Raw genomic sequence first — 51,672 nt, 5'->3', positions numbered from 1 at the left:
AGTCGAGGCTGCCGCGCCGCAAGAAGACGATCCGCGCAAGGCCGCCGTGGCCGCCGCCATCGCCCGCGTCAAAGCCAAAAAGGCCGCGCAGCAGGCGCAAACCGAGAAAGAGAATTGAGATAACGCCTTGCAGGATGCAAGGCGCTTAGTCGATAGAGATCAGGTAGGTGTAGTTGACGTTAATCTGGCGCATTTTGGCATCCTGCTGCCACTGCGCAAGATCGATGATTTCCATTTCAATGCTGCCCTTCACTTTATGGCGCAGGCCTGGCATCACATGGGTAATCAGGTAGGAAAAAAACTGCACGCACTCTTTTGCCGTCCCTTGATGGGTAATCGAAATATATTCACGCTCGGGCAGATGAATGTTATCGATCTGATGACCGGAAAGAATATCCTTACGATGCGGCTGCTCTACCGCCATGGTATGCACCGCAGAAAATTCACCGTAATCACAACTGCGAGCCGAATGGATGCTGTAGACCTTATGGCAGTCAACGCTTAATCCCTTAAAGAAGTCGTTGAAAATTTCATCTTTCATCGCCATACAGGAAGCATGCTCCATGCCTTCCCTTACGTCAAAATCCAGTCGCCGCGTAAACCCCGCCAGCTGCATCTCCGGCAGCGTCAGTCGCTTCACTTCCGGGTAATAGCCCTTTTCGTACTGTGCCTCGAAGTTAAAACGCGGCATCAGGTTTTTTACGTCCCATTTGTCCATCGAACGGTAGCGGTTTGGCGTAGTGCCAAACCGCTGCTTGAACATGCGCGTAAAGGTTTGTTGCGAGTCGAAGCCCAACTCATCAGAAATATCAATAATTGAACGACGAGTGATACGCAACGCCACGGCCGCGCGCGTCAAAATACGTGAGCGGATATAGGTTGCCAATTGGATACCGGTGATCCGTTTGAACTTGCGTTGCAGATGCCACTTGGAATAGCCGGATATCCGCGCTACTTCGTCAAGATTTGGCCGTGTTTCCAGATGTATTTCGACCCACTCAATCAGCTCTTCAATAAAAAAAACGTCTTCATTTGTCATTATTATTCATTCACTAACTTAATAATACTCGGGATAATAACCTAGATGGATTATGCAGAAGTTGTTATTTTGTGCGAATAAATGTACCAAAATAAACATCTTGTCATTAGGGATATTGCACATTTGACGTGGTTTTAACGCCAGGCAGCTCACTTTAACATCAAGCTAACGCAAAACGCTGGCGAAAAAAACCACACAATTCTCTTGCCAACGCCACAACGCGTGCTAAAAATCCGATAACCCCAATATCATTGCGTATTACCCTACCGGCGAATGAGGTAGAATGCTGCGCTATCATTTTCCCTGCGCCCGTTAAGCGGCGTGTTGAATCTGCCGTTGACGCGGCAAAGACAGGTGTAGTTACTCTATGAAGTTCAGGCCGATAAAACAGACCGCTGCCAAAGGCTTACATATCGCCAGTTCCCCTTTCACCCATAATCAGCAGAGCACCAGCCGCATCATGCTATGGGTGATGCTGGCCTGCATTCCGGGTTTGGCCGCGCAGCTATGGTTCTTCGGTTACGGCAGCCTGATTCAGGTTGCTCTGGCCATGATCGTCGCTCTGCTGGCTGAAAGTGCCATTCTGGCGCTGCGCAAACAGCCGGTGCGCGCGCGTCTGGCCGACAACTCGGCCATACTGACCGCGCTGCTACTCGGTATCAGCCTGCCGCCGCTGGCACCGTGGTGGATGATCATCATCGGCACCCTGTTCGCCATCGTTATTGCCAAGCAGCTCTATGGCGGTTTGGGGCAAAACCCGTTCAACCCGGCCATGGTCGGCTATGTGGTGCTGCTGATTTCCTTCCCGGTGCAGATGACCAGTTGGTTGCCGCCGGAGACGCTGCGCGCCACCGCGTTATCATTCCCTGACGTGTTGCTGGCCATTTTCAGCGGCCACACCGGCCAGGGCGCCACGCTGCACGAACTGCAAATGGGCATTGACGGCATCAGTCAGGCGACGCCATTGGACGGTTTCAAAACCGGTCTGCGCAGCGGGCATTCGGTTGAGCAAGTACTGCAAACGCCGATTTTCGGTGCTGCGCTGGCAGGCATCGGCTGGCAATGGGTCAATCTCGGCTTTCTGGCCGGCGGGCTGTTTATGTTGGGGCGCAGGCTGATCCACTGGCAGATACCGTTCAGCATGCTGGCAATGTTGGCACTGTGTTCCGGCATCGCCTATCTGCTGGATCCCGCCCATCAGGCATCGCCGCTGATCCATCTGTTGTCTGGTGCAACGATGCTGGGTGCCTTCTTTATAGCCACCGATCCGGTCAGCGCCTCCACCACCCCACGCGGCCGCTTGATTTACGGCGCGCTGATCGGCCTGCTGGTATGGTTGATTCGCGTCTACGGCGGTTATCCGGACGGCGTCGCGTTTGCCGTGCTGCTAGCCAATATTACCGTGCCGCTGATCGACCACTACACGCAACCGCGCGTTTACGGTCATCGTTAAGGAGCCATGATGCTGCAATCAATGAGAAAGCATGGCACGACGCTGGCACTGTTTGCCGCCGTGACCACCGGCCTGACCGCGGTAGTCAACACGCTGACGCAAAAAACCATCGCTCATCAGGCCGCCCTGCAACAGAAAACCCTGCTTGATCAGGTGGTGCCGCCCGAGCACTATGATAACGATATGCAGTCCGAGTGTTACCTGGTGAGCGATCCGGCTCTCGGCAACGCCCTTGCGCACCGCTTGTATCTGGCGCGCAAACAGGGGCAGCCGGTTGGCGCCGCGCTGGAAACCACCGCACCGGACGGCTATTCAGGAGCCATCAAACTGCTGGTCGGCGCCGACTTTAGCGGCAACGTGTTTGGCAGCCGGGTGATTGAGCATCACGAGACACCGGGGCTGGGCGACAAGATAGAACTGCGCATCAGCAACTGGATCACCGTGTTCAGCGGCAAGAAAATCGACGGCCCGGACGATAAACGTTGGGCGGTGAAGAAGGACGGCGGCATGTTCGATCAGTTTACCGGCGCCACCATCACCCCGCGCGCAGTGGTCAATTCCGTGCGCCGCACGGCGTTGTATATGGAAACGTTGCCGCCTAAACTAGCCACATTACCTGCCTGTGGAGCCGGCGAATGAGCGAAGCAAAAGAGTTAATGATTCAAGGGTTGTGGAAAAACAACTCGGCGCTGGTGCAGCTGCTCGGGCTGTGCCCGCTGCTGGCGGTCACCTCAACCGCCACCAACGCCCTGGGACTGGGACTGGCGACCACGCTGGTACTGGTGATCACCAATGGCTCCATCTCCGCCCTGCGTCGCTGGGTGCCAAGCGAAGTGCGTATTCCGATCTACGTGATGATCATCGCCGCTGCGGTCAGCATCGTGCAAATGCTGATCAACGCCTATGCCTTTGGTCTGTATCAATCGCTGGGGATCTTTATCCCGCTTATCGTTACCAACTGCATCGTGGTCGGCCGTGCGGAGGCGGTCGCGGCACGCAAGCCGGTCGGGCTGGCGCTGATTGACGGCCTGTTCATCGGCCTGGGCGCTACCGGCGCCATGTTCGTGCTAGGTTCGATGCGCGAACTGATTGGCAACGGCACGCTGTTTGACGGCGCCGATATGCTGTTAGGCAGTTGGGCCAAAGTGCTGCGTATCGAAGTGGTGCATTTTGACAGCCCGTTCCTGCTGGCCATGCTGCCGCCGGGGGCGTTTATCGGTCTGGGGCTGATGCTGGCGGTCAAATATGTGATTGATGAAAAAATGAAGGCGCGCAAAGCCCAAGCCGTGGCTCACCAGCCGACGCTGGAAAAAGGACAGCCAGAGAAAGCCTGATGAATAAACAAAAACGCCTGGAAATTCTGACCCGTTTACGCGACAACAACCCGCACCCGACTACCGAACTGGTATTTACCACGCCGTTTGAACTGCTGATCGCCGTGCTGTTGTCGGCACAGGCGACCGACGTCAGCGTCAACAAGGCCACCGCCAAGCTGTATCCGGTGGCCAATACGCCAGCGGCGATGCTGGCGCTGGGGGTCGACGGCGTCAAGGAATACATCAAGACCATCGGCCTGTTCAATAGCAAGGCCGAGAATGTGATCAAAACCTGCCGTATCCTGCTGGAACAGCATGGCGGCGAGGTGCCAGAGGATCGCGCGGCACTCGAGGCGTTGCCCGGCGTTGGTCGAAAAACAGCAAACGTGGTGTTGAATACCGCCTTTGGCTGGCCCACCATTGCGGTAGATACCCACATCTTCCGCGTCAGCAATCGGACGCGCTTCGCACCGGGCAATACCGTCGAACAGGTTGAAGACAAGCTGCTGAAAGTAGTGCCGGCGGAATTCAAGGTCGACTGCCATCACTGGTTGATCCTGCATGGTCGTTATACCTGTATCGCCCGCAAGCCGCGCTGCGGTTCCTGCATCATCGAAGATCTTTGCGAATACAAGGAAAAGGTCTATCCCGACGCCTGATGCTGCCGGCGCAATGTGCGCCGGGATCGCTGTGGCCGTTAGCGGCTCTTTTTTATTGAAAATGTGATGTTGCTCAGTAGTAACCACGGTGTTTTTACGGATTTCCGTCTAAAATCACGATTTCACTTAATTTCAAGCGAAAATTTAGTCAAAAATTGCGCATGACATCACAGTTTTCAATTCACAATATATTAACAACCGCATAACCCCTTCCTCACTGTTTCACTAATATTGCAGATTGACATTTAGGCATGAGATAGCAACGCCTATTGAACGACATGCAATCGCATGAACCACAAAATGGTAAAATAGCAGAACATATCACTACACCGACGGTGCATATCTTTTAGACAAAACAAAAACTCGACAAATGAAATAAATGCGAACGTTAATTCTGCATAACATTTGCAACATCGTTGCATAATGCCACAAACGTTATATGTAACCGAATATGTCAAACTGCTTGCCACGCCGTTTAAGATAGTGAACATTAACCGCCGTCATCCCATCCTATAACAACGCATAAGGGTGCAGTCCTGCATCAACTTGTGCATTTCCCGTCCTTTCTGACGGGCTGTGAAAAAAGAGGTACCAGTGTCAACAGCAAACAACCAACATCAGGAAGGCGTCAGCTTAAACGCCTTTAAACAACCCAAGGCGTTCTATTTGATCTTCTCGATCGAACTGTGGGAGCGTTTCGGTTATTACGGCCTGCAGGGCATCATGGCGGTTTATCTGGTCAAGATGCTTGGCCTGAGCGAAGCCGATTCAATTACGCTGTTTTCGTCTTTCAGCGCGCTGGTGTATGGCTTTGTCGCCATCGGCGGCTGGCTGGGGGATAAAGTGCTCGGCACCAAGCGTGTCATCGTCCTCGGCGCGCTGGTATTGGCGGTAGGCTACGCCATGGTAGCCTACTCCGGCCACGATATTTTCTGGGTTTACCTCGGCATGGCGACCATCGCCGTCGGCAGCGGTCTGTTCAAGGCCAACCCGTCCTCTTTGCTGTCTACCTGTTACGAAAAAGACGATCCGCGTCTCGATGGCGCCTTCACCATGTACTATATGTCGGTGAATATCGGCTCTTTCATGTCGATGCTGGCAACGCCCTGGCTGGCAGCCAAATACGGCTGGAGCGTCGCGTTCTCGCTGAGCGTGGTCGGGATGCTGATCACGCTGGTCAACTTTATGCTGTGCCATCGCTGGGTTAAACAGCACGGCTCCAAACCAGACTTCAAACCATTGCATCTGCAAAAGCTGCTGATGGTGCTGGTCGGCATCGTCGCACTGGTCGCTCTGTCCAGCTGGCTGCTGCACAATCAGGTAATTGCCCGCTGGGCACTGGCGATTATCTCCGCCGGCATCGTGATCGTGTTCGCCAAGGAAACCTTTGCCATGCACGGCGCAGCGCGTCGCAAAATGATCGTAGCGTTCCTGCTGATGCTGGAAGCGGTGGTGTTCTTCGTGCTGTATAGCCAAATGCCGACCTCATTGAACTTCTTTGCCATTCATAACGTTGAACACAACATTCTGGGCCTGGCGTTCGAACCCGAGCAGTATCAGGCGCTGAACCCGTTCTGGATCATGCTGGCCAGTCCGATTCTGGCGGCACTGTACAATAAAATGGGCGATCGCCTGCCGATGCCGCACAAGTTCGCGTTCGGTATGTTCCTGTGCTCCGGTGCGTTTCTGGTGCTGCCATGGGGCGCCAGCTTCGCCAACGAACAGGGCATCGTTTCCGTCAACTGGCTGATCCTGAGCTACGCGCTGCAAAGCGTCGGTGAGCTGATGATCTCGGGCCTGGGTCTGGCGATGGTGGCCCAACTGGTACCACAACGCCTGATGGGCTTCATTATGGGTTCCTGGTTCCTGACCACCGCGGCTGCAGCGCTGATTGCCGGTAAAGTGGCAGGTCTAACCGCAGTACCAAGCGACGTGAACGATGCGCATGCTTCATTGGCGATTTATAGCCATGTCTTTATGCAGATTGGTATCGCTACCGGCGTTATCGCCATTCTGATGATGCTCACCGCGCCGAAGCTGTACCGCATGACGCTGGATACCGCGGAAGACACCGAACAGAAGGCGCAACAGGCGACTACCGCCGCGCGTTAATCGGTATGACGCAACCAACGTCAACGGGGCCATTATTGGCCCCGTTTTTTTTGCCGTCGCCGGCGTTTAGCCCACCGACCTGGCCTGCAGGGTCTGCCAGATAAACTCGCTCACCAGCGCAGCATGAAACGCCGACTGCTTTTTGTCGGCCGCGGCACTGTGCCCACCGGCGGTATTCTCGTAAAAATAGGCTTGTTGGTATCCCATCTGTTGCATCCGTGCCGCCATCTTGCGGGCATGCGACGGATTGACCCGATCGTCACTGGTGGCGGTGAGAAATAACGTCGGCGGGTATGCCACGCCCGCCTTGATGTTGTGGTACGGCGAAAAGGCCTGCAGATACGCCCACTGTTGCGCGTCGCGCGGATCGCCATATTCTGCAATCCACGACGCCCCGGCGGAAAGCTGGGTATAACGCTGCATGTCCAGTAACGGCACTTCACACACGATACAGCCAAACAGCTCCGGGTACTGCGTCAGCATATTGCCCACCAGCAACCCGCCGTTGCTGCCGCCGCGCGCAGCCAATTTTTGTGACGATGTCACTTTGCGCGCAATCAGATCCTGCGCCACTGCGGCAAAATCCTCATAGGCACGGTGGCGGTTCTGTTTCAGCGCCGCCTGATGCCAGGCCGGGCCGTACTCGCCACCACCGCGAATATTGGCCACCACGAATACCCCGCCACGCTCCAGCCAGGTAGGCGCGTTGCTGCCGAGATAGCTGGGTTGCAGCGAAACCTCGAAGCCGCCATAGCCATACAGCAACGTCGGGTTGTTACCGTCCAGTTTGAGACCGCTGGCGGCAATCTGAAAATACGGTATCCGCGTTCCGTCTTTGGAGCGCGCAAAGTGCTGACTGACCTGATAACCGCTGGCATCAAAGTCCTGCGGCCCCTGCTTGAGCAATGCCGGCTCACCATCATCCAGGTTGCCGAGATACAGCGACGTGGGCTGCAGAAAGCCGCTGACGGTCAGAAAATAGTCGTTGGTTTTGTCGTCAATGCCGCCTGCAGACAGCGTGCTGAGCTTGCCAGGCGTGCCCAGCGGACGCGTCTGCCAACCGCTGCCTTGCGGTGTCAGCACCTCCAGCCGGTTAACCACGTCATCCATGATACTGACGATCAGATGGTCGCGCGTGGTAGCGTAGCCGCTGAGCGCCATGCGTTCGCTCGGCGTAAACAGCACGCTCAACTGGCGTTTCCCCGCCAGATAATCGGCAAAATTCGCCGCCAGCAACGCACCACTTGGGTAGGTTTTATCCCCCAGCGACCAGTCACTGCCAAGTCTGATCAGCAACCATTCACGGTGACAGCCCAGTTCGGCATCCGTCGGCACCTCAATCTTGATCCGTTGGCCTTTGGCGTCCAGCAGGAAGGTTTCCTGATGATAAAAATCCATCATGCGCACGATAAAGTCACGCTCAAAGCCCGGCGTATCGTCGTGATAGGCGTAAGCGCGCATATCTTCTGGCTGCGCCTGATAGAGCGTTTCCGCGCTGTCGAGTGGCGTGCCGCGCTGCCAGCGCTTAACCACCCGTGGGTAACCGGACTGGGTCAGCGAATCGGGGCCGAAATCGGTGGCGACAAACAGATGCTGGTAATCTGCCCATGACACCACGCTTTTGGCCACCGGCAGCGTAAAACCGTCGCTGACGAAGCGTTTCTGTTGCAGATCAAATTCCCGCACCGTCACCGCATCGCCGCCGTCCGGTGAGAGTTTCAACAAGGCGTAACGGTAATCGGGTGCCAACGGCGTTGCGCCATGGAACACCCACTCCTGTCCTTCTGCCTTGCCAAGCGCATCGATATCCAGCACCGTTTCCCAGGTTGGTTGTGCCTTACGGTATTCCTGCAGTGTGGTACGCCGCCACAGCCCGCGCGGGTTATCTCGATCCTGCCAAAAGTTGTAGTAATCATCGCCGTATTTGGCGACCCAGGGGATTTGGCTGTCTTTATTCAGAATATCCAGCACCTGTTGTTCCAGCCGCGGGAAATCCGTGCCCTGTGCGAAACGCGCCAACGTGCGCTGGTTCTGCTGGGTTACCCACTCCAGCGCCGGTTGACTGTGCAGTTGCTCCAGCCACAGGAATTGATCGGCGTTGGGCTGGTCTGCCGCCATGGCCAGGCGGATACTGTTCGGCAATGTCGTCATGGCAATTACGGCTCCTGCGGTTTGTGCGCTGAGTTTAATAAATTGGCGTCGATTGGTGACTGGCAATTCAAGCTCCTTTTGCTGCCTGGTCGGCGTTGATTAGCCGCTGCATGTCCAGCGACATAAATGAGAGTGGTTATCAACAAATTAAGCGTTTCCCCACAGGCTGTCAAAACTCTCGCTGCGCAATGGCCGCTGGGGATGCGTTCACCGGGTAATGGATCAGATCATGAAAACGCACCGCTCTTTGGCTGGTGTTGCGATAAACGTGCGGGCAATCTGCCTGAAAACGAATCGCCTCGCCGGCCGCCAACCGCGTCCACTGCCCGTCGATTGCCAGATCCAGCAGGCCGTCAATCACCACCACATGTTCTATCACCCCCGACTCATGGGGCGAAGAGGCGCTGGTGGCACCGGCGGCCAGTACAATGTCGAACATGTCAAAACCCAGTTGCCGATCGTAAGGAAACAGCGGCATCACCCGCATACTGGCGTTGGCCTGATCGAAAACCGGTAAATTTCCGTGACGGTGTAACATGGTTTGAGACGCTGGCTGCGCCCCTTCTAGAAACACCGAGAAGGCGACGTTGAAACCGGTGGCGATTTTCCATAGCGTGGCCACCGTCGGACTGGACTCGCCACGCTCAATCTGCCCAAGCATGGCTTTGCTGACGCCGGTGTGCTCCGCCGCCTGCGCCAAACTCCAAGCGCGCTCCGCGCGCAGATGCTTCAGCGTGTGCGCCAGGTGATTGGTCAATTCCTGCATGATTAGCTCCTGTTTTTCGGCGATTATAGCCCCTTGTGCGCTATAACGCACGGTGCTATGCTCGGCCATTCGTGCGTTATAACGCACAATCATGGGGGCGACGATGCGGCAAGGAAGGTTGTTAGGGGATATCAGCGTGCCGGCGTTAATCGCCGGATTTGTGGCGGTGCTGGTCGGTTATACCAGTTCGGCGGCAATTATTTTTCAAGCCGCAGCGGCGGCAGGCGCCACGCCGCTGCAGATTGGCGGCTGGTTGAGCATGCTCGGATTGGGCATGGGCGTCAGTTCGATCGGGCTGTCGCTGTATTACCGCGCGCCGATCCTCACCGCCTGGTCGACGCCGGGCGCGGCGCTGCTGGTGACCAGCCTGCCCGGCACCAGTATCAATGAAGCCATTGGGGTATTTGTTTTCGCCTCCGGCCTGATTCTGCTATGCGGCGTTACCGGGCTATTTGCCCGTATGATGAATTACATTCCCCAGGCGATTTCCGCCGCAATGCTGGCCGGCATCCTGCTGCGTTTCGGCCTGGACGCGTTTGGTGCATTGCAAAGCAACTTTACGCTCAGCGGCGGCATGTGCCTGGTCTATCTGCTTTCTCGGCGCTACCTGCCACGGTATGCCATTGTGCTGACGCTGTTGGCCGGACTGGCGGTGGCCGCCGGTCAGGGGAATATGTCATTCTCCCATCAGAGCTGGAACTTTACCCTGCCAAGCTTTATCGCACCGCATTTTACGCTGGCTACGCTGTTGGGCATTGGCGTGCCGTTTTTTGTTGTGACCATGGCATCGCAAAACGCTCCCGGCATCGCCACGCTGAAAGCGGCAGGCTACCTAATACCGACCTCACCGCTCATCAGTTGGACTGCACTCACCGCGCTGCTGTTGGCGCCGTTCGGCGGCTTTTCGGTGTGCATTGCCGCTATTACCGCAGCGATCTGCATGGGTCAGGATGTGCATCCCGATCCCAAAAAGCGTTATATGGCAGCGGTCGCCGCCGGTGGGTTCTATCTGCTGGCCGGGGTGTTCGGTGCAGCCATTGGCCTGTTGTTCAGCGCCCTGCCAATGGCGCTGATTCATACCATCGCCGGGCTGGCGTTACTCGGCACCATTGCCGGCAGCCTGCAACGCGCCCTGCAGGATGAAAAACAGCGCGATGCCGCGCTGATAACCTTCCTGATTACCGCCTCCGGCATCAGTCTGCTGGGCGTTGGCGCGGCATTTTGGGGGCTGATCGGCGGCGTTATTGCGCACCTGATTTTCTCTCTGCCGCAACGCGCAGCGGATTAATCCTCACCGCCAAGGAACGGTAAAGCGTGCTGTAGCAGCAGTTGCGGCTGCTGCTCAGCGATATAGTGGCCGCACGGCAAGGCGCTACCGCGCACGTTGCTCGCCACCTTGCGCCATTCTTGCAGCGGTTCGAAACATTGCCCCACCGTTCCCTGTTCCCCCCACAGCACCAACAGTGGGCACGCCAGTCGGCGTCCGGCCTCCTGATCGGCGCTATCATGCTGCAAATCTATGCCTGCCGACGCACGATAGTCTTCGCAAATGCCACGGGCGGTGCCCGGCAGTTGCAGACAACGCAGATAATCCGCCATGGCCGGTTCGCTGAATGGCTGTAGACCGGCGCTGCGGCTACCCATCACGCTGCGCAGATACAGTTCTGGGTTGCTTTCGATCAGTGCTTCCGGCAGCGGTGCCGGACGGATCAGGAAAAACCAGTGCCAATAGGCGCGGGCAAAGCGTTCGTCGGTTTGCCGATACATCGCCAGCGTCGGTGCAATATCCAGCAGTACCATGCGCTCCACCGCCTGCGGATAGTCAAGCGCCAGGCGATGTGCCACCCGCGCGCCGCGATCGTGCGCCATGACGCTAAAGCGCCTAAAGCCCAGCGCCGCCATTAATTCCAGCTGATCGCGCGCCATTTCACGCTTGGCGTAATGACGGCTGTCTGCACTGGCCGGCGGTTTGCCGCTGTCGCCGTAACCGCGCAAGTCGGCCAATACCACGGTAAAACTCTCCAGCAGCGACGGTGCCACCTTATGCCAGATAAACTGCGTTTGCGGATGGCCATGCAGCAACAGTAGCGGCGCGCCCTGGCCGGCAATACGATAGGCAATGTCGGTGCCGTTGACCGCCATCCGCCCTTGAGTAAATGAATTCAGCATCGGATCCTCCTTTAGCCCATCTTAACCGTTTACTAACACACCACAATGCGCTTGCCGTGCAGCCGGCGTTTACATTCCGTGTTTAACCGGTCGTCAATGCAGCGATGAGTTCGTTCTGGGTATTTTCTGCTTAACTTGAGATGAGGCCATCCGATGGCAACCATCACCAACAAGTGACAGGGTAACTAATAGCATGAACCAGAAAGCCAATGCGTTGCAGCAAAAACTGATTCGCAATTTCGATCGGGCAGAGAAACGGCACGACCTGCGTCCACCGCTGTATGATAGCCAGTCGGCGCGGCTGGCGGTCGGCACCGCCGCCAGCCAGTTAGGTGCTTCGCTGGACGTGGTGGCGCCGGGCAAGCGCTCTTGCCCTTATCATTTTCATCATGGCCAGGAGGAAATGTTTATTATTGTCGAAGGCCAAGGCACGCTACGCGTCGCCGGGGAAATGCTGCCGATCGGCCGTGGCGACATACTGTTTATCCCTGCCGGGCCGGAGTATCCACATCAAATCATCAATACCTCCGACGCGCCGCTGAAGTATCTTTCCATCAGCACGCGTCAAATGCCGGATTTGGTTGAATACCCGGATTCGGGCAAGTTTCAGGCGATGGCACTGCACGACGGCCAGCGCACCAGTTATATCCAGCGGCCTTCAGCCACGCTCGATTATTGGCAGGATGAACCCTGAATCATCGGCTGGCGGCGTCAGGCCCAACGCCTGTGCTGCCAACGCCGCCACGCGCCGATCGATATCGGCGCTTTCGCCCTCTTCCAGAAACCAGGCGGCGGACAGTCCCGCCCAGGCCAGGATCCATTGCAACAATCGCTGGCGCTCAAGCCCGGCCAGTTGGCAGACCTGTTCAACCCGTTGCAGAAATAACGCAGGATCGGTGGCAACGCCGTAATTTGGATTGCAAAAGATGTTGGCGTAATCAAAACCGCGTTCGCCATACAGCCGTTTGGGATCGATGGCCAGCCAACCACGCGCGCCAAAATCCAACACGTTGTCATGATGAATATCACCGTGCAGCACACCCTGTTCCCTGGCGCTGCCAAGCAGTTCGGCAGCCACCGCCGCACTCAGGCGCAGCCAGCCGCCATGGGCCTGCGCCGCCGGCCACAGCGAGCCAAACCAGCGTTCAAGCGGGATCAGCGTTGGTGGAGCCTGGCGGCGCGGCGCATGCAGTTTGTTGACTACCTGGCACAGGATAGCGATCGCCTGCGCATCGTTGCCGTCACGCACCAGTTGGCTCAGGGAACCGCTCCCCTGTGCACGCTCCAGCAACAGCGCATCCTGATGCCAGCCCAGCACGCGGGCAGCACCGTCACCTTGCCACCAGCGCATCAGGTGGGCGCCGAATTTTTCTTCTTCTTCCCGGGCCACTTTCAGCATGGCTGCCTGCCCGCGGTAACGCACCGGCATCAGCAGACTGCTGTGGGTTTCAAACGCCCGACCATCTGGCGTCAGCGCCCAGCGTTGCAGATAGGGAATCAATACAGGGTTCATTATCCACGCGCATCCTTATTGCGATTGGAAATTAACGTGATTGTCTATGATGCTAGTGGCAGTTCAACTGCTACTCTCATCTACCTAGCCCAGTGTAGGCATTTTTTCACAGTAGACGCAGAGGAATATCCGATGACCAGCATAAAACGCAATAATTATTCGGCACTGCCGACGCCGGGCGGCCCGTATGTCCATGCGGTGCGCCACCGTGACGTGGTGTATGTTTCCGGCCTGACGGCGTTTGCCACCGCAGCACAGGGACAGCCTGCTGCGGTACAGGCTCAGGCTATTCTCGAACAGTTGACCACCCTTGCCGCAGCGGAAGGCGGCGATTTGACGTCGGTGCTTAAACTCAGCGTGTTCTTGACCGACATTGCGGATTTGCCGGCGCTACGACCGATCCTGTTCAACGCTTTTGATGGCGCGCTGCCGGCCTGTTCACTGGTGGCCGTCAGCGCGTTGTTCTCGCCCGAGGTCAGGGTTGAAATCGAGGCGATTCTGGCGCTGTAACAGATTACAGCGCCCCTTCGTCCAGCACGCAGGGACCGATGTTGAACCAGGCGCGGGTGATTTTGCCCTGTTCGACGTGGTAAATGGCGATAACGTCCATGCTGCCGCGCCCCTGCGGAAAGTTGCGCGTGACCACTTCCTGATCGACCACCATGTTGCCCACCGCCATACGCTTGATGCGTTCACCGTACAGACTGGGCTCTTTGAAACGGGCAACGTGGCGCTGACGAATTTCTGCCTTGCCGCTGGCCAACAGCGTGTCCGGGTGTTGATAATACAGCGCATCTTCTGCCCAACAGGCCATAAATGCCTCGATATCGCGGGCGTTATAGGCGTCAAGCTGCCGCTGGACGACATCTTCCGGGCGTAGTGATTTCTGGTTCATTGCATCCCCCTGAGCGAGATAAACGGTCATTACAATGCGGTAATTTCATCAACCTGATGCTGGAACACATAAGGATCCGACAGTAATTCAAACGCTTGATCATCCGGATAGGTCACCGCTGTATGATAGTCCTCACCGGCAAACTGTTTGATGGCATCCAGCGAATGCCAATAGGTCGCCAGGAAAAAATGGGCGTACTCCCCCTGTATTTCCTGGCGGACAAACGCACCACAGTTTCCCGCCGTTGCTTTAGCATGCTGCACGCCTGTGACATTCAGATGATCGGCAAATCCTTGCCGATGCCGTAGCGGTACGCAGCCATGCCAGGTACGAACTATCATTCTTCGCCTCACAAATTGAATAAAAAAGCAAAATAATCGAATAAATAATCTATCACGCAGCCAGTATTATTCAATACGCCACAGCGTTTTTCTCTACCGTCGTTCGCTAGCGGAAAAACCGCACTTTCCTCTTTGTGATAATTACGACAATTCTGCTAATTTACGCTGCTGACAAACAGTAGTATTGGATGACTATGCAAAAAAAACCGGTGCTGCACGAAGCCAGACAGTTAAAACGCCTCAACGCCGCGACGCGACGGCAATCCCATCTGTATAAATGGATTGCGTTTATCGCCGCGCTCGACGTGCTGCTGGTGTATTACTATGACCGGGATATGCGCAACATCACCTTCTCTGCCGCCGTGGCGGCAGTCTGTGGTTATTTATGGATCCGCGATCGCAACAAGGCACGCCGCTACCGGCGCGAGTTCGATGAGAAATTCGGCAAAGACGCCGAAGATTAACCCTGCGCCGCGCAGATATGCGCTACACTGAACCTCGACTTCACCTACCCAGGCTGCCACGATGAAAAAACTGACGTTGAAAGACATGACCGAAAGCGAGCAACGTGAAGTAAAAACCGAACTGGACAAAGCACGCAAAAGCCACGGACGCCCTTTGACCAACGCCGAGCAGAACAAAGTCAAAGACGAAGCCGTGGCGCGGATCACCGCCGCCAGAGAAAAAATCGCCAAGGCAGCGCGCGCCGAACGCAAGGCCAATCGCGTCAAGCCCAGCGGAGAAACCTTCAATTGGTCCTCTTCGATCGGTAGCCGCCCCCATCGTTAAACACCGGCCGCAGCACGCGGCCTGTATCTTTATTCCTTCCCCCTTCGCTTTATTGATTGCAGATAAAAGCCGTTTATAATTATTCCGTTTGGATAGGATAATGTCGCGTTCTTGGTTGACTGAGACAACAGATGGGATAAGGGAATAATGAACAACGACACGGTATATTGCCGCGTCTGCGGCACGCAGTTACACATAACCGCCACAACCTGCCCGCACTGTGGTGCACCGCAACGCCTCGGTGGCGAGAAAAACCGCATTGCTGCCGCTCTGCTGGCATTTTTCCTCGGCAGTTTTGGCGTGCATAAATTCTACTTAGGCAAAATTGGTCAAGGCTTTTTATATCTGATTTTCTGCTGGACCTTTATTCCGGCGATCGTCTCCTTTATCGAGTTTATTATTTACCTGTGCCAGTCGGATCAAAAATTCGCCGAAAAATACGGCTGAGGCAACGCGACCCCGCAACGAAAACTGTCCAACTTTACTCAGTGCAGTTCAAATGCGGGGTTTTTTATTGCCGCTAATTGTCATTAGTGAAACTCATCTGCGTGGTAACGTCATGAATAACAATGTTATCAATCTGTTGTAAATTGACAGCATGATGAACACTATTCATCATCAAACCACTTACTCTGTCAGGCACACAAGGATTCTTCTATGGCCGCTTTTTCTGGTATTTGGGTTGCGCTGGTTACCCCTTTTAAGCACGACGATGTCGACTTTCCGGCGGTCAGGCACCTGGCGCGGCATTTGATTGCCTGTGGTGTGGACGGACTGGTGGTGTGCGGCTCAACCGGTGAAGCTGCCGCCCTCAGCAAAGACGAACAGTTGGCGGTGCTGGATGCGGTGCTGGAAGTGGTGCCGGCGCATCAGGTGGTGATGGGGCTGTCAGGCAACAATATGGCTGCCACCTTACAGATGCAACAGGCAATCCAACAGCGTGATATTGCCGGCGTGCTGGTGCCCGCACCTTACTATATACGACCTTCCCAATCGGGCCTGCTGGAGTACTTTACCACGCTGGCCGATGCCTCGCGTGTGCCGGTAATTATCTATAACGTGCCATACCGCACCGGTATCGCCATCGAACTGGACACCCTGCGTCAGATTGCCTGCCACCCACAGGTGAAAGCGATTAAAGACTGCGGCGGCAACCTGGATGCCACCATGGCGCTGATTAATGACGGCGTGATCGACGTGCTGACCGGCGAGGACAATCTGATCCTCTCTACCCTGTGCCTGGGCGGCAGCGGTGCCATCTCTGCCTCGGCGCATCTGTATCCGCAACGCTTCGTACAGCTGGTACGACAAGTCGCTGCGGGCGATCTGCCGGCGGCGCGCGCCAATTTTTATACCTTGCTGCCGTTGATCCAGCAATTGTTCAGCTTCCCCAATCCGGCACCGGTCAAAGCCGCATTGGCGTATGAGGGGCATATTGATAACGCGTTGCGGTCACCGATGCAAACCGCGCCGCTGGCACTGCAACAGCAAATTGTCGCCACGCTGGCGCAATTGCAGCCGGCCGCCGAGCCAGTTAGCTAAATTTGTTAGCCAAGCCGCTGTAATTTTGGCCGTATAGAACTAGGATGAGAGGTTGGGCATGCCTGTCATTATTCATTATCAAGGAGTTCGCGATGAAACTGTTCTATAAAGCTGGCGCCTGTTCGTTGTCGCCGCATATCGTATTGCGCGAAGCAGGGCTGGATTTTACTGCGGAAAAAGTCGACCTGGCACAAAAGAAAACCGAAAGCGGCGCCGACTATCTGGCCATCAACCCCAAGGGACAGGTACCTGCCTTGCTGCTCGATGACGGCAGCCTACTCACCGAAGGCGTGGCAATTGTACAATATCTGGCAGATCGCGTTCCGGATCGTAACCTGATCCCGGCGGCCGGCACGCTCTCGCGCTACCATGCCATCGAATGGCTGAATTTTGTCGCCACCGAACTGCACAAGGGCTTCAGCCCGCTGTTCAACCCCAAAACACCGGAAGAATACCAGGTGATGGCGCGCAGCAGGCTGGAACAGCAATTCCGTTATCTGGATGGCGTACTGGCGCAGCAGCAATATTTATTGGGTAACCGTTTCAGCGTGGCCGACGCCTACCTGTTTACCGTACTGCGCTGGGCGCAGGCCTTGCAGTTCGATCTGCAGCAACACGCCCATCTGTCCACCTATATGACGCGCGTGGCGGCACGCCCGGCGGTTGATGCCGCGCTCAGTGCCGAAGGCTTGAAATAATCCCCATTGCCCCCGCCAACGGGGGCAATGATGCTACAGTTTCTGTGCGGCAAAGTGGCAGCGCGGTGCGACAATCCCCTCTTGTGCCGCCACCACCTGCAATTCGTACTCTCCCATTTCTTGCGTCGTCAGCATCACTTCGTATACCGCCGCAGTGACATGTTCAAGCGCCTGTGCCAGTCCCACTCCCTTCAGCAGATTGACCAGCAGCAGGCCACTGGTCAAATCACCGACGCCCACCGGTTGGCGTGCGCCAAAGTCCACCAACGGTCGGCTGATATGCCATGCGTCGTCGACGGTCACCAGCAGCATTTCGAAACAGTCCAGATGGTAACCGGCGCGGCTGAGATGTTTCACCAGCACCACCTTCGGACCTTTGGCGATCAATGCGCGCGCCGCGTCGACCGCCTGTGCCACATTGGTTATCTGTCGCTGAGACAACTGTTCCAGTTCCAGCACGTTCGGAGCGATCATGTCGCTGCACGGCAGCGCCTGCTGACACAGGAACTCCGCCACGCCTGGCGCCACAATACAGCCCTTTTCCGGATGACCCATCACCGGATCGCAGAAATACCAGGCAGCGGAATTAGCCTGTTTCACCTGCCGCACGATATCAAGGATATGCTCGCCCTGCTCCGGCGAACCGATGTAGCCACTCAGCACCGCGTCACAGTTTTTTAATTGATCGATAGACGCAATGCCTTGCGCGATGTCGCTCAGATGACTGGCAGGCATCACGCAACCGGTCCACTGACCGTACTGGGTATGGTTGGAAAACTGCACGGTATTGAGCGGCCAGACGTTGACCCCCATGCGACGCATTGGGAACTCTGCCGCGCTGTTGCCCGCGTGGCCGAAAACCACATGCGATTGGATCGATAGAACATTATTCATTGGTACAACCTGACCTTGCCATGTCGTGTGCATCCGCCCGCGACGATAAAAGATTACGCCATGCGTTCGCTATGCACCCATGACGCCAGCAACTGTTTTTAAAACAATGAATTATAGTACGAAGTATATTAATCGAAGGGCAGCAATTATAACCAAACTCCGCTAACAACAAAAGCACCGCGCCGACATTTCGCCCCTTGGCGGCTGACACGCCTATTGCTTTTAGCGAAATTTGGTCTGTACTCAATGCGTTTGTCATAGCCCGATCGGAGAAGCTACATGAGCTTATATGCATTACAGAAAGACGTCGCCATACTGTTTTATGCGACGCTAGGAAAAGCGGCAGACGCCCAAGCGCTCAATTATTTTGCGGCAAAATTGGCACAAGGCGCCTATGGCAACCAAAAGCTGGCGGATATCTTTATCAATTCCAAGGATGGTCACAATCGCTATGACCATCTGACCAATGCGCAAAAAATCCAATACATTTATAACAATATCAGCGGCACTCTCCCCTCGGATAGCCAACTGACAGCGTTACTGGCGCAAGTCGACAGTGGGCGGTCTTTGGGACATATCACCGAGAACATCATCAATGATATTCGCAACTACTCGGGTGATGACGCAGGGAGTATTGCCGAACAGCAACATCTGTTTGGCGTCACCAATACCACTCTGGCGCCAGCCCTGGCGAATTACCCCGATCAGGCTACGGCGGCTGCCGATGTTCAAGGCATGTTCTATCTGGTGGGCGGATTGATGAATGCGGAAGGCATTAACTACTGGAGTACCGTCTTGAGTCAGGGTAAGGCTTCAGCAAGTTATATTGCCGGGCGTTTTATCGATACGCGAGATTGGTTGCAAGGATTGAGCAACGAAGATTTTGTCAAAACCGTCTATAAAAACACGTTTGAGGTTAATGCCAACACCGATGACATCGCCTTTTATGCCAACGGGTTGAATAATAATAGCGAGACGCGTGGAGACGTATTTATGAGGCTGATAAACGATATCCGTAACGACACCAGCCACGCGAGCGCCAAACAGCATTTTCTAGCCGCGACCCACGTTTATGCCGCCGGCGAAATGCCGGCGCTGCAATATCAGGAAAAAATTGCCGCCATGTACCAGTTGTTTGGCAAGGACGTCGAACTCACCGCCGCCAATCTGGATGCCTACAGTAAATTATTAGCCAGCGGCAGCTCAGAACTGACGGTACTGGGCCAGTTGTCCAAAACCGGCAATTTTGAGCTGGCCACGCAATACGCCAAAATATATCAAATGCTGTTTAATGCCACGCTAAACGACATCCAGGCACAGGCTATTCTCCAGCAGGCTGGAAATAACGCCATGCAGGCATCGTTAGATATCGTCAATGCCTTCCTGAACGGCCAGTCCCCGCTGGACGGCGGCAAACTGCCAACGGCGGAGAGTATCGTCCAGCTTAATGCCGATATCGGCACGCTGCTCGGTTATCAAACCACTGCGGCGATCAATCTGGCGGATGAGGCCGGTACCCTGTCTGGCAGAGTCAATTCGGGCGAGCTGCATACTCTGAGCGCGGCTGAGCTGGCCGTGATGCAAAACGTTACGCTTAACGTGATGGTCCAGGCCGAGTTTCCTCGAGAACTGTTTGCCAATTTGCACAAGGTGACGCTGCAAGGCGATCTGGCCACCGATGCCAGCGTGCTGGGTGCATTTGCCTCATTGCCGACCAGCTTGATCCTCAGCGAAAACAACCTGCAACCGGAGGCAGGCAGCATCAACTTCACCTCCAACGCAGGCGCGCACGCGATTATTGCCGATGGCGTCGATATCAGCGCCGCCACAACGCAGATTGCGCTGCGCGGTGAGGCGTTGCAGGATAACGCCTCACCGCAGCTGTTATGGCAAGGTAATGGGCTTAATGAGCAAGCCAATACCGTCAGTACCTCTTTCACCGCCAGCGCATCGGGTTCAGCGGTAATTTCTGCCAACTTTTTCACCAAGGACGTTTACCTGACGCGGCAACCGGATGGCAGCTATAGCGGTGAGATACACAGCAATCTCAATCAGTTTACTTCGATTCCCCTGATTGATATGGCGGGCTATCGCGGCACCGGGACTATTTATATCGACGGGCAAAAAACCGCTACCGAAGGCAAACATCTGTTCGATTTTGGCTTATTCAATCAGACCGCCGGAGTGCATGGCAGCCTTTCCGGCAATATCGCCACGCTTGCGCAACCTGACGCGCCGCTGTCAGCACCGGGCGCCAGCGCGGTCACCGCATCTGCCGGGCTGTCATTGTCCGGTTATGCCGACGCGGTGCATGTCACCAACATGTCATGGGATAGCAGCCTGACGGTCAGTGGCAACGCGGGTGCCGACAGTAGCCTGACGTTAGAGATGGCGCCGGTCATCAGCAACAGCATGTTTAATCTGACTATCGGCAGCAAGGCTGGCGGCAATCTCGATGCCGGCACCATCAATCTGCTCAGCCACGGGACGGCGGGCGTAGCCGAATCCATCAATCTTTTTTCTACCGGCAGCTCAACCAACACCATTACGTTGGGTGGCGGCGAGAATAACGTCGATTCCATCTATGTGATGGCCAGCACACCGCTTCATTTACGCATCAACGCGGACTTCAGCGATAGCCTGCGGACCATTTATCTGCCCGAAGGCGATCCACGCACTAATGCTGCGATCCAGGCTACGGTAGAAAAGGGTGGCACCGGCAACGGTGCGTTCTATCAGATGCTGTCATCACTGGAAAATAGCGAGCCCTACCAGCAGATTATTGGCGATCTCGCGGGTCATCAGTTGACCATTAACGCCTTCAATGGCGGCAGCTTCGACGTACAGGGGAATACCACCTTCACCTCGTCGCAGGGTACCCGCAGCGTCACGGCCAACGAGAGTCGCATTGACAAGATGGTCACGCTGGACGGTTACTATTATGACAAGATCGCTATCGGCGAAACCGATAACCAGTGGCTATTCAGTGCCGGTACGGCGCAACAGGGCGTGATGCAGATCTACGGCAGCTATAGCCAACCCGACAAGCTCAATGCACTGTTTGATTCACTGGAAATCGACGCCGCGGACAGCGCCGCGAGCGTTTTTGCCAAGGCGTTATCTGCCGCCACCGGCGGGCAAAGCGAGCATAATCTGGCAGAGGTGGGTGCGGTGCGGTTTGGCAGTAATAATTACATCGTCATCGACAATAATCATAATCAGCAGTTTGACGCTGATGATGCCGTTTTCTCTATTGCCAACAAGGATATATATAGCCTGGCATCGGAGCTGCATTACAGCGCGCCGCCGCTGGTACTTAACGGTACAACACCGGCGCTGTCGACCACGGACTTTGCCTAAAAAAACGGCCCGGGTTTCCCTCGGGCCGTTGCGCTTAACCGATAGCAATTATTGCCAGTCGATCAGGCAGTAATGTTTTTTACCGCGACGCAGCAGCGTGTAGCGGCCAAACAGACGGTCGGCGTTGGTAAAGGTGTATTCCGCATTAGACTGTTTTTCGCCATTGACGGTAACCGCGTTGGAACCAATCATGGTACGCGCCTGCCCACGTGACGGCACCAGTTCGGCATTGACCAGCGCCTGTTGCAGATCGGCGTCCTTGTCCAGCTTGATGGTTGGCATGCCGTCCTGCGCCAGCTGCGCGAAGTCCGCTTCGGTCATCTCATGCAGCGCGCCAGAGAACAGACTCTGCGTAATACGCTGAGCAGCAGCCAGCCCCTGTTCGCCATGCACCATGCGCGTCACTTCTTCTGCCAGTACGTACTGGGCTCGCGGCGCTTTGCCGCTGCTGCGATCCTCTGCTTCCAGCGCATTGATATCTTCCAGGCTCATAAAGGTGAAGAACTTCAGGAAGCGATACACATCGGCGTCCGCGGTGTTGATCCAGAACTGGTAGAACTTGTACGGGCTGGTTTTTTCTGGCGCCAGCCATACCGCGCCGCCTTCGGTCTTGCCGAACTTGGTGCCGTCAGCCTTGGTGATCAACGGCACCGTCAGGCCGAACACCTGCTGCTGATGCATGCGGCGCGTCAGGTCGATACCGGAGGTGATGTTACCCCACTGATCGGAACCACCGATTTGCAGCACCACCTGGTGGCGATGATTCAGCTCGGCAAAATCATAACCTTGCAACAGGTTGTAGGAAAATTCGGTAAACGAGATGCCGACATCATCACGGTTCAGACGCTGTTTGACCGCTTCTTTGTTGATCATCTGGTTAACGGAGAAGTGCTTGCCGATATCGCGCAGGAAGGTCAGCACGTTCATGCCACCAAACCAGTCGTAGTTGTTGGCGGCAATGGCGCTGTTGCTGCCGCAGTCAAAATCGAGGAACGGCGATACCTGCTTGCGGATTTTGTCGACCCATTCACTGACGGTTTCGCTGGTATTCAGTTTGCGTTCTGCCGCCTTGAAGCTCGGGTCGCCGATCAGGCCGGTCGCCCCACCCACCAGCGCCACCGGTTTGTGACCGGCCAGTTGGAAACGCTTCAGGCACAGCAGAGGTACCAGATGGCCCAAATGCAAGCTGTCAGCGGTCGGATCGAAGCCGCAATACAGTGCAATTGGCCCTTGCGCCAGTCGCTCTGCTAACGCTTCCTCGTCCGTCACCTGGGCCACCAGGCCTCGCTCTTGCAATTGTTGAATCAGGTTGATGCTAGCCATCAAGTTCTCCATGTATAAACGAATGCACCTTTGCCGGTACACGGCCTTTCGCCCGCTGGCGAAATAATAAATGTGGATTGACCCGCAATAATTGACGTTGCATCAAGGCAGCGGATACCGAGCGCCGGCGCTCGCTGGCTTAGCGGTCGCCCGCACAGATGCAGCGTCAATTATGACGGTCGTATAGAATAAAGCGCCAGCGTCAACTGTGCCAGCGCTTAAAGGGATTTTCCGTCTGTCAGGGCGCCAGTCGGTCAATTTTCCAGTCATTACCGTCGCGTTGGTAAAGGAAACGGTCATGCAGACGGTGTTCACCGCCCTGCCAAAACTCGACCGACTCGAACCTGACGCGGAATCCGCCCCAGAAACTCGGTAACGGCACTTCGCCAGACTGGAATTTTTGCTTGAGCTCGAGGAATTTGCTTTCCAGCACGCCGCGGGCGGAAATACGTGAAGACTGCTGGGAAACCCAGGCGCCGATTTGACTGTCTTTTGGCCGGCTGCTGAAATACTTCATCACTTCCAGGGTCGATAACCGCTCGGCATTGCCAAGGAAGCTGACCTGACGGTCCAGCATATGCCACGGGAAATGCAGGCTGATCTTGGGGTTATGCGCCAGTTGCTGCGCCTTGCGGCTGCCGAGGTTGGTGTAAAACACCAGGCCTTTATCGTCGAAGTGCTTGAGCAGCACGATGCGCTGGTACGGCTGGCCGGTTTCATCCACCGTGGCCACGCACATGGCGGTCGGATCGGCCAGGCGCGCTTCGCAGGCCTGCTTTAACCAGCGTTCGAACAACGCCAACGGGTTGGCCGTCAGATCCTGGCGGCGCAGGCCGCCACGGGTATATTCACGGCGCAGGTCCGCAACATCAAACTCATTATTATCAGACATCTGATTCATTAACCCAGCGAAAAATACGTAGGGCTCATTTTGCGCCTGCCGCGCCAGAATCACAATCTTTGCGGCGCGGCAGACGCCGGATCAGTTCACCAGGGTGCAATCACTCATGACTACTTTACCATTGCGCTCCACAAACGCGTTTTGCCCCTGCGACCAAAACGTATATTTGTCGTCACCGTACTTGGCACCCGACGCCGCCAACTGCTGTTTCAGCGTCAGCTGCTGGCCATCCAGCAGGAAGCTGGCGGTGCTGTCTGCACCGTTCAACGACACGGTCAGCGGTGTAGTACCGCATTGATAATGCAGGATTTGGCTTTTTTGTGGCAGCAGATAGCTACAACCGCCCAGCATTAACGCCATGCCGGTAATCATCATTTTTTTCATTGGGAAGTTCCTTTTATCACGCGAGCTCTTTCCTATCCTAACAGAGCTAGCGGCTACCCGATGGGAAAACCGGATAAATCCCACCGAGCAGCGTTTCGCGACTGGCACCGGTGACCGACGGCAGGTTACCGGGTTGGCCGGACAAGGTGCGGAAAGCCAGCCAGGCGAATGCCAGCGCCTCCATATCATCGCCGCTGACGCCAAATTTGTCGGTGGTAGAGACTTCGGTACCCGGCAGCAAAGCCGACATGCGCGCCATCAGCAACGGGTTACGCGCACCGCCGCCGCACACCAGCAGACGTTCGCAACCGCCGGCCAGCAAAACCTGCTCGCTGATGGTAGTGGCGGTCAGTTCCACCAACGTAGTCATAACGTCAACCGCATTGATAGCCGGGGTTGCCGCCAACTGCTGTTCCAGCCAGCTGATATTGAAATATTCACGGCCAGTGCTTTTGGGGGCCGGCAGCGCAAAATACGGGTCGGCCAACATCTGTTGCAACAGCGGCAGACAGACGCGCCCTTCCATCGCCCAGGCACCGTCCTTGTCATAGGGGCGTTGGCAATGACGCCACACCCAGGCATCCAGCAGCATATTGCCGGGCCCGGTATCAAAGCCGCGCACCGGCATCCCCGGCAGCAGCAGCGAAAGATTGGCGATGCCGCCGATATTGAGCACCATGCGTCGTTCGCCAGGATGCGCCAGCAGCGCCTGATGGAACGCCGGGACCAGCGGTGCTCCCTGACCGCCGTAAGCCATGTCGCGCCGGCGAAAATCGCCGATGGTGGTGATATTGGTCAAAGCGGCAATGCGGTTGTTGTCGCCGAGCTGCATGGAAAAACGCATCTCGCCGTCCGGTTCATGCCAGACGGTCTGACCATGGCAACCGATGGCGGTGACCTCATGTGCCGGCACGCCGGTGTGCTTCAGCAGCCCTAGCACCGCTTCGCCGAACAGCGTACCGAGCTGCGCATCGAGCCGGCCGACGGCAGACAGCGTGGTGGTCTGCCCCTGACACATGGCGAGAATATCTTTCTTCAGTTGAATCGGCATCGGATGGCTGTAACTTGCCTGCTGCGCCACCATGCGTTCATCGATAGCGGCCAGCACCACATCGATCCCATCCAGACTGGTGCCAGACATAACCCCAATATAGCGGCCTGACTTCATAAAGCGATCCTCTTAGCCATCGATACAACGTTTTTGACCAGATAAATAAACCAGAATTGTGCTATTAACGCCATGAATTATGTTGTATTTTTTCAAGGTTGTGAACAGCACGCCTATTTTCAGTTTCCCATCGACCAACTGCTTTATTGCTAAACCCAACCTCAACCTTTCGTCTATTATGCATTAACGCCGTATTAAACCTAAACCGCCGTTTAATATTGGTTGAATGGTATAAAGATATGCTTAACACCGTAATCCAACGTGGTGGGACACGCCTCTTTGAGCCATACTTTGGCTAACTTTCGTTGAATCAGCCTGGGGCGATAGCCAGGTTATGGAATTTTAAATCAGGAGTTTTATATGATTAAACGTCTTATCGTTGTTGCTTTTGCCGGACTTTCTCTGGTGGGTTGTGCCAATGATTCCATGTCGGGTGACGTCTACTCGGCGTCCCAGGCCAAACAGGTGCAACAGGCAAGCTACGGCACCCTGGTTTCGGTACGTCCGGTGAAAATCTCGGGCGAAGGCGGTTCTAACATGCTCGGCACCATCGGCGGTGCGGTGATCGGTGGTTTCCTGGGTAACACCATCGGTGGTGGCACCGGGCGTAGCCTGGCGACCGCCGCGGGTGCCGTCGCCGGTGGCGTCGCTGGCGATCAGATTGGCGAAGCCGCAGGCCGTACCTCCGGCGTTGAGCTGGAAATCCGTCCAGACACCAAGGGTGACAATATCATCGTGGTGCAGAAGGCCGGCACCACCAAGTTCAGCCCGGGTCAACGGGTGCGTATGGCGCGCTCCGGCAGCACCATCACGGTATCGCCGCTGTAATTACGCCGGCAACAATGAAAAAACCGGAGGCCAAGGCCTCCGGTTTCGTAACTGATGCTGTAAATGTAATCGTTTAAAAGACAAAAATTATTGTTTGCTTTGTAGTTCGGTAATGTTCTGCTCAAGTTTGCCAATCAGGTTCACCAGCAGTTGGATTTCGTCTGGCGAAATGCCGCTCAAAATCTCGCGACGTGTCGAGGTAATCACGCTGTCGACTTCCCGGATAATCGGCTCCGCGGCTTCGGTCAGTTTTATACGCTTTGCCCGGCGATCGTTGGCGCAGGTATGGCGACTAATCAACCCCTTCTCTTCCAGTTGGTCCAGCGTCCGCACCAACGACGGTTGTTCAATGCCGATCGCTTTCGCCAGTTGAATCTGTGACTGCTCAGGCGGCAGGCGATTGATATTGTGCAACGTGACCCAATGCGTTTGGGTGAGCGCCAACGGCTTGAGCCGATGGTCGATCAGCGCACGCCAAACACGAACCAATCGTGCTAAATCCGAACCTAATGTTGACTCCACTTAACCCTCCTTATAATTAGCATGCTAACATTACCTCCCAGATTGTAGCCTATTTTGAGTAACTCATATTAAAAACACAAATGTATATAATATATATTGTAGAATTCGCCACTAAATCTATCAGTAATTGCGTAATCAGGGTGCAAATATCATCCCCGCTCGGCTATAGAGATTGATAATGTGAATACTTCATGGTTACACATTGGGCCGCCCCTCACCGATTTGGTGTTAGGCGCATCGCTTTATTTTCCACCAATATTTAGCGCTTTTTTGCTGGGCCTGCTTTTTTGGCTGCTGGTTCATCATCTGTTGCGAGACTGGATTTATTCGGGAGACATTTGGCACCCGATGTTGATGGACCTGTCCATTTTTGTCATCGCCGTTAGCGGCGCCTTATGGATTTTAGCAAGTTGGTAACCTATGAAACGCCAAACCTTAAAATATTTTTCCACGGTGCTGGTGTGCGCCGTAGCCATTTGCGCCGGTTGGTGGAGCTGGAATTATTATATGCAATCCCCCTGGACGCGTGACGGTAAAATCCGCGCCGAGCTGGTATCTATCACGCCTGAAGTTTCTGGCAGATTAGAGAAAATAACCGTGCATGACAATCAGTACGTGGCTGCGGGTAGTCTGATTTTCAGCCTCGACCCGGTCCCCTACCAACTGGCGCTGGATAATGCCGAGGCCGCGCTGGCAAAAGCGGGCTCTGATTTGGCCAAAGCCGAACATGAATCCGCACGCCGCCGCCATCTGCCACGCAACGTTATTTCTGCCGAGGATCTGGATGCGTCGAATTTAACCGCGCAGGCGATGAAAGCGGCTTATAAAGCCGCACAGGCCAACGTCGAACAGGCAAAATGGAATTTAAGCAAAACGCAAATCCATGCGCCAACGGACGGTTATATCACCAATTTACAGGCGCGTATCGGTAACTATGCGCACGCCGGTACCCCGTTGGTGGCATTGGTCGACGCTCACTCCTTTTACGCGCTCGGTTATTTTGAAGAAACCAAATTGAAAAATATCAAGATCGGCAGCAAGACCGATATTGTTTTATATAACGGCAATATTCCCCTGCAGGGTCAGGTCGAGAGTATTGGCCGCGCTATTTACGACCAGAGCGTCGAAAGCGGCGGTGATTTATTAATGGACGTTAAACCCAATGTTCCCTGGGTGCGTTTAGCGCAACGCGTACCGGTGCGGATAAAACTGCTGAACGTACCGGCCGATCTACCGCTGGTGGCCGGAACCACCTGTACCCTATCAATACATCAGAAAGGTTAATAGGTGAAGCTGTCATTTCCGCAATGGCGCCGCACGCCGTGGGGACAGGCCACACCTGGCCAGTGGCGTTATGCGCTGCGTAATTCCATTGCCATGTGCCTGGCGTTGTGGGTGGCGTTTGCGCTCAATCTCGATGAGCCATACTGGGCGCTGACCTCGGCAGCGGTGGTGAGTTTCCCTACCGTTGGCGGCGTTATCAGCAAAAGCATCGGCCGCGTCATCGGCAGCCTGGTTGGCGCAGCCGCGGCCATGGCGATCGCCGGCCACTGCCTGAACGACCCCTGGTTGTTCACGCTGTTTATCGCCGGCTGGATCGGCGGCTGCACCTATATCTCCAATCATTATCAAAATAACGTTTCTTATGCTTTTGCCCTGGCGGGCTATACCGCCGCCATCATCGCCTTCAGTACCGTCAACGTGACCGATACGCTACAGATATTCGATATCGCCCAGGCGCGAGTGTGTGAAGTGATCACCGGCATTCTGTGCGGCGGTTTAATGATGATGATCCTGCCAAGCACCTCGGATGGCGAAGCGCTGCTCACCTCGCTGCGCCGCATGCATTTACGGCTGTTGGAACACGCGGCGATGTTATGGCAATCCGATGTCACCCGACAAATGCGCACCTCGCACGAAAGCGTTATCGGCCAGATCCTGACCATGAACGTGCTGCGCATTCAGGCATTCTGGAGCCATTACCGGCTGCGGCGGCAGAATAACCTGCTGAACTATATGCTGCATCAACAGTTGCGCATCACCAGCGTGATTTCCAGCCTGCGACGCATGCTGCTTAACTGGCCGGAGCACCCGGCCAACCTGTCGGCAGTACTGGAGCAACTGCTGACCGCGCTGCGCGATGCAGATACCGACAAATATCGCCTGGCGCAGATCCTGCAACAAATCGCACCGCGCAACGACGCAGACTATCGCCACCGCGCTTTCTGGCTGCGGCTGCGCCATTTTTGCTGGCTATATCTTGATGCCAGCCGCTGGCTGCAACGGCTGGAAAGCGCCACGCCGATCGATCAGATGCAGCCGCCACACGTTACCGCGCTGGCACGCCATACCGACAGTTACGAAGCGGCGTACAACGGGTTGCGTACTTTTCTGTGCATCGTTATCGGCTGCGCTTTCTGGATCCATACCCAATGGCAATCCGGCAGCTCGGCATTAACGCTCACCGCCATCAGTTGCGTACTTTATTCTGCCTCGCCATCGCCGATAAAAAGCGTCGTTACCCTGTTGAAAGCCATCGTGTTGCTGTCAATCGGTTGCTTTATCGTCAAGTTCGGTCTGATGATTCAAATCGACGATTTTTGGGTTTTCTGCGCCTTTTTGTGCCCGGTGCTGATCACCATGCAAATGCTGAAACTGCAAAACCCGCCCTATGCGGCGTTGTGGGGACAATTAATCGTTTTTATGGGATCGTTCCTCAGCGTCACCAATCCGCCGAGTTATGATTATCAGGCGTTTATCAACGACAATCTCGCTAAGCTGGTTGGCGTACTGCTGGCCGGCTTGGCGTTCCAAGTGTTGCAGCCCAGCTCGGACAAACGCAAAAGCCGGCGAATTATCCGCGCCCTGCGGCGTGACTTTATCGATCAATTAAGCAATAAACCGCAACAAAGTGAGAGCCGTTTTGAATCGTTGATTTATCACCGCATCAGCCAGCTTAATCAGAGCCAGGATCAGGAATCGCGCAGCTGGCTGCTACGCTGGGGCGTCGTGTTGCTGAACTGCAGTCATATTGTCTGGCAACTGCGCGGCTGGCAAACCCGTTCCGATCCGCTGGTGGCGGTGCGAGACGTCTGTATCCACAGTTTGCGCGGCATCATGACCGAAAAGGGGGTGCAGCACCGCTCGCTGGCAGCGTCGCTACAGGAGTTGCAGCGGATCAGCGGCAGCCTGGCACAGCACCCTGAACCGGCGGCACGCGATCTGGCGGGGCTGATTTGGCGGCTTTACTGCTCGCTGCAACAGTTGCAGCAGGCAATAACGCCGCCAGAAGACGATGGCACAGCCAAACCGGCTGGCCAACGTTAGACACGGGTTACTTGATCACACCACAGGCAAAGCGATCGCCGCCACCGCCCAGTGGTTTGGGATGATCGGCATGGTTATCGCCGCCGACGTGTACCATTAACGCCTTGCCTTCAATTTCACTGATTTTCTTCAGCCGTGGCGCCAATACCGGATAATCGGCGACGCCGGCGGCAGTCACGTAAATGGCCGGTAAATCGCCCAGATGACCGTCAGCGTACGGCCCCAGGTGCTTACCGGTCTTTTGTGGATCCAGGTGGCCGCCGGCAGCCTGCGCCGCCACCGCCTTGCCCTCTTTCATTGCCGGTTCGCAACTGCCGTTTTCATGCACGTGAAAACCATGTATTCCGGCCGGCAAGGCTTTCAACTGGGGAGTAAACACCAGGCCGTACGGCGTTTCACTGATGGTCACCTTGCCAATATCCTGGCCAATTCCCTGCGCCGTTACCAAATGCATATCTACCTCTTCCGTCGCCGCCTGGGCAACGCCGCAGGCCATCAGACCAAGGGCAGCACACCAAAAACGTTTCATAAATCAACCTCCAGAGAGTTCCATTGCAGAAGTTTCAGTATAGGCGAATGCGCGCCGCCACGGCCAGACGATCGGAGGGTATTCAGTCAATTCGCATAATAAGGATTTTCTGCTAATACTTTTTTTACCGCTCGTGGTCATCCGACCAGTTGTCGTTCGGCTCATTCTGTATAACCTACCGCTGCCGCGATTGCCGATCTTCATCGGTGTCGGCTGCGAACGTCATAAGGAACTGATATGGGCATCTTTGATTATCGCGATCTCGATCGAGCAGACGCCAAAGCGCTATTTTCCGACGCCATGGCTATTTCCACCTATGCCTACCACAATATCGATAACGGTTTTGCCGCCGGTTATCAGAGCACCGGTTTTGGTCTGGGTCTGCCGTTAACCCTGGTCACCGCGCTGATCGGCAGCACCGGCTCACAGGGCGGTTTGCCCGGCATTCCATGGAACCCCGATTCGGAACAGGCCGCACTGGATGCGGTGAACAACGCCGGCTGGTCGGTCGTCAGCGCTGAGCAATTGGCCTATGACGGCAAAACGGACGTCCGTGGCACCTATTACGGTGAAACCAAAGGCTATGAAACCGCCCAGGCAGAAGTGTTGGCAAAGTATGACGCAGCGGGCAAGCTCAGCGCGATAGGCATCGCTTTTCGCGGCACCAGCGGCCCGCGTGAGTCACTGGTCAGCGACACTATCGGCGACCTGATTAACGATCTGCTGGCCGGCTTCGGCCCTGATGGCTATGCCGAAAGCTATACCCAGCACGCCTTCGGCCGTTTACTGAGCGATGTGGCTGAATTCGCCCAGGCCAACGGCCTGAATGGCGCTGATATCGTAGTCAGTGGTCATAGCCTTGGCGGACTGGCGGTCAACAGCATGGCCGCACTGAGCGACAGCCAATGGGGCGGTTTTTATTCACAGGCCAACTATCTGGCGTTCGCTTCGCCAAGCCAGTTTACCGCCGACAACCGGGTGGCCAATATCGGTTATGAGAACGATCCGGTCTTCCGCGCACTCAACGGCAGCGACTTGACGGCGGCATCGTTGGGCGTGCACGATACGGCCAAACCGTCCGCCACCAATAATATCGTCAATTTCAACGACCACTACGCATCCGACGCCTGGAACATGCTACCGTTTTCCATTTTAAATGTGCCCACCTGGCTGTCGCATTTACCCTTCGCCTATCAGGACGGCTTGCTGCGCGTGCTGAATTCCGAGTTTTACCCACTGACGCAGCAGGATTCGACGGTGATCGTCTCCAACCTGTCCAACGTCACCCGCGACAATACCTGGGTACAAGACGTGAATCGTAATGCCCAGCCGCACAGCGGTCCGACCTTTATTATTGGCAGCGACGGCAACGATTTAATCAAGGGTGGCAGAGGCAATGATTTTCTTGAGGGGCGTGCCGGTGATGACACCTTCCGCGATGACGGTGGGTTCAATCTTATTCTGGCGGGTGAAGGAAAAAACACCCTGGATCTGCAACGTTCGCTGCAAACGCAAGACATCGCTTACGACGGCGAAACGCTGTATCTGCGCGACGGCAGCGGCGAAAACCTGACGCTGGCGCAAGGGATTGGCACGCTAAGCACCCAAGAATCCCTCCCCTGGTGGCCACTGAGCAAACAGACCGATTATCAGGTCAGCGACGACGGGCTGCACGCTGAGAATGATCTCAAGGCCTATGCCGTTACGGAACGCGGTGACGCTGCGGATAATACCCTGACCGCCCAATTTGCCAATGGTTGGCTGTTTGGCATGGCGGGCAACGATAAGCTGGTCGGTTCAAGCGGCGATGACACTCTGGTCGGCGGCACCGGCGATGATGAATTACACGGCAACGGTGGCAACAATACCTTCCTGTTCAGCGGCAGCTTCGGCCATGACACGCTGTATGACCTGCAGAGCAATGACCGGCTGGTGTTTATCGGTAGCGGCGCCAGCGGCGATTACCGCAACTCTCTGAGCGAGGTAGACGACAATCTGGTGTTGACGCTGGGCGACAACAGCGTAACGCTGGTCGGCGTTACTGCTCAGACGCTGAGTGGCGATCAACTGGTACTGGCCTAGTAACCGGTGCCGGGCAATGCACGCTGCCCGGCACCGGCTGCAATATTATGGAACGTCGTAACCCAGTGCCGCCTTGCGAATGCGGAACCACTGTTCGCGGTTCAATGCCAGTTTCTGTGCTTTCAGCGCCGAACGCACCCGTTCGATTTTGCCAGAGCCGATGATCGGCAACGGCATCGACGGCAGACGCATCACCCAGGCGTAAACCACCTGCTCGATGGTTTCGGCGCCAATTTCGCCGGCCACCGCCTGCAGCTCGGCGCGCAGTGGCTGGAATTCGGCATCGCTGAACAGGCGCCCGCCCCCAAGGCAAGACCAGGCCATCGGCTTGATACGCAATTGCTGGCATTGATCGAGCGTACCGTCGAGGATCGCCGGCTGATGAATCGGCGAAATCTCGACCTGATTGGTGACCAGGGAAAACGGCAGACGGGATTGCAGCAGGGTAAACTGCGCCGGGGTAAAGTTGGACACGCCAAAGTGGCGTACCTTGCCGCTCTTGTGCAGTGCCACGAACGCTTCGGCCACGTCGTCAGCGTCCATCAACGGGTCGGGACGGTGGATCAACAGCAGGTCAAGGTAATCGGTATGCAGATGTTTTAGCGATTGTTCCGCACTGCTGACGATATGGTCACGATCGGTGATGTAGTGGCCGATCGGATTACCCGGCCTGGCAGTGGTAGCGATACCGCATTTACTGACCAACTCCATGCCGTGACGCAGTGACGGCTTTAGCCGCATCGCCTCGCCAAAGGCCTGCTCACAGGCGTAACCACCATAAATATCCGCATGGTCGGCGGTAGTGACGCCCAGTTCAATGTGCTGCTCGATAAACCCCAACAGCTGCTGCGGCGTCATACCCCATTCCATCAAACGCCAATAACCGCAAATCATGGGTGAAAATTCCGGCCCTTGCGGTGCAAGTTGAACGCGATTAACCATCATGAAACCTCGTAAGATTGTTTGCCATCAGCATACACAAGCCGCCCGGGCAGGGAAACGCACCGCCGCGTCGGAACGTGCGTCAGATCGTCAAACAGGTAAATAAAGTGATTTAAAACAGCGAGGGTTGTTCAGGTTGCTGCTCGTCGGGCTGTTTGTGCGCGCGTTGCAAACGCAACAGGCGTTGGCGACACAGGCGTAGCACGTCGCGCTTTTGCGCGTCGCTCATTTGCATCCAGCCAAAACGCTCCTCGCGGCTGCGCAGGCAGCCACGGCAGAAACCGCGCTCGTCGGCCTGGCAGATGCCGCGACACGGGCTGGGAATGTCGAAGAACTCTAATTGCTGCGCCACACGCCCTCCTGAGTCATCCTTTAATTGAAGACGCCATCGCCGTCAATGGCAAGCGGCTTTTCCGCCATACGACGAAAATAATCACGCAAATAGCGCAACGCCTGGCGCGTTTTTTCCGGCATGGCTCGTTCCAGCGTCAAGGCGTGCAGTCGAAATGCCGAGGGACGCCAGGCCGGTAGCAGCGCAATCAGTTCCCCTCGCCGTAGTTCGTCGCCGATTTCATACAGCGGCTGGCCGGAGATCCCCAGTCCCATGCGGGTAAAGGCGCGCATCACATTCATGCTGCCGCTGATAATCTGCCCTTCTGCCTGACGCAGCTTGAACACCTCGCCGGACTGATGGTGCAGATCAAGATGAAATCCGGCATGGCCGCCGGTGATCCAGCGGTGATGCACCAGTTGCTGTGGCGTTTCCGGCACGCCGTACTGACTGAGATAGCGCGGCGCGGCGCACAGCACCATCGGCCATTCGCTGAGCGGATGCGCAATCATGGTGGCGTCAGCCAGTTGCCGATTGACGCGCAACGAAATATCCACCCGCTGTTCAATCATATCCACGACCCGATCGTCCGCCAGTATCCGCAGTGACAGCTTGGGATGCGCCAGCAGCAGCGGCGACAACGCTTCCGCCAGCGGGCCACCGCCGATACCGACGGTGGTGGCAATACGCAGTTCGCCGACCAGCGTATCGCGCAGCTCCGCCAGACGCTGCTCCGCCTGCTGCGCCTGCTGTAACATCGCTTCGCAACCGGGGTAAAAGGCCTCGCCCGCTTCGGTTAGCGCCAGACGGCGCGTGGATCGATGCAATAGCGGCACGCCAACCGCCTTTTCCAGGGAGCGCATATGCTGACTGACCGCCGACGGTGACATGCCCAGACGCCGCGCTGCGCCGGCCAGCGAGCCTTCGGCCACCACCATGGCGAATATTGCCATCCGATTGAGCTTATCTATCATTATGAAGTTTTACTTAATCAAGAAAGCATGAATATGCCACTAATCAACAGGATTGTTAAGGTCTACAGTATATTCATCACCACCAGCGTTATCGCTCAACCCTTTTACAGACTGGTTAATTGCCACAGGAGCAACTCAAATGAAGATTACCGTTATTGGAGCAACAGGTTTTGTCGGTCGTCGCGTTGTCGATGAAGCGCTGGCACGCGGGCTAGAGGTCACCGCCATCGCCCGTCAGAAAAAAGATCTGCCGGATAATGCCAATTTGCATATCGCGCTTGGCGACGTTGCCGATACTGCCTGGCTGAGCCAGCAGTTGCACGGTCAGGATGCGGCGATCAGCGCCTATAACCCAGGCTGGGGCGAAGATAATCTGTACGAAAAAACCGTCACGGGTCTGCAGCAGATCATCAGCGCGGTGGAACAATCCGGCGTCAAGCGTCTGTTGGTGGTCGGCGGTGCCGGTAGTCTGGAAGTCGCGCCAGGCGTCGAGCTGGTCGATACGCCGGAGTTCCCGGAAAATATCCGCCCTGGCGCTAAAGCCGTGCGCGAGTTGCGCAATAACTTGCAGCAGCAAAGCACGCTGGACTGGACCTATCTGTCGCCAGCCGCGCTGCTGGAACCCGGCCAACGCACCGGTCAATTCCGCCTTGGCACCACTACGCTGTTGATGAATGGCGCGGCGCCTGCCAGCATTTCGGTCGAAGATCTGGCGGTAGCCATCATTGACGAAATCGAACGCCCACAGTTTATCAAAGCGCAATTCACCGCCGCCTATTAATCACTTGCCGGCTGCGCATCGCCGCAGCCGGCCTCCAGCTAAACCAAACCTCAACCATCCTGCCGTCAGGCTGAATCTCTAAGGTTATCTTAAGTTTCGTGGTGTAGATTCCTTGCCATTACCCCCTTCAGGATAACAATGCAGCAATGTGGTTACGTCAGAGGTTACAATGTAACAGTCTGGGATTTATTGTCGCCAGCGCCCTGTTTTTCACCGTCTTCCAGAACGCGTTATTTTTGCATAAGGCGTGGTCGTACATTCGTTTTGAAAACCTCAACAGCGTTATTTTTGCCGCCAGTATGCCGGTGGTCATTTTCTGTGCGCTCAATATGATTTTCAGCGTACTGACCGTACCTTATTTGCGCAAACCGCTGATAATCCTGTTATTGCTCGGCAGCGCAACGGCCAACTATTTCATGTTCAGCTACGGCGTGGTGATCGACGGCAACATGATGCAAAACGCCTTTGAAACCAACCCGCAGGAGGCCACCGCCCTACTGACCCCGCGCATGGGGCTATGGCTGATGCTGCTGGGGGTTTTACCGGCGGTAGTGGTCTGTTTTGTCACTATTCGCCAAACCCACCCATGGTGGTACATGCTGGGCCTGCGCGCTGCCAACGTTATGTTGTCGGCGGTGGTTATTCTGCTGATCGCCGCGTTGTTCTATAAAGACTACGCCTCGCTGCTGCGCAACAATAAAAGCGTGGTTAAAATGCTTACGCCGTCCGATTTTATTGCCGGTACCCTCAAATTTACCGAACAGCGCTACTTCACCAGCAACCTGCCGCTGGTCAGCATCGGCAAAGACGCGCATAAAGGCCCGCTCATCGCCGCCGAGCAAAAGAAAACGCTGGTGGTTCTGGTGGTTGGCGAAACGGCGCGTGCAGAAAATTTCTCGCTGGGAGGATACGCGCGCGAAACCAACCCGCGGCTCAAACAAGACAAGGTGATTTACTTCCAACACGCCAGCTCTTGCGGTACTGAAACCGCCATCTCGGTGCCGTGCATGTTTTCCAATATGCCACGCAGCGATTACGACGCCACGCTGGCCAGTCACCAGGAAGGCATGCTGGATGTGCTGGCACACGCCGGCGTCAATGTGCTGTGGCGCGAAAACGACGGCGGCTGCAAAGGCGCATGCGACCGCGTGCCGCATATCGACATGACCCAGTTGAAACTGCCGCAGGATTGCGATGGCGAGGTATGCATGGACAACGTGCTGCTGTACAAGTTGAACGATTACCTCAATAGCCTGAAAGGCGATGGCGTGATCGTGCTGCACCAGATGGGCAGCCATGGTCCGGCCTATTATCGCCGCAGTACCGCCGAATTCCGCCGCTTCACGCCAACCTGTGACAGCAATCAGATTCAGGATTGCAGCCATCAGCAGTTGGTCAATACCTATGACAATTCGCTGCTGTATACCGATGCCATGCTGGATAACACCATCAAGCTGTTGCAACAATACGGCAGCCGCTTTAACACGGCGATGATCTATCTGTCCGATCACGGCGAATCGCTGGGGGAAAACGGCATGTATCTGCACGGCACGCCTTACATGTTTGCGCCAAGCCAACAGACCCACATCCCGATGCTGCTGTGGATGTCGGATGATTATCAGCGCAACTTCGCCATCAATCGCCAATGTCTGCAAACGCTGGCGCAGCAGGATCAGGTTTCGCAGGACAACCTGTTCCATACCCTGCTTGGTATGCTGAACATCCAGACTGACCAATATCAGCCGCAGCTGGATATTTTGCAGCGCTGTCGCAGCGGCAACGCTTAACGTCGGCACGACGATGAGGCACAATAGCGCCGATCCTGACCGGCGCTTACGCAGCGGTTTTTTTATCGCCTACTTGACCTAGACCAATCGGTCTATTATCCTCAGCCCCATTATGACAAAACATACGCATTGCAACACTGATACACGAGAACACCTATTGGCGACCGGTGAGTGCCTGAGCCTGCGCCTGGGCTTTACCGGCATGGGACTGAGCGAACTGCTGACCACTGCCGGCGTGCCAAAAGGCTCGTTTTATCACTATTTTCGCTCGAAGGAAGCCTTCGGCGAAGCGATGCTGCAACGCTATTTTGAACATTACGATGTGGAAATGCAGGCGCTGTTTGCCGATAACAACAGCGATGCGCGCCACCAGCTGTTGAGCTATTACGCACAGGCAATTAGCTACCATTGCCGCAGCGAGTGCCATAACTCCTGCCTGGCGGTGAAACTGTCCGCCGAGGTCAGCGATCTGTCGGAACCGATGCGTCACGCGTTGGAAATCGGCAGCGCACAGGTCATTGGCCGCTTGCAGAACGCCATTGAGCGCGGCATCGCCGAAGGTTCGCTGGCGGTAGCCATGAGCCCGGCCACCACCGCCGAAACCCTGTACGCGCTGTGGCTTGGGGCGTCGTTACGCGCCAAGATCCGCCGTTCGGTCGCGCCGTTGACCAGCGCACTGGAAAGCATCGAGTTATTGCTGCGCCCGCCGCAGCCTTAATCACCATCCCGTAACAGTAAATGTTTTTTAACCTGCGTTTTTATTAGCCAATAACTAGTCGACCGGTCTATTAAATAGGATGCATTATGAAGATTGAAAAATTATTCACCCCGATCCAGGTTGGCGCGAATACGCTGCCAAACCGCGTATTTATGGCTCCGCTGACTCGTCTGCGTAGCATTGAACCGGGTGATATTCCTACCCCACTGATGGCCGAGTACTATGCGCAACGCGCCGGCGCTGGTCTGGTGATCACCGAAGCGACCCAAATTTCTTTCCAGGCGAAAGGTTATGCCGGCGCGCCGGGGCTGCACACCCCGGAGCAGATCGCTGCGTGGAAAAAAATTACCCAGGCGGTGCATGATAAAAACGGCCATATCGCCGTACAGTTGTGGCACGTAGGTCGCATTTCCCACGACAGTCTGCAACCTGGCCAACAGGCGCCGGTTGCGCCTTCGGCGATCAATGCCGACACCCGGACTACCGTGCGTGACGAAACCGGCGCCTGGGTACGCGTGCCGACTTCAACGCCGCGCGCGCTGGAAACCGCCGAGATCCCCGGCATCGTCAACGACTTCCGCCAGGCCACCGCCAATGCGCGCGAAGCCGGCTTCGACTACATTGAACTGCACGCGGCGCATGGCTATCTGCTGCATCAATTTATGGCGCCGGCCTCCAATCAGCGTACCGACCAATACGGCGGCAGCATCGAAAACCGTACCCGCCTGACGCTGGAAGTGGTTGACGCCAGCATCAATGAATGGGGCGCCGAGCACGTCGGCATCCGCATTTCACCGCTCGGTCCGTTCAACGGGCTGGATAATGGCGAAGATCAGGAAGAAGCGGCATTGTACCTGGTAGAAGAGCTGAACAAGCGCAATATTGCCTTCCTGCATATTTCCGAACCGGATTGGGCCGGCGGCAAACCGTATTCCGATGCCTTCCGCGATGCGGTGCGCGCCCGCTTCAAAGGGGTGATCGTCGGTGCCGGTGCCTACAGCGCCGAAAAAGCCGAAACCCTGATCGAAAAAGGCTTTATCGACGCGGTGGCGTTTGGCCGCGCCTACATCGCCAACCCGGATCTGGCGGAACGTCTGCAACAGAACGCGCCGCTGAATGAACCGCAGCCGGAAACCTTCTACGGCGGCGGTGCGCAAGGTTATACCGATTACCCAACGCTGTAAGTGACCACGCGCGTGGTCGGTGAATCTGCCGACCGCGCGCCAATCAATGCGCCACGTCGTTATACCGGCCCCCTCATTGAATTCCCTTATACGACAACGCTATACTGTTTTTTGCTTCACACTATCTGCCGCCAAGCACGGCAAAACCTGCAATCAGAGGAAATTATGCGCTTACTCCATACCATGCTGCGTGTCGGCGATCTGCAACGCTCCATCGACTTCTACACCAAGGTATTAGGCATGCGCTTGCTGCGTACCAGCGAAAATACCGAATACAAATACTCGCTGGCGTTTGTCGGCTATACCGATGAAAGCGAAGGCGCCGTGATTGAACTGACCTATAACTGGGGCGTCGACAGCTACGAAATGGGTAGCGCGTTCGGCCACCTGGCGCTGGGCGTTGATGACGTTGCCGCCACCTGTGACAACATTCGCCACGCCGGCGGCAACGTGACCCGCGAAGCTGGCCCGGTTAAAGGCGGCACCACGGTCATCGCCTTCGTTGAAGATCCAGACGGTTATAAAATCGAGCTGATCGAAAACAAGCACGCCGGTCACGGCCTCGGCAACTGAGTTTCAGGGCGCTTACCGCGCCCTTTTTTATCCAGGAATGATAACCGCCTGCAAGGCGGCACAAAATTTGTCATAATGCGCGCTGCATTCGATGAAGATAAGAAACTGATGGCCGAAAAAAGTGATCTTAACGCCCTGTGTGGTCGTTTTCGTGGGTTTTATCCCGTAGTAATAGATATCGAAACCGCCGGCTTCAACGCCCGCACCGACGCGCTGCTGGAAATAGCCGCCGTCACGCTGAAAATGGACCAGGACGGCTGGCTGCAGCAGGACGAAACGCTGCATTTCCACGTTGAACCGTTCGAAGGCGCCAACCTGCAACCTGAAGCGCTGGCCTTCAACGGTATCGATCCGCATAACCCGCTGCGCGGTGCGGTCAGCGAATACGATGCGCTGCACGCCATTTTCAAGGCTGTGCGCAAGGGCATTAAAGATCAAGGCTGCAACCGGGCGATTATCGTGGCGCACAACGCCAACTTCGATCACAGTTTCCTGATGGCCGCCGCAGAACGCGCCGGATTGAAACGCAATCCGTTCCATCCGTTTGCCACCTTTGATACCGCTGCGCTAAGCGGGCTGGTGCTCGGGCAAACCGTGCTGGCCAAAGCCTGTATCGCCGCCGGCATGGCGTTTGACAGCAGCCAGGCACACTCCGCACTGTACGATACCGAACAAACCGCCCTGCTGTTCTGCGAGCTGGTCAATCGCTGGAAACGCCTCGGCGGCTGGCCGCTGGCCGTCGGCAACGTTGACTGAGCGATAAAAAAACGGGCGGCGTATGTGATATACGCCGCCCGTTGTCATTACAGGAAACCGCCGTTATGGCTGCTGGTCTTCCTGCTCTTTGTATTTTTCTGCCGTTTCCTTGATCAACTGCTGCAACTCACCACGCTGATACATTTCGATGATGATATCGCAACCGCCAACCAGTTCGCCGTCCACCCACAGCTGTGGGAAGGTTGGCCAGTTGGCGTATTTCGGCAGTTCGGCACGGATGTCGGGGTTTTGCAGAATATCAACGTAGGCAAAACGCTCGCCACAGGCAGACAACGCCTGAACGGCCTGAGCGGAGAAGCCGCAGCTTGGCAATTTTGGTGAACCCTTCATGTACAGCAGAATCGGGTTCTCAGCGATTTGTTGCTGAACTTTTTCAATCGTCGTCATTTTATTGCTTCCTCAAGCCATCTCAGGGCTACAACATGCATCACATCCGCTATTGTAGCGGCTGGGCGGCTGGCAAAAAAACGCCATCTTTTGCAAGGACATTCTGCCAGCACCGACCGCGCAGCGTCGGCAACGCCATTTCGATCAAACATACACTCAGAATAACATTTTTAATCTGACCATTTCACTAATATATTTTGCCGAGTGCTGCAGCTTTAATCCCCAGCCAGTCGCGTCGCAGACCATTTTTCATCCATTCGGCAGCGTTTTTTGCGTTGATTAAAAATGCCATTAACGTTTTCTCACAATATGGATTATTATTTATAGGTTCTCCGCTGTTTTATATGGCGTATTTGGGGAATACTGTCATTCTTTCGTAGTTTGTTTCGGGGCCAAGGTTGGTAACGTCAACATGCGTTTAATTATTACGCTCTTTGTGCTGTTGTTTACACAGCTGTTTCTCAATCTGGCGCATGCCGCGCCACAGGCTCGCGTTGCCGCTGAGCAGCGTAAAACCCATGTTAATGAAGCACGCCTGGACGATCGCAAGAAAAAGAAAGCGCTCAAGGCGGCCAAGAAAGCCAAAGTCACTACACCGCAAAAGACGACCGCGTTAAAAACCCGCAAAACATCGACCATAAAAACGGCAAAGAAGACCAGTCGAATTAAATCGTCGCGTAAAACCACACAGGTTGCCAAAATTCGCGTTACGCCGCCGAAGAAAGGCTATAAAAAAGGTTATGGTCGCCACCGCACTGCGGGTTTGGCCACCACCAAGCGGCTGCGTAACGAAAATCTGCTGCATGATGAAAAACCGCTAAAACTCAGCGCTGCGCATAAAAAACGTTATCAGCACGCCAAACAGACCGCGATGGCCAAACTGATGAACCAGATGGGCAAACCCTACCGCTGGGGCGGTACTTCACCACGCACCGGCTTTGATTGTAGTGGACTGATTTATTACGCCTATAAGGACGTGATGAAAATCAAGATGCCGCGCACCGCCAATGAAATGTTCCACCTGCGGGATGCGGCGCCGATCAAGAAGAACGAACTCGAAAGCGGAGACCTGGTGTTCTTTCGCATAAATAACCGCGGCGCGGCTGACCATGTGGGGGTTTATCTGGGCAACGGCAAATTTATCCAGTCGCCGCGCACCGGGGAGGAAATCCGCATCAGCCAGCTTGATAATGATTACTGGCAAAATCATTACGTCGGTGCCCGCCGCGTGATGACGCCAAAAACCATTCGCTGACGCAACAAGACGATGGCGGCCTCGCCCGGCCGCCATCGTGCCGTTCCCTTCTCTCTTGCCATAACTCTTTTGCCCCGATTTAGCACGCTTTAACTCCTTTTCCTGTCGGGAAATTGCTACCATTAATAACCTCTAAAAAAGAGTGGTTACTGGCGATTCGTTCGCCAAAGTCCCCGGATGGGAACGCCAGATTGGCGCCATATAAAAGAAGGAGAAAGCAATGTCGTTTACACTACCTGCTCTACCGTATGCCAAAGATGCGCTTGAACCGCATATCTCGGCAGAAACGCTGGAATACCACTATGGTAAACATCACAACGCTTATGTGGTTAACCTGAATGCGCTGATCGACGGCAGCGAGTTTCAAGAAAAATCATTGGAAGAGATCGTTAAAACCGCCAGCGGCGGCATCTTCAACAACGCCGCGCAGGTGTGGAACCACACCTTTTACTGGCATTGCCTGTCGCCACAGGGCGGCGGTGAGCCAAGCGGTAAACTGGCAGAAGCAATCAATCGGGCCTTCGGTAGCTTCGATAAGTTCAAGCAGGCGTTCACACAATCAGCGGTAGGCAATTTTGGCGCTGGCTGGACCTGGCTGGTAAAGAAAAGCGACGGTTCGCTGGCTATCGTTAATACCTCGAATGCAGCCACCCCGCTGACCGGCGAGGACAAGCCGCTGCTGACGGTAGACGTGTGGGAGCACGCTTATTATATCGACTACCGCAATGCGCGGCCGAACTATCTGGAAAACTTCTGGGCGCTGGTGAACTGGGCGTTCGTAGCGGAAAACCTGGCGTAATTGGCCAATACGCGGCAATAAATAAAAAGGCGCAGTTCATATTGAGCTGCGCCTTTATTGATTAAGTCAGGATTCAGTTCAATGCGGCAGTGAAGCTGAAGGCAATAATCATCGCCAATGCACCCAGGGTGGTGAACAAAGACATTTTTAAATCGGTATCCATCAAAAACTCCTTATCAGATAATCTGCGCCAAGCATAAAATCCACAGTATTGGTGCGTCAAATCATTTTCCCACAGTTCCCCAATAAAATCTTGTTATCATTCCACGCTTATAATGTTGATTAGCACTTCCACTTTTGCTCAATATGCGACAAAATTCGCAGTTCACTGCTGCGCACCGGCAATTGAGTCCCTCCAGGTCAAGTGGCTGACGACTTCCACACTAAAAACCAAGTTTTCGTGACTCTGGAGAAGGATCTGCGTAGGCAAACGATTAACAACATGCTTACATGCTAAATACATGTGGGTTTAGGAGTCATTCTTTACATGGCAACGATTAAAGATGTGGCCAAACGCGCGGGCGTTTCCACCACCACCGTTTCGCACGTCATCAATAAGACCCGTTTCGTCGCCGAAGAGACCAAGGCGGCCGTTTGGGCTGCCATTAAAGAGCTGCATTATTCCCCAAGCGCCGTTGCTCGCAGTTTGAAGGTCAATCACACCAAATCCATTGGCCTGCTGGCAACCTCCAGCGAAGCGCCCTATTTCGCTGAAGTGATTGAAGCGGTGGAAAACAGCTGTTACAGCAAGGGCTACACGCTGATTCTGTGCAACTCGCATAACAATCTGGACAAACAGCGCGCCTATCTGGCGATGCTGGCGCAAAAACGCGTCGACGGCCTGCTGGTGATGTGCTCCGAATATCCTGACCAACTGCTCGGCATGCTGGAAGATTATCGCAACATCCCGATGGTGGTGATGGACTGGGGCGCCGCGCGCGGTGACTTCACCGACACCATCATCGACAACGCCTTCGAAGGTGGCTATCTGGCAGGCCGTTATCTGATTGAACGTGGCCACCGCGACATCGGCGCCATTCCCGGGCAACTGTCGCGCAACACCGGCGGCGGCCGTCATCAGGGTTTCCTCAAGGCATTGCAGGAAGCCAATATCGACATCCGTGACCAGTGGATTGTCCAGGGCGACTTCGAGCCGGAGTCCGGTTATAAGGCCATGCACCAGATCCTGTCGCAAAAACAGCGCCCGACCGCCGTGTTCTGCGGCGGCGACATTATGGCCATGGGCGCAATCTGCGCTGCCGACGAGCTCGGGTTGCGCGTGCCGCAGGATATTTCAGTGATCGGTTATGACAATGTACGCAACGCGCGTTACTTCACCCCGGCGCTGACCACTATCCATCAGCCAAAAGAGCGTCTTGGTGAAATGGCATTTACCATGCTGCTGGATCGCATCATCAGCAAACGCGAAGAATCGCAGGTCATTGAAGTCCACCCCAAATTGATCGAACGCCGCTCGGTCGCCGACGGCCCGTTCGTCGATTACCGCCGCTAAAGCACCGGCCGGGGGGCGCGATTGCGCTACTCCGGCAATATCACCTCGCTCAACCATTCCTGATTCAGCGTTTCACTGTCGCCGAGATAATCCAGCAACCACGCCATCGCCGGCGACTGCGCGTTCTGCTGCCAGGTCAGGCAACAGGCGCTGGGCGGGAACGGTTCAGGCAGTTGCAACGCCACCAGTTCCCCCTGCTCAATCAACGGCAATACGCGATGTGCCGGCACCATGCCGACGCACAAGCCATCACGCAAACAGTCCACCGCCGATACCCAGTCCGGTACCAGCAACCGCCGTTGGTTATCCAAAGACCAGGTGACGCGCTTGGGCAAGGTGCGTGAGGTGTCCTCCAGCACCAGGGAGGGAAATGGCCGCAGCCGATCGTCATCCAGCGGGCCGGGCAAAACCGCCAGCGGATGGCTGGCGCTGACCACGCACAGCCAGTTCATAAAACCCATGTCGCGAAAGGCAAAGCCGCCACCGGTCGGCACCGCGCGCGTTGCGCCAATTGCCATATCGGCACGCCCGTCCACCAGCGCATCCCACACGCCGTTGAACACTTCCGGCTGTACCCGCAACTCGACGTCCGGGAAATGACGGTAGAAATCCAGCACCAGTTGCCGGCTACGCTGTGGTTTGACGATGATATCGACGGCGATCTTCAACTGGCCGCGCCAGCCGTTGGCCACCTGCTGACACTGACGACGGGTGTCGAGCATTTTTTTGATGACAGCGCGCGATTCCTGAACAAACAATGCGCCGGCAGGCGTCAGCTCCACGTCGCGATGGCGCCGTTCAAACAGCGGCACCGCCAGCCACTGCTCCAACTGACGTACGGTATAACTCACCGCTGACGGCACGCGATGCAGTTCCTGCGCTGCCGCGCTGAAACTGCCGGTACGCGCCACGGCGTCGACCACATCAAGGGAATATTCAGACCACATCGCTTTGCCTTCAATTTTTTTAACAACAGCTTGCAAATATTACCGTTTCACAAGCAGAGATCCAGCCAGATACACTTGCGACGCTAAAAAAAACCTGCACAACAGCATCAACGAGAAATACCATGCGAAACTTTGGATTTATGTTTTACCTCGCCGGGCTGAGCATGCTCGGCTACCTGGCCACCGATATGTACCTGCCCGCCTTTGGCGCCATGCAGCAAGAATTGCAGATTTCTGCCGGCGCCATCAGCGCCAGCCTCAGTATCTTCCTGGCCGGTTTTGCCTTTGCTCAATTACTCTGGGGGCCACTCTCCGATCGTCTCGGCCGCAAGCCGGTATTGCTGATGGGACTGGCGCTATTTGGCATCGGCTGTCTGGGCATGCTGTGGGCCGATAACGCGATGCAACTGTGGTCATTGCGCTTTATTCAGGCGATCGGCGTCTGTTCCGCTGCGGTCACCTGGCAGGCGATCGTTATCGATCGCTATCGCGAGGGCGCCGCCCATCGCGTGTTCGCTACCATCATGCCGCTGGTGGCGCTGTCGCCAGCGCTGGCGCCGTTGCTCGGAGCCTGGCTGCTGAATCACATGGGCTGGCGCGCCATTTTTGCCGTGCTGCTGGCGATCAGCGCCCTGCTGCTGGTGCCAACGCTGCTGCTCAAAGACAGTTCGCGCCTTGCGCCGGCCGCCGCCAACAACAACGATATCGGCTTCCTGCAACTGCTGAAGTCGCCGGTGTTTGGCGGTAACGTCATGGTGTTCGCCGCCTGTTCAGCCGGCTTCTTTGCCTGGCTGACCGGCTCGCCATTTATTCTTGGCAACATGGGCTACAGCCCTAATGACATCGGTCTGAGCTACGTGCCGCAGACCCTGGCCTTCCTGCTCGGCGGCTTCGGTTGCCGCACCGCGCTAAACCGCATTAACGGCAACACCTTGCTGCCATGGCTGCTGATAGCGTATGGCATCAGTATGGTGGCGTTGTATCTGGTCGCCACCCTGACCACGCCGACCTTGACCACCCTGCTGATTCCGTTCTGCCTGATGGCATTGGTCAACGGCGCTGTCTACCCGATCGTGGTGGCCAATGCGTTGACGCCGTTCCCGGAAAGCACCGGTAAAGCGGCAGCACTGCAAAACACCTTGCAACTGGGTTTATGCTTTGTTGCCAGTATGCTGGTGTCGGCATTTATCGCACAACCGCTATTGGCGACGGTAACGGTGATGGTGTCTACCGTGGTCTTGGCTGCGATAGGCTACCTGATACAGCGTGGCAAAACGGTCGAGCAACCGCAGTCAACGCCGCGTGAACATGCTAACTCCGCGTCATAATTGCCTTTGGCAATAGTCACTTAAAGAATATTTTTGCCGAGTGCGATTTACAGTTGAGTAAGCGCCTCGGCAAGCCTATACTCAAAAAATAACCTTTAAAAATACCATAGCTAAAAGCGTTTTATTACACGTACTTGTTGTGTACGCGTATGGCGTCACAGTTTATTTTTTGATGAGTTGCCCCACGCCGTTTGGTATCAGGGTTCTCTTGGAATTTTCCTCTGTTCATGTCGGATATCAAACCTTGCGGTGAAATTTGTCGTAGGGATACGTATATGCCCGCAGAAATTGGCTAAGCTTTTTCCCAACGGGCCATAAGTCAGAAGAAAGGTGATGGAGAAGCTATGAGTTCATCGTGTATAGAAGATCTGAGCATCCAGGATAACCAATGGTATCGTATTGCCCATGAAATGCTCAGCATGGCGGGGATTGAAATAAACGGCTCCCGTCCTTTCGATATTCAGGTTAAAAACCCCGAGTTTTTTAAGCGCGTCCTGCAGGAAGGTTCACTGGGGCTGGGTGAAAGTTATATGGACGGCTGGTGGGAATGCGAACGGCTGGACTGTTTCTTTCACCGCGTGGTTGCCGCCGGTCTGGAAAAGAAACTCCCCCACCATTTTAAAGACACGCTGCGCATTGCCGCTGCACGGCTGACCAATCTGCAATCCAAAAAACGTGCCTGGATTGTCGGCAAGGAACATTACGATCTGGGTAATGATTTATTTACCCTGATGCTCGATCCCTATATGCAATATTCCTGCGGCTACTGGAAAGACGCGGCGACGCTCGAACAGGCGCAGGAAGGCAAATTGCGTATTATCTGCGAAAAGCTGCAATTGCAGCCGGGCATGCGCCTGCTGGATATCGGCTGCGGCTGGGGCGGTCTGTCCGCCTTTGCCGCCAAGCACTACGGCGTCTCGGTAGTGGGTGTGACCATTTCCGCCGAACAGCAAAAACTGGCTCAGGCGCGCTGTGAAGGGCTGGACGTGCAGATCCTGCTGCAAGACTATCGGGATCTCGATCAGCAATTTGATCGCATCGCCTCGGTTGGTATGTTTGAACACGTCGGGCCTAAAAATTACCGCACCTATTTCGAGGTGGTCGAGCGCAATTTAAAACCGAACGGGCTATTCCTGCTGCATACCATCGGGTCGAATCGTACGGATATGAATGTTGACCCCTGGATCAACAAATATATCTTCCCGAACGGTTGCCTGCCGTCAGTCAAACATATTGCGCAGGCCAGCGAAGGTCATTTCGTGATGGAAGACTGGCACAATTTTGGCGCCGATTACGATCGTACCCTGATGGCATGGCATGAGCGCTTTAAACAGGCCTGGCCACAGTTGGCCGAACGTTATTCCGAGCGCTTCGAACGCATGTTCAGCTATTATCTCAACGCCTGCGCCGGGGCGTTCCGCGCGCGGGATATCCAGCTTTGGCAGGTTGTTTTCAGCCCGCAAGGCGTTGAAGGCGGAATACGCGTACCGCGTTAACCCTGCCGCCAATCCTCCGCGCATAAAAATGCCGGTCAGACATCGCTGACCGGCATCGCCAATTAACCGCAGATTATCATGGCGGTATCAGCCGCAATAAACCCGAATAATCTTGTCATCCTGATCCGCCAGGAAATTAAGCCGACTCAGATTGAAATCCATGGTGACGGCAGCATTGTAAGGTATGGTACGCACCTGGCGCGCGTCGATCTGCACCCCATCCAGCGAAGAGAGCGGTTTACCCACGTAGTTCTGGTACTGCGCAGCGCCACAGGTATCATCTGCCGTATTCTCCGACGGCGAAGCCGCGCTATTTTCTGACGTGCTGCTACAGGCAGCCAGCGCCATCAGCGCCGCCAACATCAACGTTTTCCGATAAAACTTCACGTTTTTGCTCCTCTGGTTTTGGGTATTTATTGTTACGCCAGCCCGATCAAGGCTTCGGCGCCAGCTCGGTCGCCACCGCCATTGCGGCCTCGCGACTGGCCAGCACACGCTCGACGGTATCGACCACCGCCTGCGTTTGCGGATCGATTTCGATATTCACCTTGTCGCCCAGGCGTTTCTTGCCAAGCGTGGTGCGATCGAGGGTTTCGGGGATCAGATGTACACAGAAACGGTTATTTACCACTTCGCCAATGGTCAGACTAATCCCGTCGATGCCAATGAAACCTTTATGCAGTACATATTTCATTAATTCGGCATCGGGCATACGCAACCACACCTGGCGGTTATTTTCCGAGGTATAGATCTTGGCAATCTCAGCGGTGCAAATAATATGGCCGGACATCAGATGCCCACCGATTTCATCGTTGAACTTCGCTGCCCGTTCGATGTTGACCACATCACCCAGCGCCAGATCACCCAGGTTGGTGAGGCGCAGGGTTTCCTTGATCAGATCAAAACTGACGCGATTGCCCTCCACGGCGGTCACCGTCAGGCAGCAACCGTTATGCGCCACCGACGCCCCCAGTTCCAGCCCCGGCAGCAACGCTTGCGGCATTTCAATCACATGGGTGCGGAAATTGGGCTTTTCTTCTATTGCGACGAGCGGCGCGGTGCCTTGTACAATACCGGTAAACATAGATGCCTCTTCAGTATATCCTCTCGATGCGCGGCAGAGCCGAACTGGCACAGCACAACGCAGCTTGAGTACAGATGTAAAACGCTTCGGGCAGTTTGCCCCAGATGTGGCAGAAAACCAAATCCGCAGCGGCAAAAAATCTATTGCTGCGCATTTAATAACTATTTGATCATGGCATTTGCTAAAGCGGCATCAGCAGGTACAATCATTTTGACCAAATTCCGCTATTTTTAATTGTTGTCCTTTCGCGGCAACCCTCCTTCATCGTTAAATAATCAAAAAGGTGTATGCGTGCAGAAGTACTTTATTGAAGCGCGTAGTTTATTGGCCCTCGCTATTCCGGTAATTATCGCGCAAATATCCCAGACGGCAATGGGCGTGGTAGATACCATTATGGCCGGTGCCTACAGCGCCACGGATATGGCCGCAGTCGCGGTTGGCACCTCGATCTGGCTACCGGCGATCCTGTTCGGTCATGGCCTGCTGCTGGCATTAACGCCGGTCATCGCCCAATTGAACGGTGCTGGCCGCCGCGACCGCATCGCACATCAGGTACGGCAAGGCTTCTGGCTGGCCTCCGGCGTTTCGCTGCTGATCATCGCGGTGCTGTACCACAGCAAGCATCTGATCGACATGATGCACAATATCGATCCGCAACTGGCCGATAAGGCCGTCGGTTATCTGCATGCCATCATGTGGGGCGCGCCGGGTTATCTGTTCTTCCAGGTGCTGCGTAACCAGTGCGAAGGTCTGTCAAAAACCAAACCGGGTATGGTAATTGGTTTTATCGGTTTGCTGGTGAATATTCCGATTAACTATATTTTCATCTACGGCAAGTTCGGTATGCCGGAATTGGGCGGCGTAGGCTGCGGTGTCGCTACCGGCAGCGTGTACTGGATCATGTTCCTGCTGATGCGCTGGTATGCGACCCGCGCGCCGTCGCAACGCGACATCAAACTGGCGGAAAATTATTCTCCGCCGGACTGGCCGGCGTTGAAACGCCTGATCGGCATCGGTATGCCTGTGGCGCTGGCGCTGTTCTTTGAAGTGACGCTGTTTGCCGTGGTAGCGCTATTGGTATCACCGCTCGGCATCGTCGCGGTTGCCGGTCACCAGATTGCCCTCAACTTCAGCGCGCTGATGTTCGTGATGCCGCTGTCGCTGGGGGTAGGCGCCACCATTCGCGTTGGTCACCGCCTGGGAGAAGGCAGCGTAGATGGCGCCCGCGTGGCGGCCTATGCGGCCATCGGCGTCGGCATTGCCATGGCCTGTTGCACCGCGCTGTTCACCGCAGCGCTGCGCGAGCCGATCGCTCTGCTGTATAACGACAACCCCGCCGTGGTGGCGATGGCGTCGCACCTGATGCTGTTGGCAGCCATTTACCAGATCTCCGACTCGATTCAGGTGATCGGTAGCGGCATTCTGCGCGGCTATAAAGATACCCGTTCGATTTTCTTTATCACTTTCATTGCCTATTGGGTGTTGGGTTTACCGAGCGGCTATCTGCTGGCGTTGACCGACGCCATCGTGCCGGCCATGGGGCCAAGCGGCTTCTGGATCGGTTTCATTATCGGACTGACGTTTGCCGCAGTGATGCTGGTCTGGCGCATGCGTTGGCTACAACGCCAGCCGGCGGCGCTGATCATGCAGCGGTCCAGCCGTTAACCGTCAACACCGGCCTGAAGCTTCAGGCCGGTGGCTTACTCATCCATTCTGCGGAAAAAACCGCCTTACTGCACATAAGCTCAGCAATCACGTGAAATAGCGGATAAATTTGCGTTTTTCCCCTTGCCAGCTTGCAGGTAGCTCGTTAATATTCGTCCCCGCTGTCAGCCATGACAGACAGGAAAAGATGCGTCCGTAGCTCAGTTGGTTAGAGCACCACCTTGACATGGTGGGGGTCGGTGGTTCGAGTCCACTCGGACGCACCAAATTCCTGTAGCAGTTCAGTGCGTCCGTAGCTCAGTTGGTTAGAGCACCACCTTGACATGGTGGGGGTCGGTGGTTCGAGTCCACTCGGACGCACCAAATTCTG

Annotated in this window: 53 protein-coding genes and 2 tRNA genes; 33 read left to right on the top strand and 22 right to left on the bottom strand. The window is 55.5% G+C overall.

Going from position 1 to position 51,672, the window contains the following annotated elements:
* Positions 1-145 precede the first annotated feature (145 nt).
* On the bottom strand, positions 146-1,039 hold the full coding sequence (locus ACCC84_RS04185; RefSeq protein WP_004963369.1) for a helix-turn-helix domain-containing protein: 894 nt from the start codon (positions 1,037-1,039) through the stop codon (positions 146-148).
* 367 nt (positions 1,040-1,406) lie between these two features.
* Between ACCC84_RS04185 and rsxD the strand changes: the two genes are divergently transcribed.
* From rsxD to dtpA, 5 genes are all read left to right on the top strand, one after another.
* Complete coding sequence (rsxD, locus tag ACCC84_RS04180) at positions 1,407-2,492, top strand: electron transport complex subunit RsxD (RefSeq protein WP_371901573.1); 1,086 nt, start codon at positions 1,407-1,409, stop codon at positions 2,490-2,492.
* A gap of 9 nt (positions 2,493-2,501) precedes the next feature.
* Positions 2,502-3,131, top strand: a complete 630-nt coding sequence (rsxG, locus tag ACCC84_RS04175; protein WP_039992135.1) for an electron transport complex subunit RsxG — start codon at positions 2,502-2,504, stop codon at positions 3,129-3,131.
* Positions 3,128-3,826, top strand: a complete 699-nt coding sequence (locus tag ACCC84_RS04170; protein ID WP_004963381.1) for an electron transport complex subunit E — start codon at positions 3,128-3,130, stop codon at positions 3,824-3,826. The genes rsxG and ACCC84_RS04170 overlap by 4 nt, the downstream gene beginning before the upstream one ends.
* Positions 3,826-4,467 carry an endonuclease III gene (nth, locus tag ACCC84_RS04165; protein ID WP_004963383.1) on the top strand — a complete coding sequence of 214 codons (642 nt, stop codon included), beginning with the start codon at positions 3,826-3,828 and terminating at the stop codon, positions 4,465-4,467. Before ACCC84_RS04170 ends, nth begins: the two co-directional genes overlap by 1 nt.
* 594 nt (positions 4,468-5,061) lie before the next feature.
* Entirely contained in the window at positions 5,062-6,579 is a 1,518-nt protein-coding gene (gene dtpA, locus ACCC84_RS04160; RefSeq protein ID WP_039992136.1) for a dipeptide/tripeptide permease DtpA, read from the top strand.
* Between the two features lie 66 nt (positions 6,580-6,645).
* Here the strand turns inward: dtpA and ACCC84_RS04155 are convergent, their stop codons facing one another.
* Both ACCC84_RS04155 and ACCC84_RS04150 read right to left on the bottom strand, forming a co-directional pair.
* Positions 6,646-8,730: a prolyl oligopeptidase family serine peptidase gene (locus tag ACCC84_RS04155; protein WP_273867974.1), complete on the bottom strand. Its 2,085-nt coding sequence runs from the start codon at positions 8,728-8,730 to the stop codon at positions 6,646-6,648.
* 169 nt (positions 8,731-8,899) lie between these two features.
* A complete protein-coding gene (locus ACCC84_RS04150) occupies positions 8,900-9,496 on the bottom strand; it encodes a helix-turn-helix domain-containing protein (RefSeq protein ID WP_050763127.1) in 597 nt (198 codons plus the stop codon).
* Between the two features lie 103 nt (positions 9,497-9,599).
* Here ACCC84_RS04150 and ACCC84_RS04145 point away from each other — a divergent pair, with 103 nt between their 5' ends.
* Complete coding sequence (locus tag ACCC84_RS04145; RefSeq protein ID WP_039992137.1) at positions 9,600-10,784, top strand: benzoate/H(+) symporter BenE family transporter; 1,185 nt, start codon at positions 9,600-9,602, stop codon at positions 10,782-10,784.
* Here the strand turns inward: ACCC84_RS04145 and ACCC84_RS04140 are convergent.
* Positions 10,781-11,665: an alpha/beta fold hydrolase gene (locus tag ACCC84_RS04140; RefSeq protein ID WP_371901572.1), complete on the bottom strand. Its 885-nt coding sequence runs from the start codon at positions 11,663-11,665 to the stop codon at positions 10,781-10,783. The two genes, ACCC84_RS04145 and ACCC84_RS04140, sit on opposite strands and share 4 nt — an antisense overlap.
* Positions 11,666-11,858: 193 nt before the next feature.
* On the opposite strand from ACCC84_RS04140, the gene ACCC84_RS04135 reads away from it, so the two are divergent.
* Entirely contained in the window at positions 11,859-12,359 is a 501-nt protein-coding gene (locus ACCC84_RS04135; protein ID WP_004963400.1) for a cupin domain-containing protein, read from the top strand.
* Here ACCC84_RS04135 and ACCC84_RS04130 read toward each other — a convergent pair.
* A complete protein-coding gene (locus ACCC84_RS04130; protein ID WP_004963402.1) occupies positions 12,324-13,178 on the bottom strand; it encodes an aminoglycoside phosphotransferase family protein in 855 nt (284 codons plus the stop codon). The two genes, ACCC84_RS04135 and ACCC84_RS04130, sit on opposite strands and share 36 nt — an antisense overlap.
* Before the next feature lie 132 nt (positions 13,179-13,310).
* Here ACCC84_RS04130 and ACCC84_RS04125 point away from each other — a divergent pair, with 132 nt between their 5' ends.
* Positions 13,311-13,688 carry a RidA family protein gene (locus tag ACCC84_RS04125; protein ID WP_039992138.1) on the top strand — a complete coding sequence of 126 codons (378 nt, stop codon included), beginning with the start codon at positions 13,311-13,313 and terminating at the stop codon, positions 13,686-13,688.
* A gap of 4 nt (positions 13,689-13,692) precedes the next feature.
* On the opposite strand, the gene ACCC84_RS04120 is transcribed toward ACCC84_RS04125, so the two are convergent.
* Positions 13,693-14,073: a nuclear transport factor 2 family protein gene (locus ACCC84_RS04120; protein WP_039992139.1), complete on the bottom strand. Its 381-nt coding sequence runs from the start codon at positions 14,071-14,073 to the stop codon at positions 13,693-13,695.
* A 29-nt stretch (positions 14,074-14,102) separates the two neighbouring features.
* Positions 14,103-14,414 (bottom strand): hypothetical protein, encoded by a 312-nt coding sequence (locus tag ACCC84_RS04115; protein WP_004963412.1) that lies wholly within the window; start codon positions 14,412-14,414, stop codon positions 14,103-14,105.
* Positions 14,415-14,608: 194 nt separating this feature from the next.
* Between ACCC84_RS04115 and ACCC84_RS04110 the strand changes: the two genes are divergently transcribed.
* The 5 genes from ACCC84_RS04110 (at position 14,609) to gstA (ending at position 17,443) form a co-directional block, all read left to right on the top strand.
* Positions 14,609-14,878 carry a hypothetical protein gene (locus ACCC84_RS04110; protein ID WP_039992140.1) on the top strand — a complete coding sequence of 90 codons (270 nt, stop codon included), beginning with the start codon at positions 14,609-14,611 and terminating at the stop codon, positions 14,876-14,878.
* A 61-nt stretch (positions 14,879-14,939) separates the two neighbouring features.
* Entirely contained in the window at positions 14,940-15,203 is a 264-nt protein-coding gene (locus ACCC84_RS04105) for a YjbD family protein (protein WP_004963418.1), read from the top strand.
* A 147-nt stretch (positions 15,204-15,350) separates the two neighbouring features.
* Positions 15,351-15,650, top strand: coding sequence for a TM2 domain-containing protein (locus tag ACCC84_RS04100; RefSeq protein ID WP_371901571.1), 300 nt, complete (start codon positions 15,351-15,353; stop codon positions 15,648-15,650).
* Between the two features lie 210 nt (positions 15,651-15,860).
* Positions 15,861-16,745 (top strand): 4-hydroxy-tetrahydrodipicolinate synthase, encoded by an 885-nt coding sequence (gene dapA, locus ACCC84_RS04095; protein WP_004963424.1) that lies wholly within the window; start codon positions 15,861-15,863, stop codon positions 16,743-16,745.
* A gap of 92 nt (positions 16,746-16,837) precedes the next feature.
* Complete coding sequence (gene gstA, locus ACCC84_RS04090; RefSeq protein ID WP_039992141.1) at positions 16,838-17,443, top strand: glutathione transferase GstA; 606 nt, start codon at positions 16,838-16,840, stop codon at positions 17,441-17,443.
* A gap of 33 nt (positions 17,444-17,476) precedes the next feature.
* Here gstA and pdxY read toward each other — a convergent pair whose 3' ends face one another.
* A complete protein-coding gene (pdxY, locus tag ACCC84_RS04085) occupies positions 17,477-18,337 on the bottom strand; it encodes a pyridoxal kinase PdxY (RefSeq protein WP_198773147.1) in 861 nt (286 codons plus the stop codon).
* Between the two features lie 279 nt (positions 18,338-18,616).
* Here pdxY and ACCC84_RS04080 point away from each other — a divergent pair, with 279 nt between their 5' ends.
* A complete protein-coding gene (locus tag ACCC84_RS04080) occupies positions 18,617-21,697 on the top strand; it encodes a DUF4214 domain-containing protein (protein ID WP_371901570.1) in 3,081 nt (1,026 codons plus the stop codon).
* Between the two features lie 48 nt (positions 21,698-21,745).
* On the opposite strand, the gene tyrS is transcribed toward ACCC84_RS04080, so the two are convergent.
* The 4 genes from tyrS to anmK all read right to left on the bottom strand — a co-directional run bounded on the left by tyrS (position 21,746) and on the right by anmK (position 25,473).
* Positions 21,746-23,020 (bottom strand): tyrosine--tRNA ligase, encoded by a 1,275-nt coding sequence (gene tyrS / locus ACCC84_RS04075; RefSeq protein ID WP_039992142.1) that lies wholly within the window; start codon positions 23,018-23,020, stop codon positions 21,746-21,748.
* A 238-nt stretch (positions 23,021-23,258) separates the two neighbouring features.
* Positions 23,259-23,912 (bottom strand): pyridoxamine 5'-phosphate oxidase, encoded by a 654-nt coding sequence (gene pdxH, locus ACCC84_RS04070; RefSeq protein ID WP_039992750.1) that lies wholly within the window; start codon positions 23,910-23,912, stop codon positions 23,259-23,261.
* A gap of 90 nt (positions 23,913-24,002) precedes the next feature.
* Positions 24,003-24,305, bottom strand: a complete 303-nt coding sequence (locus ACCC84_RS04065; protein WP_004963444.1) for an MliC family protein — start codon at positions 24,303-24,305, stop codon at positions 24,003-24,005.
* A 46-nt stretch (positions 24,306-24,351) separates the two neighbouring features.
* On the bottom strand, positions 24,352-25,473 hold the full coding sequence (gene anmK, locus ACCC84_RS04060) for an anhydro-N-acetylmuramic acid kinase (protein WP_198773150.1): 1,122 nt from the start codon (positions 25,471-25,473) through the stop codon (positions 24,352-24,354).
* A 360-nt stretch (positions 25,474-25,833) separates the two neighbouring features.
* On the opposite strand from anmK, the gene ACCC84_RS04055 reads away from it, so the two are divergent.
* Complete coding sequence (locus ACCC84_RS04055) at positions 25,834-26,301, top strand: outer membrane lipoprotein (protein ID WP_004963455.1); 468 nt, start codon at positions 25,834-25,836, stop codon at positions 26,299-26,301.
* Between the two features lie 87 nt (positions 26,302-26,388).
* Here the strand turns inward: ACCC84_RS04055 and slyA are convergent, their stop codons facing one another.
* Positions 26,389-26,823: a transcriptional regulator SlyA gene (gene slyA, locus ACCC84_RS04050; protein WP_039992143.1), complete on the bottom strand. Its 435-nt coding sequence runs from the start codon at positions 26,821-26,823 to the stop codon at positions 26,389-26,391.
* Between the two features lie 180 nt (positions 26,824-27,003).
* On the opposite strand from slyA, the gene ACCC84_RS04045 reads away from it, so the two are divergent.
* Genes ACCC84_RS04045 through ACCC84_RS04035 form a run of 3 tightly spaced genes read left to right on the top strand, consistent with a single transcriptional unit; the run spans position 27,004 to position 30,150 of the window.
* Positions 27,004-27,240 (top strand): DUF1656 domain-containing protein, encoded by a 237-nt coding sequence (locus ACCC84_RS04045; RefSeq protein ID WP_182646448.1) that lies wholly within the window; start codon positions 27,004-27,006, stop codon positions 27,238-27,240.
* Positions 27,241-27,243: 3 nt separating this feature from the next.
* Positions 27,244-28,107: an efflux RND transporter periplasmic adaptor subunit gene (locus ACCC84_RS04040; protein ID WP_039992144.1), complete on the top strand. Its 864-nt coding sequence runs from the start codon at positions 27,244-27,246 to the stop codon at positions 28,105-28,107.
* A 3-nt stretch (positions 28,108-28,110) separates the two neighbouring features.
* Positions 28,111-30,150 (top strand): FUSC family protein, encoded by a 2,040-nt coding sequence (locus ACCC84_RS04035; RefSeq protein WP_039992146.1) that lies wholly within the window; start codon positions 28,111-28,113, stop codon positions 30,148-30,150.
* A gap of 7 nt (positions 30,151-30,157) precedes the next feature.
* On the opposite strand, the gene sodC is transcribed toward ACCC84_RS04035, so the two are convergent.
* A complete protein-coding gene (sodC, locus tag ACCC84_RS04030) occupies positions 30,158-30,679 on the bottom strand; it encodes a superoxide dismutase family protein (protein WP_004963466.1) in 522 nt (173 codons plus the stop codon).
* A gap of 237 nt (positions 30,680-30,916) precedes the next feature.
* Between sodC and ACCC84_RS04025 the strand changes: the two genes are divergently transcribed.
* Positions 30,917-32,761 (top strand): polyurethane esterase, encoded by a 1,845-nt coding sequence (locus ACCC84_RS04025; RefSeq protein ID WP_371901569.1) that lies wholly within the window; start codon positions 30,917-30,919, stop codon positions 32,759-32,761.
* Between the two features lie 45 nt (positions 32,762-32,806).
* Here ACCC84_RS04025 and ACCC84_RS04020 read toward each other — a convergent pair whose 3' ends face one another.
* From ACCC84_RS04020 to ACCC84_RS04010, 3 genes are all read right to left on the bottom strand, one after another.
* Positions 32,807-33,703, bottom strand: a complete 897-nt coding sequence (locus ACCC84_RS04020; RefSeq protein ID WP_039992752.1) for an aldo/keto reductase — start codon at positions 33,701-33,703, stop codon at positions 32,807-32,809.
* Positions 33,704-33,815: 112 nt separating this feature from the next.
* Entirely contained in the window at positions 33,816-34,055 is a 240-nt protein-coding gene (locus ACCC84_RS04015; protein WP_371901568.1) for a DUF1289 domain-containing protein, read from the bottom strand.
* Positions 34,056-34,075: 20 nt separating this feature from the next.
* Positions 34,076-35,005: a LysR substrate-binding domain-containing protein gene (locus ACCC84_RS04010; RefSeq protein WP_193764798.1), complete on the bottom strand. Its 930-nt coding sequence runs from the start codon at positions 35,003-35,005 to the stop codon at positions 34,076-34,078.
* Positions 35,006-35,147: 142 nt separating this feature from the next.
* Here ACCC84_RS04010 and ACCC84_RS04005 point away from each other — a divergent pair, with 142 nt between their 5' ends.
* The 6 genes from ACCC84_RS04005 to rnt all read left to right on the top strand — a co-directional run bounded on the left by ACCC84_RS04005 (position 35,148) and on the right by rnt (position 40,807).
* Positions 35,148-35,789, top strand: a complete 642-nt coding sequence (locus ACCC84_RS04005) for an NAD(P)-dependent oxidoreductase (RefSeq protein ID WP_004963487.1) — start codon at positions 35,148-35,150, stop codon at positions 35,787-35,789.
* 146 nt (positions 35,790-35,935) lie between these two features.
* Positions 35,936-37,576 carry a phosphoethanolamine transferase EptA gene (gene eptA / locus ACCC84_RS04000; RefSeq protein ID WP_004963489.1) on the top strand — a complete coding sequence of 547 codons (1,641 nt, stop codon included), beginning with the start codon at positions 35,936-35,938 and terminating at the stop codon, positions 37,574-37,576.
* Positions 37,577-37,688: 112 nt separating this feature from the next.
* Positions 37,689-38,294: a TetR/AcrR family transcriptional regulator gene (locus ACCC84_RS03995; RefSeq protein ID WP_081445081.1), complete on the top strand. Its 606-nt coding sequence runs from the start codon at positions 37,689-37,691 to the stop codon at positions 38,292-38,294.
* Positions 38,295-38,380: 86 nt separating this feature from the next.
* A complete protein-coding gene (locus tag ACCC84_RS03990) occupies positions 38,381-39,478 on the top strand; it encodes an alkene reductase (protein ID WP_004963497.1) in 1,098 nt (365 codons plus the stop codon).
* 165 nt (positions 39,479-39,643) lie between these two features.
* The gene (gloA, locus tag ACCC84_RS03985) at positions 39,644-40,051 is read left to right on the top strand and encodes a lactoylglutathione lyase (RefSeq protein WP_004963499.1); all 408 of its coding nucleotides are present in this window, start codon (positions 39,644-39,646) and stop codon (positions 40,049-40,051) included.
* A gap of 75 nt (positions 40,052-40,126) precedes the next feature.
* The gene (rnt, locus tag ACCC84_RS03980; RefSeq protein WP_004963501.1) at positions 40,127-40,807 is read left to right on the top strand and encodes a ribonuclease T; all 681 of its coding nucleotides are present in this window, start codon (positions 40,127-40,129) and stop codon (positions 40,805-40,807) included.
* 63 nt (positions 40,808-40,870) lie between these two features.
* Here rnt and ACCC84_RS03975 read toward each other — a convergent pair whose 3' ends face one another.
* The gene (locus ACCC84_RS03975) at positions 40,871-41,215 is read right to left on the bottom strand and encodes a Grx4 family monothiol glutaredoxin (RefSeq protein ID WP_004963504.1); all 345 of its coding nucleotides are present in this window, start codon (positions 41,213-41,215) and stop codon (positions 40,871-40,873) included.
* Positions 41,216-41,627: 412 nt separating this feature from the next.
* On the opposite strand from ACCC84_RS03975, the gene ACCC84_RS03970 reads away from it, so the two are divergent.
* On the top strand, positions 41,628-42,470 hold the full coding sequence (locus ACCC84_RS03970) for a C40 family peptidase (protein ID WP_371901567.1): 843 nt from the start codon (positions 41,628-41,630) through the stop codon (positions 42,468-42,470).
* A gap of 220 nt (positions 42,471-42,690) precedes the next feature.
* Positions 42,691-43,269: a superoxide dismutase [Fe] gene (gene sodB, locus ACCC84_RS03965; protein ID WP_371901566.1), complete on the top strand. Its 579-nt coding sequence runs from the start codon at positions 42,691-42,693 to the stop codon at positions 43,267-43,269.
* A gap of 73 nt (positions 43,270-43,342) precedes the next feature.
* Here sodB and cydH read toward each other — a convergent pair whose 3' ends face one another.
* Entirely contained in the window at positions 43,343-43,432 is a 90-nt protein-coding gene (cydH, locus tag ACCC84_RS03960) for a cytochrome bd-I oxidase subunit CydH (protein ID WP_102991009.1), read from the bottom strand.
* Between the two features lie 324 nt (positions 43,433-43,756).
* On the opposite strand from cydH, the gene purR reads away from it, so the two are divergent.
* Positions 43,757-44,782 carry an HTH-type transcriptional repressor PurR gene (gene purR, locus ACCC84_RS03955; protein WP_004963515.1) on the top strand — a complete coding sequence of 342 codons (1,026 nt, stop codon included), beginning with the start codon at positions 43,757-43,759 and terminating at the stop codon, positions 44,780-44,782.
* Positions 44,783-44,808: 26 nt separating this feature from the next.
* Here the strand turns inward: purR and punR are convergent, their stop codons facing one another.
* Entirely contained in the window at positions 44,809-45,729 is a 921-nt protein-coding gene (punR, locus tag ACCC84_RS03950) for a DNA-binding transcriptional activator PunR (RefSeq protein ID WP_039992149.1), read from the bottom strand.
* Positions 45,730-45,851: 122 nt separating this feature from the next.
* Here punR and punC point away from each other — a divergent pair, with 122 nt between their 5' ends.
* Positions 45,852-47,057, top strand: coding sequence for a purine nucleoside transporter PunC (punC, locus tag ACCC84_RS03945; RefSeq protein WP_273867937.1), 1,206 nt, complete (start codon positions 45,852-45,854; stop codon positions 47,055-47,057).
* Between the two features lie 344 nt (positions 47,058-47,401).
* Positions 47,402-48,553: a cyclopropane fatty acyl phospholipid synthase gene (cfa, locus tag ACCC84_RS03940; RefSeq protein ID WP_004963524.1), complete on the top strand. Its 1,152-nt coding sequence runs from the start codon at positions 47,402-47,404 to the stop codon at positions 48,551-48,553.
* A gap of 87 nt (positions 48,554-48,640) precedes the next feature.
* On the opposite strand, the gene ACCC84_RS03935 is transcribed toward cfa, so the two are convergent.
* A complete protein-coding gene (locus ACCC84_RS03935) occupies positions 48,641-48,940 on the bottom strand; it encodes an I78 family peptidase inhibitor (protein ID WP_039992150.1) in 300 nt (99 codons plus the stop codon).
* 46 nt (positions 48,941-48,986) lie between these two features.
* Positions 48,987-49,637, bottom strand: a complete 651-nt coding sequence (locus tag ACCC84_RS03930; RefSeq protein WP_004963529.1) for a riboflavin synthase — start codon at positions 49,635-49,637, stop codon at positions 48,987-48,989.
* 291 nt (positions 49,638-49,928) lie between these two features.
* Here ACCC84_RS03930 and ACCC84_RS03925 point away from each other — a divergent pair, with 291 nt between their 5' ends.
* From ACCC84_RS03925 to ACCC84_RS03915, 3 genes are all read left to right on the top strand, one after another.
* Entirely contained in the window at positions 49,929-51,302 is a 1,374-nt protein-coding gene (locus tag ACCC84_RS03925; RefSeq protein ID WP_004963533.1) for an MATE family efflux transporter, read from the top strand.
* Between the two features lie 189 nt (positions 51,303-51,491).
* Positions 51,492-51,568: transfer RNA gene (locus ACCC84_RS03920), tRNA-Val, on the top strand.
* 20 nt (positions 51,569-51,588) lie between these two features.
* Positions 51,589-51,665, top strand: a tRNA-Val gene (locus ACCC84_RS03915).
* The last annotated feature ends 7 nt before the right edge of the window (positions 51,666-51,672 follow it).

The sequence above is a fragment of the Serratia odorifera genome (assembly GCF_041448735.1).
Taxonomy (GTDB): domain Bacteria; phylum Pseudomonadota; class Gammaproteobacteria; order Enterobacterales; family Enterobacteriaceae; genus Serratia_F; species Serratia_F odorifera.
The sequence above is the reverse complement of the archived record's forward strand: the minus strand, read 5'-3'. Positions and strand labels throughout refer to the sequence as shown.

What these genes read in the sequence shown, in the direction of transcription:
- rnt (WP_004963501.1), top strand. Translation starts at nt 40,127, where the DNA reads ATGCGCGCTGCATTCGATGAAGATAAGAAACTGATGGCCGAAAAAAGT.
- ACCC84_RS03930 (WP_004963529.1), bottom strand. Translation starts at nt 49,637, where the DNA reads ATGTTTACCGGTATTGTACAAGGCACCGCGCCGCTCGTCGCAATAGAA.
- gloA (WP_004963499.1), top strand. Translation starts at nt 39,644, where the DNA reads ATGCGCTTACTCCATACCATGCTGCGTGTCGGCGATCTGCAACGCTCC.
- ACCC84_RS04185 (WP_004963369.1), bottom strand. Translation starts at nt 1,039, where the DNA reads ATGACAAATGAAGACGTTTTTTTTATTGAAGAGCTGATTGAGTGGGTC.
- ACCC84_RS04140 (WP_371901572.1), bottom strand. Translation starts at nt 11,665, where the DNA reads ATGCTGAATTCATTTACTCAAGGGCGGATGGCGGTCAACGGCACCGAC.
- nth (WP_004963383.1), top strand. Translation starts at nt 3,826, where the DNA reads ATGAATAAACAAAAACGCCTGGAAATTCTGACCCGTTTACGCGACAAC.
- ACCC84_RS04110 (WP_039992140.1), top strand. Translation starts at nt 14,609, where the DNA reads ATGCAAAAAAAACCGGTGCTGCACGAAGCCAGACAGTTAAAACGCCTC.
- punC (WP_273867937.1), top strand. Translation starts at nt 45,852, where the DNA reads ATGCGAAACTTTGGATTTATGTTTTACCTCGCCGGGCTGAGCATGCTC.
- gstA (WP_039992141.1), top strand. Translation starts at nt 16,838, where the DNA reads ATGAAACTGTTCTATAAAGCTGGCGCCTGTTCGTTGTCGCCGCATATC.
- dapA (WP_004963424.1), top strand. Translation starts at nt 15,861, where the DNA reads ATGGCCGCTTTTTCTGGTATTTGGGTTGCGCTGGTTACCCCTTTTAAG.
- tyrS (WP_039992142.1), bottom strand. Translation starts at nt 23,020, where the DNA reads ATGGCTAGCATCAACCTGATTCAACAATTGCAAGAGCGAGGCCTGGTG.
- ACCC84_RS04105 (WP_004963418.1), top strand. Translation starts at nt 14,940, where the DNA reads ATGAAAAAACTGACGTTGAAAGACATGACCGAAAGCGAGCAACGTGAA.
- ACCC84_RS04065 (WP_004963444.1), bottom strand. Translation starts at nt 24,305, where the DNA reads ATGAAAAAAATGATGATTACCGGCATGGCGTTAATGCTGGGCGGTTGT.
- ACCC84_RS04020 (WP_039992752.1), bottom strand. Translation starts at nt 33,703, where the DNA reads ATGGTTAATCGCGTTCAACTTGCACCGCAAGGGCCGGAATTTTCACCC.
- purR (WP_004963515.1), top strand. Translation starts at nt 43,757, where the DNA reads ATGGCAACGATTAAAGATGTGGCCAAACGCGCGGGCGTTTCCACCACC.
- ACCC84_RS04120 (WP_039992139.1), bottom strand. Translation starts at nt 14,073, where the DNA reads ATGAACCAGAAATCACTACGCCCGGAAGATGTCGTCCAGCGGCAGCTT.
- ACCC84_RS04150 (WP_050763127.1), bottom strand. Translation starts at nt 9,496, where the DNA reads ATGCAGGAATTGACCAATCACCTGGCGCACACGCTGAAGCATCTGCGC.
- rsxG (WP_039992135.1), top strand. Translation starts at nt 2,502, where the DNA reads ATGCTGCAATCAATGAGAAAGCATGGCACGACGCTGGCACTGTTTGCC.
- cfa (WP_004963524.1), top strand. Translation starts at nt 47,402, where the DNA reads ATGAGTTCATCGTGTATAGAAGATCTGAGCATCCAGGATAACCAATGG.
- ACCC84_RS04005 (WP_004963487.1), top strand. Translation starts at nt 35,148, where the DNA reads ATGAAGATTACCGTTATTGGAGCAACAGGTTTTGTCGGTCGTCGCGTT.
- ACCC84_RS03970 (WP_371901567.1), top strand. Translation starts at nt 41,628, where the DNA reads ATGCGTTTAATTATTACGCTCTTTGTGCTGTTGTTTACACAGCTGTTT.
- ACCC84_RS04100 (WP_371901571.1), top strand. Translation starts at nt 15,351, where the DNA reads ATGAACAACGACACGGTATATTGCCGCGTCTGCGGCACGCAGTTACAC.
- ACCC84_RS04170 (WP_004963381.1), top strand. Translation starts at nt 3,128, where the DNA reads ATGAGCGAAGCAAAAGAGTTAATGATTCAAGGGTTGTGGAAAAACAAC.
- ACCC84_RS04055 (WP_004963455.1), top strand. Translation starts at nt 25,834, where the DNA reads ATGATTAAACGTCTTATCGTTGTTGCTTTTGCCGGACTTTCTCTGGTG.
- anmK (WP_198773150.1), bottom strand. Translation starts at nt 25,473, where the DNA reads ATGAAGTCAGGCCGCTATATTGGGGTTATGTCTGGCACCAGTCTGGAT.
- pdxH (WP_039992750.1), bottom strand. Translation starts at nt 23,912, where the DNA reads ATGTCTGATAATAATGAGTTTGATGTTGCGGACCTGCGCCGTGAATAT.
- cydH (WP_102991009.1), bottom strand. Translation starts at nt 43,432, where the DNA reads ATGGATACCGATTTAAAAATGTCTTTGTTCACCACCCTGGGTGCATTG.
- pdxY (WP_198773147.1), bottom strand. Translation starts at nt 18,337, where the DNA reads ATGAATAATGTTCTATCGATCCAATCGCATGTGGTTTTCGGCCACGCG.
- ACCC84_RS04025 (WP_371901569.1), top strand. Translation starts at nt 30,917, where the DNA reads ATGGGCATCTTTGATTATCGCGATCTCGATCGAGCAGACGCCAAAGCG.
- ACCC84_RS04130 (WP_004963402.1), bottom strand. Translation starts at nt 13,178, where the DNA reads ATGAACCCTGTATTGATTCCCTATCTGCAACGCTGGGCGCTGACGCCA.
- ACCC84_RS03975 (WP_004963504.1), bottom strand. Translation starts at nt 41,215, where the DNA reads ATGACGACGATTGAAAAAGTTCAGCAACAAATCGCTGAGAACCCGATT.
- ACCC84_RS04080 (WP_371901570.1), top strand. Translation starts at nt 18,617, where the DNA reads ATGAGCTTATATGCATTACAGAAAGACGTCGCCATACTGTTTTATGCG.
- ACCC84_RS03995 (WP_081445081.1), top strand. Translation starts at nt 37,689, where the DNA reads ATGACAAAACATACGCATTGCAACACTGATACACGAGAACACCTATTG.
- sodC (WP_004963466.1), bottom strand. Translation starts at nt 30,679, where the DNA reads ATGAAACGTTTTTGGTGTGCTGCCCTTGGTCTGATGGCCTGCGGCGTT.
- sodB (WP_371901566.1), top strand. Translation starts at nt 42,691, where the DNA reads ATGTCGTTTACACTACCTGCTCTACCGTATGCCAAAGATGCGCTTGAA.
- ACCC84_RS04115 (WP_004963412.1), bottom strand. Translation starts at nt 14,414, where the DNA reads ATGATAGTTCGTACCTGGCATGGCTGCGTACCGCTACGGCATCGGCAA.
- ACCC84_RS03990 (WP_004963497.1), top strand. Translation starts at nt 38,381, where the DNA reads ATGAAGATTGAAAAATTATTCACCCCGATCCAGGTTGGCGCGAATACG.
- ACCC84_RS04155 (WP_273867974.1), bottom strand. Translation starts at nt 8,730, where the DNA reads ATGACGACATTGCCGAACAGTATCCGCCTGGCCATGGCGGCAGACCAG.
- ACCC84_RS04040 (WP_039992144.1), top strand. Translation starts at nt 27,244, where the DNA reads ATGAAACGCCAAACCTTAAAATATTTTTCCACGGTGCTGGTGTGCGCC.
- rsxD (WP_371901573.1), top strand. Translation starts at nt 1,407, where the DNA reads ATGAAGTTCAGGCCGATAAAACAGACCGCTGCCAAAGGCTTACATATC.
- ACCC84_RS04145 (WP_039992137.1), top strand. Translation starts at nt 9,600, where the DNA reads ATGCGGCAAGGAAGGTTGTTAGGGGATATCAGCGTGCCGGCGTTAATC.
- punR (WP_039992149.1), bottom strand. Translation starts at nt 45,729, where the DNA reads ATGTGGTCTGAATATTCCCTTGATGTGGTCGACGCCGTGGCGCGTACC.
- ACCC84_RS04135 (WP_004963400.1), top strand. Translation starts at nt 11,859, where the DNA reads ATGAACCAGAAAGCCAATGCGTTGCAGCAAAAACTGATTCGCAATTTC.
- ACCC84_RS04125 (WP_039992138.1), top strand. Translation starts at nt 13,311, where the DNA reads ATGACCAGCATAAAACGCAATAATTATTCGGCACTGCCGACGCCGGGC.
- eptA (WP_004963489.1), top strand. Translation starts at nt 35,936, where the DNA reads ATGTGGTTACGTCAGAGGTTACAATGTAACAGTCTGGGATTTATTGTC.